Genomic DNA, 45,576 nt, shown 5'->3' on the forward strand with positions numbered 1-45,576 from the left:
CGCTGTATTTTGTTTATCGCGACGGCCGTTATATCGACGTGGCCGGCGCGTCGTTCCGCGACTTTCTCGGCGGCAGGCTCGCAGCGCTGCCAGGCGAGCGGCCCACCATCGAGGACTGGACCGATCACCTCACCACGCTGTTTCCCGATGTGCGCCTGAAGCGCTTTCTCGAAATGCGCGGCGCCGACGCCGGGCATCTCGGAGGGCTACGCGCGCTTCCCGCCTTGTGGGTCGGCCTCTGCTACGACTCAGACGCGCTCGATGCGGCGTCCGCGCTCGTCGCGGACTGGAGCCAGGAAGAGCGCCAGGCGCTGCGCGACACGGTGCCGAGCCTCGGTCTCGCCGCACCCTTCCGCGGTGGCACCGTGCAAGATGTCGCCCGCGACATCGTTGCGCTTGCGGAAAAGGGGCTCGGACGTCGGAACCGCGCCGACGCCGAGGGTGATGACGAGCGCAAGCTGCTCACACCCCTGCTGGAAGCGGTGGAGGAGGGACGCTCGCCGGCTGATCGTCTCCTCGCCGCGTACGACACGGAGTGGGGCGGCGACATCGACCAGCTGTTCGACAGCGAGGCGTTTTAGGTCGTTTTTGTAGCGGTCGGGTAAGGACTTGAAAGCCTCCCCCCGATGACCATATTCTGCCCAAGTACGGCCCCGCCTGCTACCCTGCACGGGTGGTGCCGGTAATCCGTCCCCCAGACGGATGTGATCGGCGGCAGATTAATTTCTGTCGCCGATTATTTTTGGCTGATTGCTATTTCAGTCCGGCGAGCGCGTTGCCGAAGCCTTGCAGCGAAATCGGAATGCCGATCCCGGCCTCCGGCGTGTCGAAGATGATGAACACGGCGTTGCCGCCCTTCTTCATCTTCTCGATGATCTCGTCTTGCAGCACAACCTCGGCGATGCAGCCGCGCTTGCCGCATTTCAGGAAGGGCGCGTTGCCGACGTCCTGATCGTCGATCTTCAGTCCGAGACCTGTGGGAAGCAGCACGCCGAGCGGCACCACCACGCGCAGCAACTTCTTGTCTTCGCCGATCGCTTTGTAGAAGACGACGGTGAGACCGACATTGGGACGGTCCTCGGCGGTGACGCTCTGCACCAGCGCGCATTTTTCTTCTTTGGCGCCGGGCGGCGTGCGACAACTGAGCTGCCAGGCGCCGTGTGTCTCGCGCACCACGCTGCCGGGACCGGTGAGCCCGGTCGCAGCCGCCGCTTCCGGCGCGGCGCCCTGCGCATCGACAGGGCTCGCAAGTCCCAACGCCAACGCAAGCGCGATGCCGAGCTTGGCGGCCGGCCACTCCCTGAGCGTACAGAACCTGAAACGAGACATCGGGGCCATGGGCGACAGTTCTAGACGCGCAAGTCTCTAAGCGCGAATCACGCGGAAGGAGAATAGATTGTGAGCGGCGCCCTTGAAAGCGACGATAGGTACATCGAGACCCGCCTTCGCCGACCAATGGGGCCAAATTTCGGCGCAAAGTTGCCGGGGTCATTGCCGCCAGAGGCCTAGGAAATCATTGAACTGGCGTGCATTTGCCGCACAGCATTGGGGAATCATGAGTGTTGCCAATCTATATCCTTTATGATTTGAACAGGTGAAAAAGCACCTGAGGCCGCGCCCGGCGCCGGACCTTGGTGGATCAAAAAGAGCTTTGGGGGCGACGCCGTTTTGCAACTCGATTCTCGCGCCGCCCTTGCTTGCTAAGCGGCGTGGACGCCAGCATCGTCCACGTGGGGGTTGCCCTGGCGGTGTGCGCCTGGGAAGTTGTGAAGGAACGCGGCGGCGAAGGCCCGTCGCCTAGGAGTGAATACATGGTGATCTTCAATCGGGGCTTGATGGTCTTTGGGGCGTGTCTCAGCGTTTTCCTCGCCGCGCCCGCCGTTGCCGGCGAAGGCCAGCCTTCGCCCTGGCAGATCGGCTTTCAACGCGCCGCCACGCCGATCATGGAGCAGATCACCTCGTTCCACACCTTCGTGACGATCATCATCGTCGTGATAGCGCTCTTCGTTCTCGGCCTTCTCGTCTTCGTCATGGTGCGCTTCAACGAGACCCGTAATCCGCTTCCCTCCCGCACCGCTCACAACACCACGATCGAGATCGCTTGGACGGTGATCCCGATCCTGATTCTCGTCGCCATCGCGATCCCGTCCTTCCGGCTGCTGTTCGCCCAATATGATTTCCCCTCACCCGACCTGACCATCACCGCGACCGGCAGCCAGTGGTACTGGACCTACGAATATCCCGACCACGGCATCACCTTCGATTCGCTCATGGTTCAGGAAGCCGACCTCAAAGAAGGCCAGCCGCGCCTCCTCACCGTGGACCGCGAGGTCGTGGTGCCCGTGAACAAGAATGTGCAGGTTGGCGTGAAGGCCAACGACGTCATTCACGACTGGGCCATGCCGTCCTTCGGCATCAAGATCGATGCGGTTCCGGGACGTCTGCAGACGACTTGGTTCAGGGCCGAGCGGACCGGCGTTTTTCATGGCCAGTGCTCCGAGCTTTGCGGCCGCAATCATGCCTTCATGCCGATCACAGTCCGCGTCGTGACGGATCAAGAGTTTGCCGACTGGCTGGAGAAGACCAAGCAGGCCGCTGCGCCTAGTGCCGACACGAGCACGGTGGCTGCGGCGCAGGAGCAGAACTAGGATCGACGCGACCTAACGCGGACATCCACGCGCAAGAAGACGAAAAAAACTGGAGTGCAAGGAAGATAGCAATGGCATACGGCGCCCAGGCCCACGCAGACGCCCATCATGACGACCATCCGACCGGTTGGCGTCGTTGGGTCTATTCCACCAATCACAAAGACATCGGCACGATGTATCTGATCTTTGCGATCATCGCCGGTACGATCGGTGGTGCGCTTTCGATCGCGATGCGCCTGGAGCTTATGAATCCGGGTATGCAGATCTTCGGCGACGCCGAGATGTTTAACGTCTTCGTCGCCGCGCACGGTCTCATCATGGTGTTCTTCATGGTGATGCCGGCGATGATCGGCGGGTTCGGTAACTGGATGGTGCCGCTCATGATCGGCGCGCCGGACATGGCCTTCCCGCGCATGAACAACATCTCCTTCTGGCTGCTGCCGGCCTCTTTCGCCTTGCTCCTGCTGTCGCTGTTCATGCCCGGCGCGCCCGGCTCGAAGGGCGTCGGCGCGGGCTGGACCATGTATGCACCGCTCACGACCAAGGGCACGCCCGGCATCGCGATGGATTTCGCGATTCTGTCGCTGCATCTGGCCGGCGCGTCCTCGATCCTCGGCGCCATCAACTTCATCACCACGATCTTCAACATGCGCGCGCCCGGCATGACGCTGCACAAGATGCCGCTCTTCGCCTGGTCGATCCTGGTGACGGCGTTCCTCCTGCTGCTGTCGCTGCCGGTCCTTGCCGGCGCAATCACCATGCTGCTAACGGATCGCAATTTCGGCACGGCGTTCTTCGACTCCGCCCATGGCGGTGACCCACTTTTGTGGCAGCACCTGTTCTGGTTCTTCGGCCATCCCGAGGTCTATATTCTGATCCTGCCGGGCTTCGGCATGGTGAGCCACATCGTGTCGACCTTCTCGCGCAAGCCCGTGTTCGGTTATCTCGGCATGGCCTACGCCATGGTCGCCATCGGCGTGGTCGGTTTCGTCGTGTGGGCCCATCACATGTACGCGGCGGGCATCAGCGTGAACACGCAGGCCTATTTCCTCTTTGCCACGATGGTCATCGCGGTGCCGACCGGCATCAAGATCTTCTCCTGGATCGCGACAATGTATGGCGGCTCGCTGTCGTTCCGCACCCCGATGCTGTGGGCGCTCGGCTTCATCTTCCTCTTCACCATCGGCGGCGTCACCGGCGTGGTGCTCGCCAATGCCGGCGTCGATCGCTCCATGCACGACACCTATTATGTCGTGGCGCATTTCCACTACGTGCTGTCGCTCGGCGCCGTGTTTTCGATCTTCGGCGGCTGGTATTACTGGTTCCCGAAGATGACCGGCTACATGTATTCCGAGACCATCGGCAAGCTGCATTTCTGGCTGATGTTCATCGGCGCGAACATCGCGTTCTTCCCGATGCATTTCCTCGGTCTCGCCGGCATGCCGCGCCGTATCGCGGACTATCCGGACGCCTTCGCAGGGTGGAACATGGTGGCCTCGATCGGCTCCTATCTCGCCTTCGCGGGTCTAATCGTCTTCCTGTACGGCATCGCCCAGGCCTTCGCCCGCAAGCAAGTCGCGGCGGCCAATCCCTGGGGCGCCGGCGCCACCACGCTTGAGTGGACCGTCTCATCGCCGCCGCCTTTCCACAGCTACGAGACGCTGCCGCGCATCAAATGACGCGGTTGCGAAACGTGAGGATGGCGGCGTGTCGTCTGGACCTTGTGAGTAAGTCATGACCGACGCTAGCTCTGCCACGTTCAATGCAAGACTCGCGACCGCCACGGGCGGGGATGTCGCGGATTATGTCGCGCTGATGAAGCCGCGCGTCATGTTCCTCGTCGTCTTCACCGCGCTCGTAGGCATGGTGGCGGCGCCGGGCACCATGCATCCCGTGCTCGCGATCGCGGCGCTGCTGTGCATCGCCGCGGGGTCCGGCGCGGCCGGCGCCCTGAACATGTGGTTCGACGCCGACATCGACGCGAAAATGGCCCGCACCGCAGCGCGGCCCGTGCCCAAAGGCGCGATCACGCCGCAGGAGGCGCTCTCTTTCGGGGCCGTTCTCGGTGCGGGTTCGGTGTTCTGCATGGGACTGATGGTCAATTGGCTCTCGGCGGCGCTGCTCGCCGGCACCATCTGCTTCTACGTGTTTGTCTACACGATGTGGCTGAAGCGCTGGACGCCGCAGAACATCGTCATTGGCGGCGCCGCCGGCGCCGTGCCGCCGATGATCGGCTGGGCGGCCGCCACCGGCAGCGCCAGCTTCGCGAGCTTCGTGCTGTTTCTGATCATCTTCATATGGACGCCGCCGCATTTCTGGGCGCTCGCCATTCTGCGCACCGCCGACTATGCGCGCGCCGGCGTGCCCATGCTCCCGGTGGTGAAAGGCAACGACGAGACACGACGTCAAATCCTGATCTACAGCGTGATCCTGGCGCCGCTCGGCTGCGTACCTACCTTCATCGGCCTTGGCGGTCCGCTCTACGCCGCGTCCGCCGTCATCCTCGGCGCATTGTTCGTGTTGTTCGCGCTCCAGTGTTACCGCGAGCGTGTCGGTGAGAAGGCCGACCGCGCCGCCAAGCACCTCTTCGCCTATTCTGTTCTGTACCTGTTTCTGCTCTTCGCGGCGCTCCTCGTCGAGCACGGTTTCGGCATCGGCGGAAGCTGGCTTCCGCTCCACTGGACGACGTAATGGACGATGCGGAACAGGAGCGTCAGCGCCGGCAACGCACGCGGTCAGTCGCCATCGCCTGGCTGTTGTTCGGGCTCGTGGTGCTATTCTTCATCGTCACTCTGGTTCGGCTCGGCGCCAATGTCGCCGATCGAGCGCTATAATTAGGCGAGATATCATGACGGGACCGGAGCAAAGGCCGAAACAGACGCGGCGCGACAGCGTGCTCGCTTTGTCTCTCGCCGGGCTCGTCGCGGCCATGATCGGGCTTTCGTTCGCCGCCGTCCCGCTCTATCGCATGTTCTGTCAAGCGACCGGTTATGGCGGCACGCCCCAGCGCGTGGAGCAGGCCTCCGACACCGTGCTCGACCGCACGATACGGATTCGCTTCGATGCCAATGTCGCTCCGGGTCTGCCCTGGAAGTTCGAGCCGGTCGACCGCGTGATCGAGGTCAAGATCGGCGAGACGTCGCTTGCTTTCTTCAAGGCGACGAACACGGGAACCACGCCCGTCTCCGGCACGGCCGGCTTCAATGTCTCGCCCGAGATCGCCGGCAGTTACTTCAAGAAGATCGAGTGCTTCTGCTTCAAGGAGCAGATGCTGGCAGCCGGCGCGAGCATCGAGATGCCGGTCAGCTTCTTCATCGATCCGGCATTGGTCGACGACGAAGATGCCAAGAACATTTCCGAGATCACCCTGTCGTACACGTTCTATCGCAACGACGAGCCGGGCGTCGCCGCGGCGCCGCAAGGCGAGAAATCGGGATCGTAAGCGAACATGGCAACCATGCATAAGTCTGGGGAACAAGGGGAACGGCACATGGCCCACGCCGAGGCTAAGCAACACGACTATCATCTCGTCAATCCGAGCCCGTGGCCGGCCGTCGGCGCGGCGGGCGCCTTCGTCCTCGCGATCGGGGCGCTCCTCTACTTCATGTCGAAGAAGTCGGGCGATCCGCAGCTCTGGTATGTCGTCCCGGGCTTCGCGCTCGTGATTTTCACCATGTTCGGCTGGTGGCGCGATGTGATCCGCGAAGCGAATGAGGGCTACGAGACGCCCGTCGTGCAGCTGCATCTGCGCTACGGCATGATCCTTTTCATTGCCTCGGAAGTGATGTTCTTCGTCGCCTGGTTCTGGGCCTATTTCGACGCGGCGCTCTACCCGCAAGACGCGATCACCTATGCGCGCACCCAGGTTCTCGGCGGACAGTGGCCGCCGATCCCGAGCGCGGAAACCGATGTCGCCGGCCTTGGCAGCTTCGTCCATACCTTCAATCCATGGGGCCTGCCTCTCGTCAACACGCTGATCCTGCTCACCTCCGGTACCACGGTGACCTGGGCGCATCATGCGTTGCTGGAGAACAATCGCAGAAGCATGATCATGGCGCTGTCCTGCACCATCGTGCTCGGCCTTCTTTTCAGCCTCTGTCAGGCCTACGAATATGCCGAAGCGGGTTTCAGCTTCTCCAACCACATCTATGGTTCGACCTTCTTCATGGCGACCGGCTTCCACGGCTTCCATGTCATCGTCGGCACCATCTTCCTGACCGTCGTGCTGTTCCGCACCATCCAAGGCGACTTCACGCCGAAGCAGCATTTCGGCTTCGAGGCCGCGGCCTGGTATTGGCATTTCGTCGACGTGGTCTGGCTGTTCCTGTTCACCTGCATCTATGTCTGGGGCGCAGGGAGCAACTATCCGGTGCATTAGCGCGCCGCGGATGACGATCGAAAGGGGGCGGTCGAGTGCCGCCCCTTTTTCAATTAGGCTGGGTGTTGCCATGACTGAGACCAAAGCGGCGCACGCGTCCCGCGGCACGGGGGCGACGCTTCTGGCCGGTATTCTCGGCCGCTGTCCGGCCTGCGGCGAAGGAAGGCTATATGCCGGGTTCCTGACGCTGGCGCCGGCTTGCGACAAATGCGGGTTGAACTACGGCTTCGCCGACTCCGGCGACGGTCCCGCCGTGTTCGTCATTCTCGTCACCGGCTTCATCATCGTGGGCGGCGCTCTCATCGTCGAGGTGCTGTACTCCCCGCCTTACGGGCTCTACGCGCTTGTCGTGGGGCCGATTGCCACCGTCTTGCCGCTGCTTCTGCTTCGGGCCTTCAAGGGCGCGCTGATCGCGCTCCAGTTCAAGCACAAGGCCGCTGAGGGCAAGCTCGTCACCGATTAGGAACAGACGTCATGCCGCTGCGAGGTCTCGTGCCGCTGACGGCGCTTTCGCTCATTGGACTGGCCTTGTTGGTCGGCCTTGGCGTCTGGCAGCTGCAACGCCTGGAATGGAAGGAAGCCCTGATCGCGCGCATCGACGCCCGTACGAAGGCGAAGCCCATCAGCCTCGACAAGGCGATCGCCATCGCCAAGGAGCGCCGCAATCCGAGCTATTACCGTGTGCGTGTCGAAGGCCGCTTCCACCACGACAAGGAGCGCTATCTCTACGCCATCGGCGACGGCCAGCCGGGCTGGCACGTCATCACGCCGCTGGAGACCGTGAACGGTGACATGGTCCTGATCGATCGCGGCTTCGTCCCCTACGACCTCAAAGAGCCCGCAGGGCGCGCGGCCGGGCAGGTGGAGAGCGTGATCGCCATGACCGGCATCTTGCGCACACCTGAGATTCAGACCGTTTTTACGCCCGACAACGAACCGCAGGCCAATCGCTGGTTCTGGCGCGATCTCGGCGGCATGGCGCGCTCGATGTTCCCTGACGGCACGGTTCGGGTCGCGCCCTTTTTCCTCGAAGCCGAGGCAAGCGATGTTGGCGGCTGGCCTAAAGGCGGCCAGACTCAACTCGTCATCACCAACAACCATCTGCAATATGCGCTGACCTGGTTCAGCCTCGCCCTTGTGCTTATCGTCATCTACACGCTCTACGTGCGGAAAATCTATCGCGAGGACCGGGGTTTAAGCGGCACTTAGTTGCCGCCGGCCCTTGGCAACGCTAGGTTCGAGCCAGAGTTCTCCTTACCCCCCAAGGAGTCTGCCCTGTGAAATATGTGAGTACGCGCGGTGAGGCGCCGGCGCTGTCCTTCGAGGGCGCGCTCCTGGCCGGCCTTGCGCGCGACGGCGGTCTCTACGTGCCGGAGACCTGGCCCACTCTCGATGAAGAGGCGATTGCGGCGCTCGATGGCCTCGATTATGCCGACGCCGCCTACCGCATCATGGCCCCTTATCTGGCCGGCGATCCCTGCCTCGCCGATCTCAAGCCCGTGCTCGACGAGGCCTATGAAGGATTCCACCACTCCGCGGTGGCGCCGCTGCGCCAAATCGGGCCAAATCTCTGGATTCTTGAGCTTTTCCACGGGCCGACGCTCGCCTTTAAGGACCTCGCCATGCAGGTCGTGGCGCGGCTCATGAACCGCACCCTGCTGCGCCGTGGGATGCGGGCGACCGTGATCGGCGCGACCTCCGGCGATACCGGCGCCGCAGCGATCGAGGCTTTCCGCGGCCTGGAGGCAATCGATATTTTCATCCTGCACCCGAAAGGACGCATCAGCGACGTGCAGCGCCGCCAGATGACGACGGCAACGGAGCCCAACGTCCACAATGTCGCGGTGGAGGGGACCTTCGATGACTGTCAATCGATCGTGAAGGCCATGTTCAACGATGGGGCTTTGCGCGATCGCCTCGACCTAACCGGCATCAACTCCATCAATTGGGCGCGAATCCTCGTCCAGATGGTCTATTACTTCACCGCAGGCGTTGCCCTCGGCGCGCCTTACCGCGAGGTGGCGTTCGCCGTACCGACCGGAAATTTCGGCGATATTTTCGCAGGTTACGCGGCCAAGCGGATGGGTTTGCCGGTCAAACGCCTCGTTCTTGCCACGAACCTCAATGACAGTCTGGCCCGCGCCTACGCGACGGGGATTTTCGAGCCGCGAGACGTGATTGCCACCTCTAGCCCCGCCATGGATATCCAGCTTGCGAGCAATTTCGAACGCCTATTGTTCGAGCTTGCGGGGCGGGAGCCCAAGCGGGTGAGGTCGCTGATGGAGGAATTGCGCAACACCGGGGCCTTCCGCTTGAAGGCATCCGAGCTTGCGGAGCTGCGCGGCCTGTTTTCGGCCCATTCGATTGGCGAGCACGAGACGGAGATGACAATTCGAAGCCTCTGCGACGAGACCGGCATCCTTGCGGATCCGCACTCGGCCGTCGGCGTCGCTGCGGCGCGCTTGGAGAAGGATGACCCGAAAACGCCCATGATCGTGCTCTCGACCGCCCATCCGGCGAAGTTTCCCGAAGCCGTGGAGCGGGCCTCGGGCCGCGTTCCCGAGATGCCTGAAAGGCTGCGGCTCCGGCTCGGGCAGAACGAGCGCTGCACCATGCTCCCGAACGATTTTGCCACCGTGGCGGATTTTATATGTAGCCATAGCTGGGCGCCCGGCGCCGGCATCGGTCACAATCGCAAGCCCGCCATCGCCGGCAATGGGGTGGGCGCGTGAGCGTCGAAGTCTCCCGCCTTGCGAATGGCCTCACCGTGGTGACGCACGCCATGGCGGAGGTCGAGACCGTCTCCCTCGGTCTTTGGATCGGGGCGGGCAGCCGCAGCGAAACCGAAGCCGAGCACGGCATCGCGCATTTCCTCGAGCATATGGCCTTCAAGGGCACGACGCGTCGCAGCGCCCGCGATATCGCCGAGGAGATAGAAGCCGTCGGCGGCGATCTTAACGCCGCGACCGGGCTCGATTCCACCGCCTATTATGCGCGGGTGATCCGCAAGGATATCGGGCTCGCGCTCGATCTCCTGAGCGATATTCTTCTCGACCCACTCTTCGATCCGACCGAGCTTGAGCGCGAGCGCGACGTCATCCTGCAAGAGATCGCGTCTTCGGTCGATTCGCCGGAGGACATGGTGTTCGAGCTTGCGCAGGAGGCGGCGTTCCCCAATCAGCCCGTGGGGCGGCCGATCCTCGGCACCGCCGCGAGCGTGGGCCGCTTCAAACGCGATCATCTCGGCACCTACCTCCAGGCGCAATATCGCGCGCCCAACATGGTGCTGGCGGCAGCAGGCGCGGTCGACCATCAGGCGCTTCTCGCCGAGGCCGAGCACCGCCTCGCGCCGCTCGGTGAAGCGACGCCGGAGCTTCCTTCCATCGCGACCTATGGCGGCGGTATCCGCCGCTCCGACAAGCCCTTCGAGCAAACGCACCTCGTGCTCGCATTCGAGGCGCCACCCTATCGTCACGCCGATTATTTCGCCTCACAGGTGGCCGCCGGCGCGCTCGGCGGCGGCATGTCCTCGCGCCTGTTCCAGGAGGTGCGCGAGCGGCGCGGGCTTTGCTACTCGATCTACGCCTTCTCGTCCGGTCTGAGCGACAGTGGCGTATTCGGCATCTATGCCGCCAGCGGTCCCGATCGCGCGCACGATCTCTTTTCCGTCATTCGCGACGAGCTGCTGCGTGCCGCCGAGACAGGCTTCGACGAGAATGAGATCGACCGGGTCAAAGCACAGCTCAAAATGAGCCTGCTTGCGGGGCTCGAAAGCTCGGGCGCGCGCGCCGAGCAGCTCGCCCGTCAGATCCTGATCCACGGCCGCCCCCTGACCACCGAAGAGCTAATCGAGAAGGTCGAGGGCGTTAATCCTTCGGACGTTCAAGACTTGGTCGCCGGCTTGCTTTCGTCTCCACTCAGCCTTGCCACAGTTGGGCCTATACTTAATGTTGCAAGATTCGAGGCGGTGGCGGCAAAATTCGCCCTCGCGTCGAGCGAGGCCGCTTGAGAGAGCGCGAGACCCATGGCGTTGTTGCGAGCTGCGTCCCCGAGCGACCTCGGACCCGTCATCGAGTCCGAACATGTTGTTTTGCGCACCCCGCAGATGGCCGACTATCCGGCCTGGGCCGGGCTTCGCGCCGGCAGTCGCGACTTTCTCACCCCTTGGGAGCCGATCTGGGCTGCCGACGAGCTGAGCCGCGCGTCTTTCCGCCGCCGCATCCGTCACTATCTGCGCGACCTGCGCGAGGATGTCGGCTACGCGCTGTTTATCTTTTCCAGCGCCACGGACGAACTGGTCGGCGGACTCACCCTCTGCAATGTCCGCCGCGGCGTCACGCAGTCCTGCACGCTCGGCTATTGGATCGGCGCCGGTTACGCCAATCAGGGCTACATGACGGAAGCGGTCCGCGCTGTTATCCCATTTGTATTCGATTCGCTCGAACTGCACCGGCTCGAGGCTGCGTGCCTACCGTCAAACACGGCCTCGATGCGGCTCCTGGAGAAGACTAGATTCAAGCGAGAGGGCCTCGCGCGGCGCTATTTGCGGATCAACGGCGTCTGGCAAGACCATCTTCTTTACGCGCTGCTGGATAGCGACGCGCGGCCTTAACGGGCGGCGTCGGAGAAGAAGAACGGGGGAGGACGACGCGAGTGACCTCAGCACGAGGTGTCTTGACGTTGCGGCGCGAAGGTCTTTGTCAGGCCGCGCACCTGCTTGCGCGCGTACTCGTGCTTGGGGTCTGGTTCATTCTGCTGCATGCCGGCGCGGCGCAAGCGCTCGACGCCATCGCTGTCAAGCCCGATCAGGCCAAGCTCGACATCACCGCCTTGGGCGAACTCTACGAGAGCCGCGGCGACCGTTTGCAGATCGAGACGGCGCCGGGCCCGGATGGATTTGTCGGCCGCATGGCGATCCAGGCGACGACGCCTGGCACGAATCCCGCCTGGCTTGTTTTCGCCCTCACCAACCCGACCGCGGAGCGCGTTGTGCGCTGGCTCGTTGCGCCGCGTTACACCTTGGCGAACTCGCGCGTATTCTGGCCGGAGCTCGACTCCGGGCGCATCGCCGCCGTCACGCCTTCGCTCGGGTTTAGGCCTGAGCCGCTGAAGAGCGACCGCGCCGACATGTTCCGCATCAATCTCGAGCCGGGCCAGACCGTGACCTTCGCCGCCGAGATGAGCTCAGCACAGGTGCCCCGCCTCAGTCTGTGGGACCCTAATCTTTATCAGGCGAAGCAGCAGGATCGCATGCTGTTCAACGGCGTGCTGCTCGGCATCACCGGGCTTCTCGCGATTTTCCTGACCGCGATTTTCGCTGCCAACCATCGCGCGATCTTCCCCGCGACGGCTCTTATTGCCTGGGCTGCGCTCATTTATTTCTGCGTCGATTTCGGCTTCTGGAACAAGCTCTTCCCTGTAGGCCCGGAACGTAATGCGCTATACCGCGCCGCCGCCGAGGCTGGCTTGGCCGCGTCCCTTGTCCTCTTCCTCTACACGTTCCTGCGCATCGGGCTCTGGCACGGCTGGATCCGCACCCTGTTCTGGGGCTGGATCGCGGTTCAGTTTGGCCTGATCGTCCTCGCGATCATAGATCCGCGCCTCGCGTCCGGTCTCGCTCGCGCCTCGACACTGGTGATCGCGAGCCTCGGCACCGGGCTGATCGCCTACCTCGCCATTCGCGGCCAGGACCGCGCATTGTCGCTGATCCCGACGTGGATGCTGCTCATCGTCTGGTTCTTCGGAGCGGCGATGATCGTGCTTGGCAAGCTCTCCGGAGACATTGTCGTGTCCGGCCTGATCGCCGGTCTCGTTCTCATTCTCGTGCTGCTCGGTTTCACCGTGACCCAATTCGCCTTCCGCTCCGGCGCGACCCCCGTGCAACTCGGGTCGACGAGCCAGGTGCAGATGAAATCGCTCGCCGTCGACGGCTCCGGCTCCCATGTCTGGCAATGGACTGCGGCCAAGGACCAGATCAATGTCGGCAGCGACGTGGAGGCGGCCTTAGGCCTCGAACCGGACAGCCTCAATCTCCCCACCGAAGAGTTCCTGGAACATGTCCACCCCACCGACCGCGAGCGCTTCCGCTTGATGCTGTGGTCGCTGCAGGAGAGGCGGGGCGGCGACTTGCAGCTCGATTTCCGCCTCAGGCGTCACGACGACACCTATCTTTGGTATGAACTTCGCGCGCACGCCGCGCCGAGCGACAATGCGCGGCTGTTGCGCTGCGTCGGCCTCCTTCGCGACGTGACCAGCCTCAAGCGCTCGCATGAGCGGCTCATGCATGACGCCGTGCATGACAGCCTGACCAGCCTGCCCAATCGCGAGCTGTTCATGGACCGCGCGCAAGGCGCCATCACGCGGGTGCGCGAAGGGCAGGGCAACCGGCCCACCGTCCTCCTGATCGACATCGACCGCTTCAAGAACGTGAACAAGAGCTTGGGCCTCGCCATCGGCGACAGCATGCTTCTCACGCTCGCGCGCCGCCTTGCCCGACACCTCAACCCGCAAGACACGCTCGCGCGCGTCGGCGGCGACCAGTTCGCCATTCTCGTCATCTCCGAGGCCGACCCGCGCAACGTGGCGATGCTCGCCGAGCGCGTGCGCCGCGCGCTGCGGACGCCGATGAAGATCAACAACAATGACATTGTGCTGACGGCCTCGATTGGCATCGTGGTCTATGACGGCGAGCAGGCGACGGCGCAGGATCTGTTGCGCGAAGGCGAGATCGCGATGCTGCGGGCAAAGCGCGGCGGCGCCGACCGTATCGATATTTTCGACCCCTCGATGCGCGGCGAGGACGACGCACGGTTGCCGCTGGAGAGCGATCTCCGCCGCGCCATCGAGCGTCAGCAGATCGCGATCCTGTATCAGCCGATCACGCGGCTTGCGAACAATCAGCTTGCCGGCTTCGAAGCATTGCTCCGCTGGGATCATCCGACCCACGGCCGCCTTGGCGCCGAGGACTTCATCCCGATGGCCGAGGAGACCGGGCTCATCAGCGAGCTTGGCACCTATGTCCTGACGCAAGCGCTGGAGCAGGCGGCGCGCTGGCACAAATTGCTGCCGCGCGAGCGTGATCCGCTCTTTGTCAGCGTCAATGTTTCCAGCCGCCAGCTCTTCCGCCAGGATCTGGTGCAGGAGATCAAGATGATGCTGGCGCGCGAATCCGTGCCGAAGGGTTCGCTGAAGCTGGAGATCACCGAATCCCTCGTGATGGAAAATCCCGAGCGCGCCGTGGAGATCCTCACTTGGCTCAAATCCTTCGGTGCGAGCCTGGCCCTCGACGATTTCGGCACCGGCTACAGCTCCTTGAGCTATCTGCACCGGTTCCCGTGCGACACCATCAAGATCGACCGTTCGCTGGTCCGCGACAGCGGGCTCAACGGCTCGACTCCCCTGATCCTGCGCTCGATCATCGCGCTTTCGCACGAGCTCGGCAAAGAGGTCGTCGCCGAAGGGGTGGAGACCGCCGCAGAAGCCGCCTATCTCCGCTCCATCGGCTGCGAGTTCGGCCAGGGCTTCTATTACGGCGAGCCGATGGCGGCTAAGGATGTGGGGAATTTGCTCTCCGCGCTTGCCAGCCACCGCAAGCGGCAGATGCGCGAGCGGGTCCGGGCTCCGGAACAGCGCGAGGAAGTGAGCGCCAACAGCGCCGGCGAATTTCCGGCCGCAGACCCCGCGCCGTCTGTCTCTTAAGCGTGCCCTGAATCGTTGACGAGGCGGACCGGATCGATCCCGATCTTGGTCAGCGCCTTGGTATATTTGCGGTCCACATGGGGATCGAAAATCAGCTCCATATCGGCCGGGCAGTGCAGCCAGCCATTGGCGTGGATCTCGGTCTCGAGCTGCCCAGGTGCCCATCCAGCATAGCCGAGCGCGAGCAGGGCCTTGTCGGGGCCGCTGCCTTTCGCGATGTCGCGCAGGATGTCGATGGTGGCGGTGAGACAGACACTCTCGTCGATGGGAAGTGTGCTGTCGGCCTTGTAATAGTCGGCGCTGTGCAACACGAAGCCGCGCCCGGTCTCCACGGGCCCGCCGAGATACACGGACATGTCGTCGACCGCCGAGGGCAGCCTGATGCGTTCCGCCTGTGGCACGATATTCAGCTGCTCCAAAAGCTCGGTGAAATCGATATTGGGCGCACGCTGATTGATGATGATGCCCATGGCGCCGTCCGCCGAATGCGCGCACATGTAAATGACCGCTCGCGCAAAGCGCGGATCCCCCATGGAAGGCATCGCGATGAGCAATTGGCCGTCGAGATAACCGTCGCGGTTGACGTTCTTCTCTGGCTTGAGGCTAGGCATGCGACAAGACTACAGCACCCAAAAACGATGGGAAGAGGGCAAAGCCTTCTATTAACGCGAACAAGGCATTTTGGTCGCAACGCCACTCACGAAAGAGTGAGATTTTTGTGCGCGGCTTGCAGGTCGCGCAACGGCGGCGTTACCGCTAGAGTTGCGGCCCATGACTGAAAGTTCGAATGTGAGCGCGATGGCATACTGTTTTGTCGCCCGCCCCCGCAGGGCCGCCTCGTTTGCGCTTGCGCTCGCGGCGCTGGGTTCCGCATGCGGCTGCCTCGCGGCAATGGCTGCCACAGGATCGTCCTGGGTGGACGGCACCCATTCCAAGGCCCGGCTTGTAAGTGGCATGGTCGCGGAAGACGGCAAGGATACCGTTCTAGCCGGCGTGCAGATCAGCATGGACCCAGGCTGGAAAACCTATTGGCGCAACCCCGGCGACTCCGGCGTGCCGCCGTCCTTCGACTGGTCCGGCTCGAAGAATCTGAAGGACGCCGAAGTGCTGTATCCCGTGCCGCACCGTTTCAAGGACGCGAACGGAACCGCCGTCGGCTACGGCGACGATGTTGTCTTCCCGGTCAGGATCACGCCGGAACGGGCGGGCGACCCGGTGGAGCTGAAGCTCGCCGTGCAATACGGGCTGTGCAAGAATCTCTGCATTCCGAACGAAGCCACGCTCGAACTCGAATTGCCGGCCGCTGCCGCGGCCTCGGCCGGCGGGACGCTGATTGCGGAATTTGTTGCGCAGGTCCCGAAGCCTGCCGAGAAAGGAGCGCTCCCCGCAGTGAAAAATGTCGAGGCGAAGCTCGACGGCGAACGGCCGGAGCTTTTCATCGACATTCAATTTCCGCCTTTTGCCAAAGGCGCCGATCTCTTTATTGATGGTGGCGAAGCGTTTGTGCCGGTGCCGACGCCCGTCGGCAAGCCCGAAAGCGGCACCCAGCGCTTCGCGGTCATTTTCGCCTCGCAAGCCGAAGCCGCCAGGATCAAGGGCAAGCTTCTGAGCCTGACTCTCGTCACGCAAGGCGGTTCGCGCGAGGCAAGCCTGACCGTGGATTAATCCCGCGACGCTCGCAACTTGGCCCCTGGGGTGCGAGCGGATTGAGTGCGCGCCAACCCTGCAATTCAAAGGAGAACCTCATGGCCATTGCGATCGGAGACAGCCTGCCCGATGCCACGTTTCGCGTGTTGGGCGCCGACGGCATCACGCCCATGAGCACGTCGGAACTGGTCGCGGGCAAGAAGGTGGTGCTCTTCGCCGTACCGGGCGCCTTCACGCCAACCTGTCATCTCAAGCATCTTCCGGGCTTTATTCAGAACGCCGAGGCCTTCAGGAAGAAGGGCGTCGACACCGTGGCCTGCGTCGCGGTCAACGACCCGTTCGTGGTCGGCGCCTGGGAAGAGGCCTCTGGCGGCAAGGGCAAGGTTCTTTTTCTCTCCGACGGCAATGCCGAATTCACCAAGAAAATCGGCATGGACTTCGACGGCAGCGGCATCGGCCTCGGCACCCGCTCCAAGCGCTACGCCATGCTTGTCGAGGATGGCGTCGTGAAGGCGCTGAATACCGAGGAATCGCCGGGCGTGGCCGAAGTCAGCACCGCCGAGGAATTGCTCAAGGTGCTTTAGCCGTCGTTCAGACGCACGTTGGAATCCAGCCTGCTCATCCCCGCATCGACTGGATCCCGGCTTTCGCCGGGATGACGAACATTATTGGAGTCGGCCCCTGCGGCGCGTGCCGAGAAAGGGGGCTATGCCTTTGCGCGCGAGTTCATCGGCGCGCTCGTTGTCGTCATGGCCGAAATGGCCCTTGACCCAATGCCAGCGCACCTCGTGCGGTGCTGAGACTTCCTGGAGTCTCTGCCATAGCTCGACATTGAGGACAGGCTTCTTCGCGGCCGTACGCCAGCCGTTCCGGTTCCACTTCTTGATCCACTCGGTGATCCCGCCGCGCAAATAGTTGGAATCGGTGTAGAGGTCGACCTCCGAGGGCGCCTTCAGCGCGGCAAGCGCCTCGATCGCGGCGGTGAGCTCCATGCGATTATTTGTGGTGAGCGCCTCGCCGCCTTTCAGCTCCTTGCGGTGGCCGCCGGACTCAAGGATCGCGCCCCACCCGCCGGGACCGGGATTGCCGGAGCAGGCGCCGTCGGTATGGATCACGACCTTGGGCCTGTCGGCCATCAATGCGCTCCGAGCCCATATTCGCGGTAGGACTTCACGCCGCGATGGAAGCGCAGCTTGCGCAAATATTCGTTGGGGTCTTTTTGCTTCACCAGCGCGCCGGCATCGGTGTTGAGGCGGTCATAGGATCGGGTGAGGAGAAAGCGCAGGGCCGCGCCGCGCGCGAGCGTCGGCAGCTTCGCAAGCTCCGCCGGCGTCAGCTTGCGCTCCTTTTCATAGTTCTCGAGCAGCGAGCGCGCCTTGGTGATGTTGAAGCTGCCGTCGGACTCGAAGCACCAAGCGTTGAGGCAGATGGCGACGTCGTAGGCGAGCATGTCGTTGCAGGCGAAATAGAAGTCGATCAAACCCGACAGACGATCGCCCAGGAAGAAGACATTGTCGGGAAAGAGATCGGCGTGGATCACGCCTTGCGGCAGGTCGTCCGGCCATTGCGCGTCGAGCTCCGCGAGCTCCGCCTCGATCTCGGCCTTGAGTCCGGGAATGATGCCGTCGGCCTTGTCGCGAATGGACGCAAACAGGGTCTTCCATCCCGGCAGCGAAAGGCTGTTGCCGCGATGCATGGGAAAATCGCTCCCGGCGAGGTGAAAGCGCGCAAGCGCCTGACCGAGGCCGGCGCAATGCTCGATACCCGGCTTCCGCACCCACAAGCCCTCCAGAAAGGTAATGAGCGCCGCTGGTCTTCCCGCCAGCCTCTTCAGGGTCTCGCCTTGCCGGTCGCGCACGGGAAGGGGGCAATTGATGCCGCGATCGGCGAGATGCTCCATTAGGCCGAGAAAATAGGGGAGGTCCTGCGGCGCCACGCGCTTCTCGTATAGCGTGAGGATGTAGCGCCCCGCCTCGGTGTGCACGAGATAGTTGGAGTTCTCGACGCCCTCGGCGATGCCTTTGAAGGAGGTCAGCTCTCCGATCGCATAGGATGCGATGAAGGCTTCCAGCTCCTCGTCGGAGACGTCGGTATAAACGGCCATCTAGGCAGCCGGCGCCTCTCTAAGCTCGCGGGGCAGTTTGAAGGCGATGTCTTCCGATGCCGTGGTGACGATCTCCACCTTGGCATCGAAGCGCACCTTGAAAGCGTCGATGATCTCATCCACCAGAATCTCGGGCGCCGATGCGCCCGCTGTGATCCCGAGGCTGCGAATATTCGTAAAGGCGTTCCAGTCGATGTCGGACGCGCGTCCCACAAGCATGGCACGTGGGCATCCCGCGCGCTCGGCCACCTCGACCAGACGCAGCGAGTTGGAGCTGTTGGGCGAGCCGACCACGATCACGCGCTCGCAGGCCGGCGCGATCTTCTTCACCGCGTCCTGACGGTTGGTCGTGGCATAGCAGATGTCGTCCTTGTGCGGGCCGACCATGGCGGGAAAGCGCTGCCGGAGCACGGTGACAATGTCCTTGGTATCGTCGACCGAGAGCGTCGTCTGCGTAATATAGGCGAGTCGCTCCGGATTGCGCGGGCTGAAACGCGCGGCGTCCTCAGCCGTCTCGATCAGGTGAACGCTGCCTTCGGGAAGCTGGCCGGTCGTTCCCACCACTTCCGGATGCCCGGCATGGCCGATCAGAAGGATCTCGCGGCCTTGCTCGTAATGACGCTCGGCCTCGACATGGACCTTGGAGACGAGCGGGCAGGTGGCGTCCAGGTAGAACATTCGCCGCAGGCTTGCAGCCGCCGGCACGGCTTTTGGCACGCCATGCGCCGAGAAGATCACGGGCGCGCCGGTATCGGGGATTTCGTCCAGCTCTTCGACGAAAATGGCGCCCTTTGCGGTGAGGCCCTCAACCACGTAGCGGTTGTGGACGATCTCATGGCGGACATAGACGGGGGCACCGAATTTGGCCAAGGCCAGCTCGACGATCTGGATGGCGCGGTCGACGCCAGCGCAAAATCCGCGGGGAGCAGCCAAATAAATCGTGAGCGGCGGCCGCTCCGCCCCGTGTCCGTTAAAGATTGGCATGCCGGTCATCGGCGCTCCGATTTGGGCGTTTCCGCGGCGGGGAAGAGGGCATGTCTGGCCTTGTCGCCCTTTCGCAGTACGGATAGGTTTGCGCCCATTGCAAAAGATTGCAGCGTCGTTCGGGCCTGACTGAATCCCAGGGGATATCAGGCGTGGAGAGCGGGCGTGTCAAGCCGAGGACGGGTCAAGTTGAAGCGTCGTTTTCTTCTTCTGCCGATGCGCGGTTGCCGCATGGCCTCAGTGCTGCTGCTGCCTGTGCTGCTCGCAGCCTGCGCCGTCTCCAATCCCTTCAGGTCGAGCAGCAGCGACATTGCAACCAGCGCGATGCCGCCCCCGGACCAGCTCCAGCAGATCACCAAGACGGACGCGGGCACCGATATCGCGGGCGGGGGCGGTGCGCATTGTCCGCAGGTCGTGGCGTGGCCGGCTGACCGGCTGCTCACCATCTACAAGGGCACGGTCGGCGACAATCTCGCCGTCGTGCATCGCGGCGAGATCACCAAGCTGTCGCGCGAGTGCCAGTTCTATGCCGACCGGGTCATCGTCAAATACGGCTTTGCGGGCCGCGTGTTGCTGGGGCCCAAGGGCCAGCCCGGCACAGTGACGCTGCCTGTCAGCATTCGCGCCTCGGACAGCGAGCGCAAGACGCTCGCAAGCGACCAGATGAAGATTTCCACCACGATCCCCGTCGGCAGCCCGGTCGGCTACTTCTCGATGGTGAAGGAGATTTCTTTCCCTGTGCGGACGGGCACCCGGCCGGAAGATTACAAGGTCTTCGTGGCCTTCGAGCGCACCGTCCCGGGCTCGGGCTAACGGCTAATGCAGCTTGGACTTCACCGTATCGATACCCTGGGCGACGAGCTTCTCGGCCGCATCGGAGGTGAGCTTATCGGCGATCAGCCTTTGCGCCGCGCCCACGGCGGCTTCGACCGCGGCTGAGCGGACCTCGCGCAAGGCATCTGTCTCGGCGCGCGCGATCTTGTCTTCGGCGAGCCTGATGCGCCGCTCGAACTGCTCCTTGATGGAGTGCCGGGTTTCGGCCGCGAGCGACTCCGCTTCTTCCGCGGCGAGGCGGATGATGGAATCGGCCTCCTTGGCGGCATCGCGCTCTTTGCGCTGATAGTCGGAAAGAACCTTTTCGGCCTCTTCGCGCAAGCGACGGGCCTCGTCGAGCTCCTTGGCGATGCGCTCGGCGCGGGCATCCAGGGCTGCTGCGACCTTCTTGTGCAGTCCGAGATAGATCAGCCCCGCAACCAACAGGAAGAAGGAGACGGCGACCCAGAATTCCGCTGTGTAGATGAACTCCATGGTCAGCTCTTCCGCGCGCCGGCCACGGCCTGCTTGACCTCGGCTTCGGACGGCGCCACCCCGATCAGCCGCCGCACCACGTCGGTAGCGACGTCCGCAGCCACGACATTGACGTCCTTCAGCGCTGCGTTCTTCGCTTCGGTGATGCGCGCTTCCGCCTCGGCGGCCTTGGCGGAAAGCTGCGCTTCGAGCTTCGCCCGCTCGGCGTCGACCTCCGCCTTCAGCTTGGCGCGGCCCTCGTCGCCGATGGCATGCGCGCGCTGCTTGGCCTCCGCCAGTGCCTGCTCGTAAGCGGCGATGGCCTGATCCGTTTCGCGGCGGAGCCGCTCGGCAGCCTCGAGATCCTTGGCGATGCGTGCCATGCGCGCATCGATGACGCTGCCGATGCGCGGCAGCGCCACATACGTCATCAGCAGATACAGGAGCGTAAATGTGATGACGAGCCAGATAAGCTGCGGCGCCCAGTCGAGCGGATTAAGCTGGGGCATGTCGCCTCCCTCGTTTCCAGCGGCCGATGGCTAGAACACGAACAGGATGATGAGCGCCACCACGAGGCCGAACAGTCCGGTCGCCTCAGCGAGCGCAAAGCCCAGGAGCAGGTTGGCGAATTGGCCGGGCGCTGCCGACGGATTGCGCAACGCGCCTTGCAGATAATTGCCGAAGATGGTGCCGATGCCGATACCGGCGCCGACGAGGGCGATCGAGGCGAGGCCCGCGCCGATCAATTTTGCTGCTGATGGATCCATGATGTTCTCCCTTTGGTCGAATTGCTGAAGACGGCGAACGAGGCCCTAGTGATGCATATGCAGGGCGTCGTTCAGATAGATGCAAGTGAGGATGGCAAAGACGTAGGCCTGCAGGAAGGCGACCAGAATTTCGAGCCCGGTGAAGGCGACCATGAAGGCAAGCGGCGCGATGCCGCCGAGCACGCCGAGCGCCACGACGAAAGCGCCGAACACTTTCAGCATGGTGTGGCCGGCCATCATGTTGGCGAATAGGCGCACCGACAGGCTGAGCGGGCGGGTGAGATACGAGATTACCTCGATCACGACAAGCAGCGGCAGCATCACCACGGGCACGCCGGACGGTACGAAGAATTTCAAGAACTTCACGCCGTGCTTGACGAAGCCGATCAGCGTCACGCCGAGAAAGACGAAGGCCGCGAGCGCGAAGGTGACGATGATGTGGCTTGTCACGGTGAAGGAATAGGGCAGCATGCCGAGCATGTTGAGCGCGAGCACGAACATGAAGAGTGTGAAGACGAAGGGGAAATACCTCATGCCGTCGGTGCCGACATTGTCGCGCACCATATTGGCGACGAATTCGTAGGACAGCTCCGCAACCGACTGCATGCGGGAAGGCACCAGCGCGCGGCGGCGCATGGCGTAGACGGTGAACAACGTGATGACGCAGGCCGCGATCACCATGAACAAGGCGGAATTGGTGAAGGACGCATCGACGCCAAACAGCTCGAAGTCGATCAGACGTTTGATCTCGAACTGATGCATGGGGTTCGGAAGACCCCCTTCGGCGCCATGGGCGCCTCCTTCCGCGGCGTAAGCCTCGCTCAACTCATGCGCTCCTAATCGTCATCTTCGTCCGGCGGCAGATCCCGCCCCGGAAGCGGTCCCGCCGCTGCCTGCATTCTCTTCGCGCTGCGCATCACGCCGATGATCCCCGCGGCGGCGCCCAGCAACAGGAACACCACCATCAGGAAGGGCGCGGTGCCGAGCGCCTGGTCGAGCGCCCAACCGATTAATCCCCCCACGGCGACGCCGGCGACGAGCTCGGTGCCGAGCCTGATCGCCTGTCCCATCGCCGCCCCATGCGCCTGCTGCGCGGGCGTTACGGGGGCGTGCTTCGCCCAGGCCGTATCCAGCTGCTTCCCGAGCACGTCGAGCCGCTGCCGAATCTCGTGCGTGTCACGGTCGGCCTGCTTGCGACCGGACTTTTCTTCGGCTCCGGCCATGGCATTTGCTCGATTCCGGGAGAGCCTTCGGACCGGCTGGCCCTTAAGCTTGCGGCGCACTTTAGTTCGGGATTTGGACCTGTCAAGGAACTCAAGCCGAGTCACGAAGCCTTTGAAACCTTGTAGAAATAGGGGCGGTCTACGGGGCGCGGACGATCCGCCTGGTCCAGGCCTCTAGCTCGCGTCGCGCAGGCGCTCGGCGGCCTCAAGATCCACTGACACAAGCTGACTGATGCCGCGTTCGGCCATGGTGACGCCGAACAGCCGGCTCATGCGCGCCATGGTCCAAGGATGATGGGTGATGATGAGGAATCGAGTGTCGGTCTCCTTCGCCATCTCTTCCATGAGCCGGCAAAAGCGATCGACATTGGCATCGTCGAGCGGTGCGTCCACCTCGTCCAGCACGCAGATCGGCGAGGGGTTGGTCAGGAACACCGCGAAGATCAGGGCAAGCGCGGTGAGCGCCTTCTCGCCACCCGAAAGCAGCGTCAATACCTGCGGGCGCTTGCCCGGCGGGCAGGCGAGGATCTCAAGACCCGAGAGAAGCGGGTCGTCGGACTCGACGAGCTGAAGCTCGGCCGAGCCGCCGCCGAACAGGGTCTTGAACAGGCGCTGGAAGTGGGCGTTCACGCTCTCGAAAGCCTCGAGCAGCCGCTTGCGGCCTTCACGGTTCAGATTGGCGATGCCTTGCCGCAGCCGCGCGATGGCCTGTTCGACGTCGGCCTTCTCGCGCTCCATCTCTTCGAGTTTCGCGGAAAGCTCGGCCTCTTCCTCTTCCGCCCGCAAATTGACGCCGCCAAGGCGCTCGCGGTCGGCTCTGAATTTCAGCAGGCGATGCTCCACATCCGCAAGAGCGGGAAGATCCGTGCTGGGCTTTACGTTCGCAAGTTCAAGGCAGGAATCCGGCGCGCAGTCGAGCTGATCGCGGATGGCGCGCGCGGCATCGCTGCGGCGCTCGCGTGCTGACTCAAGCCGGGCTTCGCTCCTTGCACGCGCCTCGCGCGCGCCGGCGAGCCGCTCCTGCACGTCGCGTAAGGCCTTCTCCCGCTGCTTCAATTCCGTTTCGGCAATCGCGAGATCGTCGGCGGCCTTGGCGCGCTCGCGCTCCGCCGCTGCGATGGCGTCAAGGAGCTTGCCGCGACGCTGTTCGATCTCGGCGGGGAGATTGGCAAGGGCGGTGAGGTCGGTGCGGGTTTCTTCCTCGCGCGCGCGCAACGTGTCGAGCTGTTCGCGGGCATTGGCGATGCGCTTCTGCCAGAGCTCGTGCTCGGCTGTGATGGCGTCCACGCGCTCTTGGCGGAGCCGCATCTCGCGCTCGAACCCCTCAAGGGCTGCCTCGGCCCGCGCGTAAATGGCGCGCGCTTCCGCCGCCTGCATCTGCGCGTCGTCGCGAGCGGCTTCCAGATCTGCAATTAGGGGAAGGTCGAACAGCGCCGCAGTGACGCGCTCGGCATGAGACACGGCCTCTTCATGGGAAGCCGAAATACGCGTCTGCGCTTCCGCCAAGGCACCAAGCTGGCGGCTTCGCGCTTGCGCCTCGTGCTCGGCGGACGAGATGGCATCCCGCGTGGCGCCGAGGTCGGACTGCGCCTCTTTCAACTTCTGGCGGAGGGATTTGGTGCTCTGCCCGGCCGCCAATGCTGCGTCTGCCGCGATGGCGAATGCGCCCTCGGCCCTTGCAGCAGCCTCGCCGGCCTCGATAGCTTCGGCCTTCAAAGCCTCCAGCCGGTTGCGCTCCACAAGCCGGGCCCCCGCGGACGTCGCCGTCCCGGTGCGAACGCTATAGCCATCCCAGCGCCAGAGATCGCCATCCCTGGAGACGAGCCGCTGTCCAGGCTTCAGGTCTGCTTGCAGCGCGGACCCGCGCGCAGCGTCGACCAGTCCGATTTGCGCTAACCGCCGCGCGAGAACCGGCGGCGTCTCCACGAAGTCGCTCAAGGCCTGGACGCCCGCGGGCAGCGCTGGATCGCCCTCGGCGCTTGCTGTCAGGCGCCAATGCGCGGGCGCGGCCTCGTCGCTTGCCGCATCGAGGTCGTCGCCAAGCGCGACGCCGAGCGCAATCTCGTAACCTTGCGTGATGCGCACCTGCTCGACGATGGGGGACCACTCCGCCGCATTAGCGGGCTTCAGCAGCTTCACGAGCGTGGCGAGCTCGGTATCGAGCTCCTGCCGGTGCAGCTTGGCAGCAGCCGCGAACACCCGCCGCTCGGCTTCCTCGGCCCGCGCGGTCTCTTCCTCGGCCTCTGCCGTCTGAAGCTCGGCCTCGATCGTATCCTTGAGGGAGGCAAGCTCAGCGAGCTTCATATTTAGCGTGAGGAGATGACTGTCGCCACCGCCTTCGCCTTCGAGGGTGGCGAGATTAGCCATGATCTCGGCAGCTTGCGTCCGGAGGCTCGCCATGCGGCGCTCAAGCTCCGCGCGCTCGCTCTCGAGTCGACCGCGTGCGGCGCGGGCCTCTGCCAGCGCGCCCGTGCTGGCGGTCAGGGCTTGCTCGGCTGCGGCAAGAGAATTCGCGGCAGCCGTCGCGGTCGCGCGCAGTTGCGGCTCCGCGTCGTCGCGGGCGCTTGCCTGTTCAAGCCGCCGGCGCTCTTCTTCGAGCCTCCTGAGCTGCCCGTCGGCTTCGGCGATATGCTCTTCCTCACGCGCGATATCGCGCGAGGCCTGCGCGAGCCGGGTCTCAAGCTCGGCCTGCCGTGCCTTGGCGCGCGCTTCCTCGCGCTCCAAGGCATCGCGCTCGACGCTGAGGCGATGCAGCACCGCCGCGCGTGCGGCTTCCTCATCTCTTAGCGGCTGGAGCTGCTCGGCCGCCTCGGCCTGCTGGCGCAGCGCCTCGCCCTCGACCTTGGTCTCCTGCGCCACGGCGCCAAGCGCATCCTGGAACGAAGTCTCTTCCTGCTCCACCAGCGCGCAGGCAGTCATCCAATGCAAATGATGTTGTAAGGCTTCGACTTCGCGGATCTTGCCGGACAGCTCGCGATAGCGCTGCGCCTGCCGCGCCTGCCGCTTCAGCGCTTGCAATTGGCTGCCGAGCTCGCCGATCAGATCGCCGAGGCGAACGAGATTGCCTTCGGTCGCCTTTAACCGGAGTTCGGCCTCGTGACGGCGGCTGTGCAATCCGGCGATGCCGGCGGCATCCTCCAGCACGCGCCGGCGCTCTTGCGGCGCGGCGTTGATGACCTCGCCAATGCGGCCCTGCTGCACCAATGCCGGTGAGCGGGCGCCGGTCGCGGCGTCCTCGAACAGCAGGCGGACGTCCCGGGCGCGCACATCCTTGCCATTGACTTTGTAAGCGGAGCCGGCGTCGCGCTCGATCCGGCGCGTGACCTCCAGCATGTCGTGATCGTTGAATTCGGCCGGCGCCGTGCGGGCGCTGTTGTCGACGAAAATCGTAACCTCGGCGCTGTTGCGCGACGGGCGCACCTCGGAGCCTGAGAAGATCACGTCCTCCATGTTGGAGCCGCGCATGCTCTTATAGGAGGTCTCGCCCATGACCCAGCGCAGCGCCTCGAGCAAGTTCGACTTGCCGCAGCCATTGGGGCCGACGACTCCGGTGAGGCCGTGCTCGACCGCGAGTTCGGTAGGCTCAACGAAGGATTTGAATCCAAGAAGGCGGAGACGAGTGATCTTCAATTGTGAACTGCCTTTGAAAGGAAGCTGCTACGCGCGGAAACCGCGGATGACGACGCAGAAACGGATCAGGCCTGGGGCGAAATCATCGCCTTAATCTGCTCGAACGTGACCGTTCCCTGGGCTTTTTGCCCATTCACGAAGAGGGTTGGCGTGCCGACCACGCCAAATTTGCGCCCCCGCTGCTTCACCTCGGTCAATCCGTCGATAATGGTTTGATTCGTGAGGCATTTGTCAAACGTCTCGCGAGTCATGCCGCCGGCCTTGGCGACTGCATAGATGGCATCCGGCCGCACCTCCTGGTTCACCCATTCCGGCTGCCGCGACAGAAACTGCTCGGTATAGAACAGGTTCTTCTCCGCCGGCGCGCAGCGGGTGATGATCGCCGCCGTGCCCGCCGTGCGCCCGATAGGGAACTCGCGGATGATGTACCGGACCTTGCCGGTGTCGATGAATTCGCGCTTCACCCGCGGAAATACGTCGCGATGATAGGCGCGACAATGGGGGCAGGTGAGCGAAGCGTATTCTATGATCGTGATCGGCGCGGTCGCCTTGCCGAGGACACGGTCGCCGAAGGGCCCCTCTTGGACCAGCTCTTCCTTCGACGGCACATTGAGCGCCTTGCTGTCGGCCGTGGCGACAGCGCCGCCGCCGCAACCCGAACACAGAACGCCGACGGCAAGCAGAAGCGACGCTGTGACCGACCTCAATTGCATCCGGCCAATCCTATTTGCCAGGTTCGGTCGTTCCCGCGGGCTTGCCTTCGATCGCCGCGTCGAAATCCTCAAGCTTATGCTCTCCGGTCAGCCGCTTGCCGTTCACGAAGAAGCTCGGCGTGGAGTCGACGCCGAACTTGTCGTGAGCGCGCTGGCGGACCTCGACGATCTTGCCGAACAGCTCCTGGTCGGCGAGGCACTTATCGAATTGCTCTTTGGAAATGCCCGCCTGCCGCGCGATGAGAAGCAGCTTGTCTTTGGCGTCCGCGCCCGGCACGGCCCAGGTGTCCTGCGTCTCGAACAGCGCGCTGACCATGGGAAAATAGCGGTCATTGCCGGCGCAACGCGCCAGCATGAAGGCCGCGACCGCGAGGTTATCGAGCGGGAACTCCCGGAAGACGAAGCGCACTTGGCCGGTGTCGATATATTTGGTCTTCAGCGCGGGATAGACGTCGGTGTGAAACGTGGCGCAATGGCCGCAGGTGGCCGAGGCATACTCAACGATCGTGTTCGGCGCATCGGATTTGCCGAGCGACATCTCCGGAAGCGGCCCCGGCTGCATCAGCGCGGCCGTGTCGGGGTCTGACTTTGGGCCATCCGCCGTGCTCGCCTGCTCGGAGCCGCTGCGGTAATAAACGACGGCAGCCACGATCGTGGCGAGGAGTACCGCGCCGATGACATAGAGGACAGTTTTATTCGTTGCAGCTGATTTCTCGGGTTCGCTCACTCGTGCCACTTCGCTGTTTCCTTCAATGGGGGCCGTCTTTCGCGCGCTACAATCGTTGTGGAAGCGCCGAATGGCAAGGGGGACCCCTTCAACCCTTCGTGCGTCGCGCAAGGCCACCTAAACGCATTAAGGCGTGGCGGAGGGCGTCGTCCTTTATCGCGGTTTTCGGCGGCAGAGGCGCCTCGGGAATAGGCGCGGGCGTCGGCTTGCGCCGTGCCTGCACTTTGACAACGGGCGCCTGCAAGATCCGCATTTCGGCAATGGCTCGATAGCCGAAATAGATATTCACGCGCTCCAGAATCTGCCCGACGCAATGTTGCACCTCGATGGCGCGCGGACCCTCCACCCGCAAAGTCAACGTGGCGCCTTCCGGCCGATGCGTCTTTGCGCCGGCCTCTTCTTGCCGCCACGGCCACACGATCTTGTCGGGCATCGTGTAAGAAGCGAGCTCCGCACCCACGATGGCCGGCCATTCGCTGAGAAGTGCCGTGGTTGAGAACCCACGGGCACGGGCCACGGGATCGAGCACGCGCGCCACATAAGCGCCGACCGCGCGCGCACCCCACGCGGCCTTTCCGGGAAATTTTTGCAGTTTATCGGCCATGCGCCAGTGTTTTCCGGTGGAGCGGAGCCGGGCCCCGCTTGCTTCCCCGCCGCCGAGCTTACACCATCGCCGCGTTGAACGCGGGCAGAGTTCGGAATGACCCAAATCGAAGAGACTGCAACAGCCGAGCAAGCCCATATCGCGGGCCCGCTGCTCGAATGGTACGACCGCGAGCGCAGGCATTTGCCCTGGCGGGCGCCGCAAGGCGTTGCGCCCGACCCTTATCATGTCTGGCTGAGCGAGATCATGCTGCAGCAGACGACGGTCAAGGCCGTCACCCCGCGCTATGCCGGCTTCCTGCGGCGCTGGCCAACCGTGGCGGCATTAGCCGGCGCCGAGCTTGGCGATGTCCTCGCCGCCTGGGCCGGCCTCGGCTATTACGCCCGCGCCCGCAACCTGCATGCCTGCGCTCGCGCCGTGGTGGAGCGGCATGGCGACAAATTTCCAGCAAACGAAAGCGAGCTGCGCAAACTCCCGGGAGTCGGCGACTATACCGCCGCCGCGATCGCCGCCATCGCCTTCGATGTGGCCGCGACGCCTGTCGACGGCAATGTCGAGCGCGTCGTGGCGCGTCTTTTCGCGGTCACCAACCCGTTGCCGCAAGCGAAAGGTGACATCAAGGCGCTGGCCGCGACGCTGACGCCATCGAAGCGCCCCGGCGATTTTGTGCAAGCCATGATGGATCTCGGCGCCACCATCTGCACGCCGCGCCGACCCGCTTGCGGCCTCTGTCCCTTACGCAGTTTCTGTCGCGCTTACGCGCAAGGTCTCGCCGAGGCTCTGCCCTATCGCGCCGGGAAAGAAGAACGGGCCGTCCGTCGCGGCGTGGCCTATGTCGCGATTCGCGACGACGGCGCCGTGCTGTTGCGCGAGCGCCCGCTCAAGGGCCTGCTCGGCGGCATGCTGGAAGTCCCGGCAACGCCGTGGGCCGAGGGCGTAAGCAATTCGGCAAATGCGTGGGCGCACGCGCCGGTCGAGGCGGAATGGGGAATACTGACGGGGAGGGTGGAGCACACCTTCACCCATTTCCATCTCGAGCTCGATGTCTATCGCGCCGATGTTGATGGCGATGTCATGCTGAACGAGGCTGCCACACCCGAGCGCTGCCGCTGGGTCGCGCGGCGCGACCTGGCGACAGCCGCGCTGCCGAGCGTGACGCACAAGATTTTAGCTCACGCGTTTGCAACCGATGAGCGGCGCAGACGCGCGAATGCTAGTTCGCCAATTGCCGCCGCGCCTCGTCGCGCAAAGCGTCGATCGGCTTGAGATCGCCTTCCGCCTCATAGTGCCAGAAGGTCCAGCCGTTGCAAGCCGCGGTGCCTTGCACATGCGCGCCGATCTTGTGGATCGAGCCAGTTGCACCGGCGCAGAAGATGCTGCCGTCGGCGCGCACCCGCGCCTCGTGGCGTGCGGCGGGATCGTAGAGCGCGGCCCCAGGAGAGATAAGACCGAGCTCTACGAGTGCCCCGAAAGGAACTCTTTGTTCCCCCCGCTTCCCCTTGGCTACTGCAAGGGTATCCGCATCGAGTGGTTGGGCGCTCCGAACGCGCGCTGTCGCGGCTTCCGCGTAAGCCTGCTCGCGTTCGATGCCGATGAAATTGCGTCCGAGGCGTTTCGCAGCGACCGCGGTCGTGCCGGAGCCGAGAAAGGGATCAAGCACCACGTCGCCGACATTGCTGGAGGCCAGCAGGACGCGGTGCAGAAGCGCCTCGGGCTTTTGCGTGGGATGTGTCTTGCGGCCCGAGGCCTCCTTCAGCCGTTCTCCGCCGGAGCAGATCGGCAAGAGCCAGTCGGAGCGCATCTGCAAATCTTCGTTCAGGGCCTTCATGGCGTCGTAGTTGAAGGTGTAGCGCGCCTTCGGTCCCATCGAGGCCCAGATCATTGTCTCATGCGCATTGGTGAATCGGCGCCCCCGGAAATTCGGCATCGGGTTCGTCTTGCGCCAAATGACATCGTTGAGAACCCAGAAGCCGAGATCCTGCATGATGGCGCCGACGCGGAAAATATTGTGGTAGCTGCCGATCACCCAAAGGCTGCCTTCGGGTTTCAGCGCCCCGCGGCAGGCGGAAAGCCAAGCGTGGGTGAAGCCGTCATAGTCTCCGAAGCTTGCGAACTTGTCCCAATCGTCGTCGACCCCGTCGACGCGGCTATTGTCGGGGCGGAGGAGCTCGCTGTTGAGCTGGAGATTGTAGGGCGGGTCGGCGAAGACGAGGTCCACGCTCGCTTGCGGGAGCCGGGCGATCTCTTCGACGCAATCGCCGACGAGGATTTTATTGAGCGGAAACGCCGCTCCCGTATCATCCCCGACGTCCATGACACCCACTCGATTACGCGAGACCAAACAAAGTTCGAACGTCGCCTTATGGGCGAGCGGGGGCCATGCTGACGCGTTAGGGTAAAGGCGGACTTAACTCGCGCCGCTCAAAGCTGCGCGTGAGGGATCGACGGGGAAAGCGACGTGGCGGGCACGCAGGACATCGTGATGATCCACGGCGCCAATTGCGGCGCCTGGTGCTTCGAGAAATTCCGGGAGGTGTTCGAAGCCCAGGGTTGGACCTGCCACGCGCCGGACCTGGTCGGCCACCGTATGAGCGCCGGGACGGACGAGAACGCGGTCAAAGGCGTGGGCATGGCCGATTATCGTGCCGAGCTCGAAGGCTTTCTCGTAGGTTTCGTAGAGCCTCCGGTTCTGCTCGGCCACTCCATGGGTGCGGTGCTTGCCCAGCAGCTCGCGGCACAAGGCCTCGCGCGCGCGTTGATTCTCCTGAGCCCTGCGCCGCGCGCCGGCATCTTGCCTGCCAGCGATGGCGAGAAGCAGCTCGCCACCGACCTGATGTCGCTCGGGGCGTATTGGACGAAAGCACTGCGGCCGAGCTTCGAGCTTGCCTGTATCTATTCGCTCAACCGCATGAAGCCGGGGCAGCAGCGCAGCGTGTTCGACCGCTTCGTGCCCGAATCGGGGCGCGCTTTGTTCGAGCTCTTCTTCTGGATGTTCGACAAGGAGCGCGCGACCGCGGTGGATGTAAAAGCGGTGCGCTGCCCGGCACTCTGTCTCTCCGGCACCGATGACTGCCTCATCTCGCTCGCAACGGCGCGGGCGACTGCGGAAGGATTTCCCGGCGCGATGTTCTGGGAAGCGGACGGGCACGCTCACATGCTGCTGCTTGAGCCCGGCGCGGATGCGCTGGCGCGCCGCATCGCTGCGTGGATCCCGGCTGGCGATTGAAGCGGCTTATTCCTGAATGTCGGTGGGCGGCTCGGCGCCCGTCTGGAGCAGGCTCATCGCCCGCGCGATGGGGCTGAAGGAGCGGCGATGATGCGTGCAGACGCCATGCGTCTTGATGGCGAGCGCGTGCTCCGGCGTGCCGTAGCCCTTGTTGCGCTCCCAGCCATAGCGGCGGTAGCGCCGCGACAGCTTCACCATCATGCGGTCGCGCGTCACCTTCGCCACAATGGACGCAGCGGCCACCGAGACCGAGATGCCGTCGCCGCCGATCACGGGCGTGGCCGGGCAGGGGAAGCGGCGCGGCTTGATATTGCCGTCGATCAGGGCCACCGCGCGCGGCACCTGCAAGCCACGGAACGCGGCGCGCATGCCCCACAGGCTCGCCTGGAGGATGTTGTCACGGTCGATGCGCTTCACCTGACCGAAGGCAATGGACACGCATGCCGTTGCCATGATCTCAGCGTAGCGATCTTTCCTCGCTTCCGCGGTGAGCACCTTCGAATCGTTAAGCCCTTCGGGAATGCGGTCCGGATTGAGGATCACAGCGGCGACCACCACCGGTCCCGCCCAAGGGCCGCGGCCCGCCTCGTCGACGCCGGCCACAGGCAAGCCATGCAGACACATCATCTCTTCTTCGAGATCGAAGGAGGGCTCGGGCAACGGCAAGGCTCTGGCGGGTAGTCCCATGACGGACGACTTTCGCGCGAACCGGGCGTCCTTGGCAACTCGTTCGGCAGCAGCGCCGCGCCTCCTGTGGAAAAGCGCCAGCCGTTCTCCTCGGCGACCCGCCGCTCTATGCACCCCGAGGTGCTTGCCCGCTCTCTGTGGGAAGGATCAGGATGCACGCGATCATCAGTGCCGCGATGACCGCGGTGGCAAGCGGGCGGCTCCAGGCTAGACCGCCTTGGTCCAGGGGCTTGTCGACAAAATCACCGACCGTGGCTCCGAGCGGACGCGTCAAAATGAAGGCGGCCCAGAACTAGCGCGCGCGATATGTCGTCCAGTAATAGGCTGAGACTAGCACCGCCAATCCGGCGGCGAACACCAGCGCGGCCCCTGCATAGCCGAGCCCTAGGGCGGCGAGCCAGTCACCGAGTGCAGTTCCCACTTTTGCGAGAACGTGATTGCCGCCCAGTAGGAAGCTTCCACCTTCGGCGTGCTGACTGTTTCCACGGAAATGGAACCAAGCGACCAATACCCGAGGCCAAGCACGGCCATCAGGCTGGCGAACAGGATCAACGAGCCGCCGGCATAGCCGACACCCAAGGAGCGGGTCGCGAAGTCGGCCATCGTCGTGCCCGCGGTAGCCGAGGCCACGATCACCAACCAGTAGAGGAACGAGTGGAATTGCTTCGCGGCGATCTGGACGCCTATCAGAAGCACCAAGGCGGGAGAAAAATCACGTGCCGACTAGGTAGCCGAGATCCAGCGTCATGCTAACCGTGTCGCCGCCCGTTTCGCCTAGCGTGGTGGCGAGAATCTTGATGATCCAGAAGCCGAGCGTGACCTCTGGGACCTTAGTTGCGTAGCCATCAGAAGTCTGTGCCACGGTCTGCTACTCGCGATCTTAGAAGGCTCCTTTCCGCTAACGCCACGGGAGCCAGAAAAGGCCACGGGTCACGATGGCTATGTGTCAGGCCTAGAACAGCGCGAGCTGCTGCCCTCGCAAGACTGGGCGCGTGAAAAGATCGGTGCGCAGATTCGTCGAGCGCTTGTTTAGGCCAAGCCGAGCCGCGGCAATCTCGAAGCGCCGGCCGATCATCCAGGCAAATGGCCCGTCGCCAACCATGCGCTCATTCCACTTCGCGTCATAGAGCTTGCCGCCGCGCGTCGAGCGCATTAGCGACAGCACGCGATTGGCGCGATCCGGACAATTCGCTTTCAGCCATTCGGTGAAAAGGTCGCCGATCTCAAGCGGCAGGCGCAGCAGCACATAGCCGGCCTGCTTGGCGCCGGCAGCGGCGGCACGCTCCAGAATTTTCTCCATCTCCATGTCCGTCAGTCCGGGCAGGACCGGGGCGACCATGACCGAGGTGGGGACGCCAGCGTCGTTGAGCCGCGCAATCGTTTCGAGCCGCTTGCCCGGCGTGCTTGCGCGAGGTTCCATGGCGCGGGCGAGCTTGCGATCGAGCGTCGTCACGGACAACGCGACCTTGACGAGGCCGCGCTCCGCCATCGGCTTCAGGATATCGAGGTCGCGCAGGACAAGCGCCGATTTGGTGACGATGCCGACGGGATGATTGGTCTCGCTCAGCACCTCAAGGATGCGGCGCATGATGCGGTAGCGCCGCTCGATCGGCTGATAGGGATCGGTATTCGTGCCGATCGCCATGGTGCGGACCCGATATTTCGGGTCGGCGAGCTCGCGCTCCAGCGCCTCGGCGGCATTGGTCTTGGCGAACAGCTTGGTTTCGAAATCGAGCCCCGGCGACAGTCCGAGAAAAGCGTGGGTCGGACGCGCGTAACAGTAGATGCAGCCATGCTCGCAACCGCGATACGGATTGATGGAGCGGTCGAAACTAATATCGGGGGAGTCGTTTCGGGTGATGATTTTCCGCGCCGGCACCTCCTGCACCTCGGTGCGCAGGGCCTCGAGTTCGGCGAGCGATTCCCAGCCGTCATCGGTCGGCTCGTAGGCGATTGGCTCGAACCGGCCGGAGCGGTTCGTGGTCGCGCCGCGCCCCTGACGGCGCTCGGCTGCCACGCCTGATGCCTCCAGCGGAAAGCTTTCGAAGCCCCGGGACTTTCTGAGCGAGACTGCCATTGCTCGGATATAGGATGGCGGCAGGAACAAATCAAGAACGTTGTGCTAAACGGCTCGTTCCCGCGATTGAACGGGACCCGTCAGCAGTTATAGTCTGTGACCATGATTTCCGTGATTATCCCCACCTTTAACGCCGAGCGCAGCCTGGCGCCGACGCTGGCGTCACTGGTGCCCGCGGTGGTGGATAGCGTGGTGCAGGAGGCCATCATTGCCGATGGCGGTTCGACCGACGCGACCATCGCCATCACGGAAGCCGCGGGCACGCGGCTGGTCGAAGCCGAGCGGGGCCGCGGCTCGCAGCTCGAGGCTGGCGCCGCGGCGGCGCGAGGAGATTGGCTGCTCTTTTTGCATGCCGACACCGTACTGGAGCAAGGCTGGAAAGAGGAAGCGCAAGCCTTCATGGAACGCGTGGAGAATGGGCGCCGCGCGCCCGCTGCAGCAGCCTTCCGCTTCGCGCTCGACGACGAAGGCTTGATGCCGCGCATCGTGGAGCGGCTCGTGCGCTTGCGCTGCTTCGTCCTCAAGCTTCCCTATGGAGACCAGGGCCTGCTCATCCCGCGTGCGCTTTATAACCGGCTCGGCGGCTTTCGCCCGCTGCCGCTCATGGAAGATGTCGACCTCGTGCGCCGCCTGAAGCGAAGCGAACTGGTCATGCTCAAGTCGCGCGCCATCACGAATGCGCGGCGCTATCGGCAAGACGGTTATCTTTCGCGCACGCTGCGCAATCTCTGCTGCATCCTGCTTTATTATCTTCGCGTGCCGGCACGCACGCTCGCTCGCCTCTATGGCTAAGCGGTGGCGCGGTCCGTACCATCGCGCTGGTTGTCTCCCCAATCTCGTCATCATGGCGAAGACCCCGCTCATGGGCCGCGCCAAGCAGCGATTGGCACGAAGCATCGGCCAGACCGCGGCGCTGCGCTTTTACCGCGCGTGCCTGACTAGCACTGTTCTCCGTCTTGCCCGATCTCCACGCTGGCGTACTTACATCGCCATCACGCCGGACATCGATCGCGCCGCACCGTTCTGGCGAGGAATGGTGCAGCGAAGCGGCGCCTTGCTTATGGCGCAGGGAAGCGGCGACCTCGGGCAGCGCATGCAGCGCATCTTCGATCGTCTGGGGCCGGGTCCGACCATCATCGTCGGCAGCGATATCCCCTGTATGCGGAGCGCTCACATTGCCTGCGCGTTCAAGCTCCTCGGATCCGCCGATGCAATTCTGGGCCCGGCGGGAGACGGCGGCTATTGGCTGATCGGCGTGCGAGGCTTGCGCCGGCGTGCGCTGTTCGCAGGCGTACGGTGGTCGACCCCGGAAGCCCTGACAGACACGATTGTAAATCTCGGCGAGAGCCGCGTCGTCTTGGCTCCAATACTTGACGATGTTGATACTATTGTGTCTTTTGCAGGCGAGGGAAAGAGTGCTGAACGTCTTATTCACCAAGCATGAGCCTGATTAGATGCAACTCTGCGGCATTTAATCGAAACTGCAGAGCCCTCGTCTAGAGCCCTGCAACAGCAAGTGAAGGAGGGGACATGACGTTGTCCAATTCGCCGACGAGCGCGATGCACTGATGCTTGTGTCGAAGCCGTCATAACGAGCGCAGACCTTCAGCACATGTCCGGCTTCGAGCTGTGTTGGGAAGCTGCCGGCGGCCTATCTATATATTGCTGATGTCGACAAAGTACGATCAGACGACCCTGATCGAGGCCTTGTACAGCGGCGCCGATGACTTCATGGGCAAGCCGCCGCGCGCCGAAGAGCTTTATGCGCGCCTGCGTGCCGCGGAGCGTATTGCCTCCATGCAGCGCGAGCTTATCAATCTCGCCACGACCGATCCGCTGACCGGCCTGAACAATCGTCGCGGCTTCTTCGAACGTGCCACCGAAGCCTGCGCCCGCACCATTCCCGACGGCAAGCTCGCCGCCATCTTTCTCGACATCGATAATTTCAAGCGTATCAACAATGCCTACGGCCATGACACCGGCGACGAGGCGATTCGAGCTTGCGCCCGCGCGGCATGGATCGAAAACGGTGTTGTGGGGCGGCTTGGCGGCGACGAATTCGCGCTGCTGCTCGAGGAGCGGCGCCTGCCTGAGGCGGTCGAGATTGCCGAGGATCTAAGGGCACGGCTTGCCGACAAGCCGCTCGTCACGGAGAAGGGCCCGATCACTCTTACCTGGAGCGTCGGCGTGAGCGAGGCGCATCCGGGCGATACCGTGGACTGCCTGCTCGCCCGCGCGGATGCCGCGCTCTACGATGCGAAGATAACCGGGCGCAATCGCGTGGTTGCGCGCCCCGGCATCATCAGATCCGCGCCGCGTGCCCGTGATGCGGTCGCCAGCCACGCTATCGCCGGCGCTTCGTTACTTTAAGTCATCCATTCACAGCGCAGAAAAGGCGCCTCGCGCGGCGCTTTCGGCTATTGGCAATCGCCAGCAAAGGATCTCGCGCCCCGTTAGCAGCGTGACGCGGGCCTTTGCCTATTCGGCGGCATTTTTGGCGGCGGCCTTCTTCCTTTCGCGGAGTCGCGGCATGATCTCGATGAACGAGCAGGGGCGGTGGCGGTTGTCGAGCTGGGCTTTGAGGATGCCGTTCCAGGCGTCCTCGCAGGCGCCGGGCGATCCCGGCACGCAGAAAATGTAGGTCCCTTTCGCCAGGCCGCCGCAGGCGCGCGACTGCACCGTCGAGGTGCCGACGCTCTGATAGCTCAGCATGTGAAAGAGCACCGCGAAGCCCTCGATCTCCTTCTCGAAGAGAGGCTTCACCGCTTCCGGCGTAACGTCGCGGCCGGTGAAGCCGGTGCCGCCCGTGGTGATGACCACGTCGACGCCGGGATCCTTGATCCATCGCTTGACCTGTTTGCGAATGTCTTTCGGATCGTCCGACACGATGGCGTGCTCGGCCAATTCGTGCCCTGCCTCACCGATCATCTTGACGAGGAGAGGCCCGGATTTGTCGGTCTTCTGCGTGCGCGTGTCCGACACCGTCAGCACGGCCACGCGCACCGGTATAAAGGGACGGCTTTCATCGAAGCGGCTGCTCATTGTTGCTCCAGTGCCACTTTCACCATCAGCAGGTCGCGCCAAGCGTAGCGCTTCTCCTCGGGTTTACGCAGAAGATAGGCCGGGTGCAGCGTGGCGAGGGTCGCGACGCTGCGGCCGCCGCAATCGTAATTCAGCCATTTGCCGCGCAGGCGCATGATGCCTTCGCTCACGCCGAGAATATTTTTCGCCGCGGCGCCGCCGAGCAGTACGAGGATGCCGGGATTCAACAGCTCGATCTGACGGGCGAGAAACGGCGCGCAGGCCGCAACCTCTTGCGGCGTCGGCGTACGATTTCCCGGCGGACGCCAATAGACCGTGTTTGTGATGTAGACTTGGCTCTCGCCGAGCCCGATCGCGGCGAGCATCCGGTCGAGCAGTTGGCCCGCGCGTCCGACGAAGGGCTTGCCCTGCAAATCCTCGTCGCGCCCCGGCGCCTCGCCGATCAACATGATCTTGGCCGTCTCGCTGCCGCGGGCAAAACAGAGCGTCTTTGCGGTGCGCTTGAGCGCGCAGTCCTCGAAGGAAGCAACCATCTCTTGCAAGGCTTGCAGCGTTGCGGCGTCCCCGGGCCGTGCAGCGGGGACGGCAGGCTGCGCCGGGCTCTGCGCGGAGGGCCTGCGCTCCGGTCGAGCGACGTGGGGCGAAGAAACAAGTAGCAGCGGGGCGAAACGGTCGATTGGCACATCGCCAATGGCCTCGTCGACACCCATCGCCTCGTACCAGGCGAGCAGTGCTTGAGGGGCTTTTGCTTGCGATTGCGTCATTTGCGATGCCCGCATCGATCCTATATTTGTCATTCTCCGGTTTCGCCGGAAAAATGCGCAATTCGCTGGGCCCATCGAATTAGCACCGATCGCTTGGCTGACCGATTCCCGCCTTGGGAGGGAACGGGGGAGCGTTGCCCGAAGGCAGCGCCGAGGCTGAAGGAGCTAGCCGGTTTGGATGACCAAGTCGAACGCGAAACCATGGAGTTCGACGTCGTTATTGTCGGCGCCGGACCGGCCGGCCTCGCGGCCGCGATCAGGCTGAAGCAGCTTGCTGCCGAGAAGGGGACGGAAATCGCCGTCGTGGTGCTGGAGAAGGGCTCCGAGGTCGGCGCCCATATTCTCTCCGGTGCGGTCATCGATCCCGTCGCCCTCGACAAGCTCATCCCCCATTGGCGCGAGCAGGGCTCACCCCTCGATACGCCGGTCACCGAGGACCGCTTCCATTATCTCTGGAAGGATGGCGGGTTGAGCCTTCCCACCATGCTGATGCCGCCGCTGATGAGCAATCATGGCTGCTATATCGGCAGTCTTGGCTCGCTCTGCCGCTGGCTTGGCGAGCAGGCCGGAGCGCTAGGCGTCGAGGTCTATCCCGGCATCGCCGTGACCGAAGCGATCTTCGGCGAGAACGGCGAGATCAAGGGCGTCATCACCGGCGACATGGGCGTGGCCCGTGACGGCAGTCACAAGGACAGCTACACGCCGGGCCTCGCGCTCACCGGCAAATACACGCTGATCGCCGAAGGCGCGCGCGGTTCGCTCTCCAAAGCCTTGATCCGCAAGCTTGGACTCGATGCCGAAAGCGGCCCGCAGAAATTCGGCATCGGCCTGAAGGAATTGTGGGAGGTCCCGGCCGAGAAGCACAGACCGGGTCTGGTGCAGCACACGATGGGCTGGCCCTTAGGCGACCGCACCGGCGGCGGCTCGTTCCTGTATCATTTCGGCGAGCGGCTGGTGGCGGTCGGCTTCGTCGTTCATCTCGACTATGACGATCCCTATCTCAATCCCTTCAAGGAATTCCAGCGCTCGAAGATGCATCCGCGCATCCGCGAACATCTCGAAGGCGGGAAGCGCATCTCTTACGGCGCTCGCGCGCTGACCGAAGGCGGCTGGCAGGCGATCCCGCGTCTCGTCTTTCCGGGAGGCGCGCTGATCGGTTGCGCCGCGGGCTTCATGAACGTGCCGCGCATCAAAGGCAGCCACAACGCGATGCTGACCGGCATGATGGCGGCGGAGGCTGCCTTCGCGGCGATCGGCGAGGGGCGCGCTCACGACCTGCTCGAAGCCTATCCTGAAAGCGTCGCGGCGAGCGCGACGGCCACCGAGCTGAAAAAGGTGCGCAACGTGAAGCCGCTCTGGTTGCGCTTCGGCACGCGGCTCGGCGTCATGCTCGGCGGCATAGACATGTGGCTGAACACGATCTTCCCGTTCCTCACCCACACCCTGAAACATTTGACGCCCGATTTCGCGAGCCTGCAAAAGGCCGACCAGGCGAAGCCAATCGAATACGAGAAACCCGATGGCGTGCTGACATTCGACATCCTCTCTTCGATGTTTGTCTCAGGCACCAATCACAAAGAGGATCAGCCGGTGCATTTGCGGCTCGCCGACCCATCCATCCCGATCGAGAAGAATCTGCCCGAATATGCGGAGCCCGCGCAGCGCTATTGCCCGGCGCTCGTCTACGAGGTTGTGGAAGAAGGCGGAACGCTTCGCTTCCAGATCAACGCGCAGAACTGCGTCCACTGCAAGACCTGCGACGTCAAGGACCCGGCGCAGAACATCACCTGGGTGCCGCCTGAAGGCGGTGACGGGCCCAACTACGTTAATATGTGATCGCGCCGAATACGCATCAACGCCACAAACGCGCCGCCTTCCCCTGCAAAAAGCTTTTGGTTTGCAGAAATTGCGAAAAACCGTTTAACCTTCGGTCAGGCTCCCGGACGGGGACTCAAGATCCAGAATTGGGGCGGCTAGACAGCCGAAACGAATATGGTGATTGGCGACAAAGCGACTCTGCGCAAGTGGGGGCCGAGATCTCTCCTCCTCGCGGCAATTCTTATCGCGCCCGCCGCCTATTCGGAGGTAGATCTGACCAAGTCGTCGGATGCCGATCAGGGCACGCTTCTCGGCAACTATCTCTCGGGCCGTGTCGCTCGCGGCGATCATGACACCACCGCCGCTGCCGACTTCTATTCCGCGGCGCTCGCCGGGGACCCCGCCAACGAGATCATCATGGAGCAGACTTTCCTGCTTCAAGCCGCGGCCGCCGATTGGGGTCGCGCGACCGATCTCGCCGAGCAGCTCATCAAGGTCGAGCCATCGCATCGCATCGCACGCTTTCTGCTCGGCGCCGAAGCCTTCAAGAAAGGCGATTACAAGAAAGCCGACGAGCATTTCGCCGCTGCCCGCCAGGGTCCCATCGCGGATCTGACCTCGACGCTCGCCCGCGCCTGGGTGCAGGCCGCCGATAACAATTACGATGGCGCCATGACCACGCTCGACACGCTGAGCGAGGCCGACTGGGCGCAGTTTTACCAGCGCTATCATCGCGCTCTGATCGCCGACGTCGCCGGCAAGCGTGATGTCGCGCAGCAGGCGTTCAGCGAGGCCTTCAAGAAAAATCCTGGAACGCTGCGCGTGGCCGAGGCCTATACGCGCCATGCCATGGTCTCCGGCAATCGCAAGCTCGCCCGCCAGATCCTGAAAGCGCACATGGCGGAGGCTTCGGGTCATCCCATCTCCCAGGCGCTGCAGGCCGAGATCGAGAGCGGCAAGGTTCCGCCGCTGCTCATCACCTCGCCGGCGCAGGGTTTGGCCGAGGTCTTCTACGGTATCGGCGACGCCCTCGCCGGCGAGGGTGGTCTCGACATGGGCATCACCTTCCTGCAATTCGCGCTTTACGTTGAGCCCGATTTCCCTCTCGCGCATGTGGCGCTCGCCGAGGCCTATGACGGCGCGCGGCGCTACGACTTGGAACTCGCGGCCTTCGACAATATCAAGGAAGATTCGCCGCTTTGGGTTAGCGTTCAGATTCAGAAGGCTTTCGCGCTGAACGCCATGGAACGCGTCGACGATGCCAAGGCGAAGCTCGACGAGCTGATCGCGAAGTATCCGAAAGACATCCGCCCGCTCGATGCGCTCGGCAACATTTTGCGTTCGCACGAGCGCTACGAGGAAGCGCGCGACTATTACGCGCGCGCCATCGCACTCCTCGGCGCGCCGACCCCGGACAATTGGTCGCTGTACTACTCCCGCGGCGTCTGTAACGAGCGGCTGAAGGACTGGCCCAAGGCCGAAGTGGATTTCAAGCAGGCGCTCGCGTTGGCTCCGGACGAATCCCTCGTGCTCAATTATCTCGGTTATTCCTGGGTCGATCAGGGTCGCAATCTCAAAACGGCGCTGGATTACATCCGCAAGGCGGTGAAGCTTAAGCCGGACGACGGTTATTATGTCGACAGCCTCGGCTGGGCCTATTTCCGGCTTGGCAATCTTGAGGGCGCCGTCGAGCAGCTAGAGCGCGCCGTCGAGCTGAAACCAGACGACCCCGTCATCAACGATCACCTCGGCGACGCGTATTGGCGCGTCGGCCGCAAGCTCGAGGCCAAATATCAGTGGGAGCAGGCGCTGACGCTGAAGCCGGAAAACGAGCAGGTCACGACCCTCAAGCAGAAGATTGCGGACGGTCTCCCCGACAAGGGCGCGACCCAGGCGGCCAACCGCACCACGCAGGCCGGCGGCAAGACGCCGGAATAGCCGCGCGATCTGACTCGGCCTCGCGGGAGGCGGCTTGTGACGACCATAAGCGACACCGCCAAGGCCAAGATCAATCTCAGTCTTGAGGTTCTCGGGCGCCGCGCCGACGACTTCCACGAGATCAGAAGCCTCGTCGCCTTCGCAAGTATTGCCGATACCCTCACGCTCGAAACCGGCGAAACGCTCTCGCTCGATCTGGACGGTGCTTTCGCCCGCGCGCTTGCCGGCCGCAACCTCATCTTAGAGGCGGCGGAGGCCGCGCTCGCGGCGCATCCAGGCTTGAAGCTCGGGCGTTTTCACCTGACGAAAAATCTTCCCGTCGCGAGCGGCATCGGCGGCGGCTCGGCGGATGCCGCGGCAGCGCTGCGCCTCATCGCGCGCGCCAACGGGACCATGCTGCAGGAGGAGAGCGCCAGGGAAATTGCGGCAAGGCTCGGCTCAGATGTTCCGGTCTGCCTCGCTAGCCAGCCCGCTCTGATGACGGGTCGCGGCGAGACGGTGCAGCTTGTCGAGGATTTGCCGAAGTGCGGCGTGCTCCTGGCCAATCCCGGACTCCCGCGGTCCTCAGGCCAAGTCTACGCCGAGCTGCGCGCGTCGCCATACGAGAGCAAAAAAGCGGACGAGAACGCAGCGCCGGATTTTGCCGGTGATTTTGCGCGGTTCATTGAGTATCTCGCCCCGCGCGGCAACGATCTCGAGCCGGCCGCCTTGCGGCTTGCGCCGGCGATCGGCGAGGTTCTCGACTCCCTGGAGAGATTGCCGGGCGGCCGCCTCACACGCATGTCCGGAAGCGGGGCGACCTGCTTTGTGCTCTTTGCCACGGAAGCGGAAGCCGAGACAGCGTCACGCGCTTTGACCGCCTCACGTCCCGATTGGTGGGTTCGAGCGGGAACGCTCGGCTAATACGGCCGGTCCACGCTAAACGCGATGGCCTTGAGCATGGCCGATTTCGGTTTCGACTCCGGGAAAATTGCAAGAGCGTCGCGGGCGATGGCGCCGTAATGGCGCGCGCGCTCCATCGTGTCGCTCAAGGCGCTGTGCTTCTTCAGGAGGTTCATCGCCTCGCCGAGATCATGTTCGCCGATCTCGCCGTCATGCAGCGTACGCTGCCAGAAGCTGCGCTCCTCTGCACTGCCGCGGCGATAGCAGAGCACCACCGGAAGCGTGATCTTGCCCTCGCGGAAATCGTCGCCGACGCTCTTGCCGAGCGTCGCCTGCTCGCCGGAATAATCGAGCGCATCATCGACGAGCTGGAAGGCCAGCCCGAGATTGCGGCCGTACGACCGCAACGCCGCCTGCTCCGATTTCGGCTTGCCGGCGATCACGCCGCCCACTTCGGCCGCCGCCGAAAACAGCGCTGCGGTCTTGGCGTCGATCACGGCAAGATAGTCGTCCTCGGTCGTGTCGGTATTCTTCGCGGTCATCAGCTGCATCACCTCGCCCTCGGCGATGATCGCGGCGGCGTCCGACAGAATGCGTAGCGCGCCGAGCGAGCCGACATCGACCATCATCTTGAAGGCCTGACCGAGGAGGAAATCGCCGACGAGAACGCTCGCCTCATTGCCCCAGAGCAACCGCGCCGTCTTTCGTCCCCGCCGCAGATTGCTTTCGTCGACCACGTCGTCGTGCAGGAGCGTCGCGGTATGCATGAATTCGACGGCGGCCGCGAGGCGGACATGCGCGTCGCCCTCATAGCCACAGAGCCGCGCGGACGCCAAAGTCAGCATGGGGCGCAGCCTCTTGCCGCCGGAATCGATTAAATGCCGCGCAAGCTCCGGGATCAACTCGACATTGGAGCGGGCACGGTCGAGGATCAGCCGGTTGACATGGGCCATATCCTCCTGGACAAGCGCCACGAGCGGCGCAAGGCTTACCTGTGGATCCCGCGCGCCGCTAAGCGAAACAACAACGCCCAAATCACTTCTCCTAATGGGACCAACGAGCCCTTGGGGAATATAGTCGGCGGTCCGCCGTAAAGGGTCAAGGCACTCCAGCTTCGTATTATGGCAAGCACGCGTGTGATGAAGGAATTGTTGCGTTCAAACGATCCCGTGCTCATTTCCTATGTCAGCGCGCTCCTTTCGGAGGCGGAAATCGCCTTCATGGTCGCCGACACGAATATGAGCGTGCTGGAAGGCTCGCTCGGGGTGTTGCCTCGGCGCGTGCTCGTGGTAGGCGAGCGGATTGCCCACGCACGCAACCTTCTCACCGAGGCCGGCATCGGCCATGTCATCGCCGAACAAGACAGGAATTGAGCGCGTGACGACGCTGCCCAAGCGGGCCGGCGCGACGACCGACGATTTTCTCGGCGGCCGCATCAGCGTGATCCAGCCGCGGTCAGGCCACAGATCCGGAAGCGACGCCGTTTGGCTGCAAGCCGCAGTTCCGGCGCGGCCGCGCGACCGGGTCCTCGATGTTGGCGCCGGAGTCGGTGTCGCCGGGCTCGCGCTTTTGGCACGCGTGCCGAAACTCGAACTGACAGCAATTGAGATCGACGCAGGGCTCTGTGCGCTGGCGACGGAAAATGCGGCGCGCAACGGCTTCGCCAACAATGTCACGATCGTCGAAGCCGACGTGACGTTGCTCGCCAGGACGCTGCAAGCAAAGGGTCTTGCACGCGAAGGCTACGATCAGGTGATGACGAACCCGCCATTTTACGCCGAGGGGAGCGCGCGCGCCGGCCCCGCCAAGGCGGCCGCCCATATCATGGCGGCCGGCGCTCTGCCGGCCTGGATCGGTTTCTTGACCGCCGCGACGGCGGCGAAGGGACGGCTGACAGTGATTCACCGGCCGGAAGTCTTAGGCGAATTGCTGGCCCTGCTCGACCGCCGCTTCGGCGCGCTGACGGTTTTTCCTCTCTTTCCCAGCGAGGGCGCGCCCGCCACGCGCATCATCTTGCAAGGACGCAAAGGCAGCAGAGCAGGGAGCAAGCTTTTGCCGGGATTGGTCTTGCACCATGACGATGGGCGCTACACGGCGAAGGCGGAGGCGGTGTTGCGGCAAGGCGAGAGGCTGGATCTCGACGGCTAACGAAAAAAGGCTGCCGCCCGGGGGGACAGGCGGCAGCCTCGATGCGCCCGGGAGGAGGAGCACTCCCGGACCGTCAGGCCGCTAGTAGCAGACCTGGACGTTGCGCCAGATGGTCTTCCAATGCCCGTGCCACCGCACCTGGGTCGGCCGCAGCTCGTAGGTGCAGCGGGGCTGATACCAGGAGTAATTGAACCAGTATTTGTTGTGGCCACGGTTGCCGTAGTTGCCGTGATTGCCGTGATTGCCGTAGTTGCCGTGCTTACCGTTGTTGCCGTGCTTGCCGTTATTGCCCCAGTCGCCGCGATGGCCATCCTTGGCGTCGGCGGTCGAAGCGCCGAGTGCGAGGAACGAGACGGCGGCAGCAGCCATGAGGGTTGTCTTCAGCATGGGATCATCCTTCAGCGAGTGGCGCCTTTTCGGGCGCCTTGGGTTCAGTCAAGAACAGAGGACGTCTCTCTCTCTTGATTCCGTTTTAGAGATGTCGTGCTGAACCGAAGCTGAGGCTGATGTTCATCCGGCGTTCAGCCGGAAAGCGGGGGCGGCAAAAGCAAAGGGCCACTCCCGAGGCTCGGGAATGGCCCTTG

General features: G+C 63.7%; 51 protein-coding genes. 26 read left to right on the forward strand and 25 right to left on the reverse strand.

The annotated features are described in order from the left end of the window. On the forward strand, positions 1 to 581 hold a 581-nt coding region (locus ACR2J1_RS02230; RefSeq protein WP_434017724.1), incomplete at its 5' end, for a glutamate-cysteine ligase family protein. Positions 582 to 753: 172 nt separating this feature from the next. On the opposite strand, the gene ACR2J1_RS02235 is transcribed toward ACR2J1_RS02230, so the two are convergent. Next, complete coding sequence (locus ACR2J1_RS02235; protein ID WP_434017725.1) at positions 754 to 1,338, reverse strand: invasion associated locus B family protein; 585 nt, start codon at positions 1,336 to 1,338, stop codon at positions 754 to 756. Positions 1,339 to 1,811: 473 nt separating this feature from the next. Between ACR2J1_RS02235 and coxB the strand changes: the two genes are divergently transcribed. The 12 genes from coxB to ACR2J1_RS02295 all read left to right on the forward strand — a co-directional run bounded on the left by coxB (position 1,812) and on the right by ACR2J1_RS02295 (position 14,724). Beyond that, complete coding sequence (gene coxB, locus ACR2J1_RS02240) at positions 1,812 to 2,648, forward strand: cytochrome c oxidase subunit II (RefSeq protein WP_434017726.1); 837 nt, start codon at positions 1,812 to 1,814, stop codon at positions 2,646 to 2,648. A 71-nt stretch (positions 2,649 to 2,719) separates the two neighbouring features. Beyond that, positions 2,720 to 4,327 carry a cytochrome c oxidase subunit I gene (gene ctaD / locus ACR2J1_RS02245; protein ID WP_434017727.1) on the forward strand — a complete coding sequence of 536 codons (1,608 nt, stop codon included), beginning with the start codon at positions 2,720 to 2,722 and terminating at the stop codon, positions 4,325 to 4,327. A gap of 55 nt (positions 4,328 to 4,382) precedes the next feature. Further along, positions 4,383 to 5,339 (forward strand): heme o synthase, encoded by a 957-nt coding sequence (locus ACR2J1_RS02250; RefSeq protein ID WP_434017728.1) that lies wholly within the window; start codon positions 4,383 to 4,385, stop codon positions 5,337 to 5,339. Next, positions 5,339 to 5,482, forward strand: a complete 144-nt coding sequence (locus tag ACR2J1_RS02255) for a hypothetical protein (protein ID WP_434017729.1) — start codon at positions 5,339 to 5,341, stop codon at positions 5,480 to 5,482. Before ACR2J1_RS02250 ends, ACR2J1_RS02255 begins: the two co-directional genes overlap by 1 nt. Positions 5,483 to 5,496: 14 nt before the next feature. Beyond that, a complete protein-coding gene (locus ACR2J1_RS02260) occupies positions 5,497 to 6,090 on the forward strand; it encodes a cytochrome c oxidase assembly protein (protein ID WP_434017730.1) in 594 nt (197 codons plus the stop codon). Between the two features lie 48 nt (positions 6,091 to 6,138). Beyond that, entirely contained in the window at positions 6,139 to 7,026 is an 888-nt protein-coding gene (locus ACR2J1_RS02265; RefSeq protein ID WP_434017731.1) for a cytochrome c oxidase subunit 3, read from the forward strand. Positions 7,027 to 7,096: 70 nt separating this feature from the next. Continuing rightward, entirely contained in the window at positions 7,097 to 7,489 is a 393-nt protein-coding gene (locus ACR2J1_RS02270; protein ID WP_434017732.1) for a DUF983 domain-containing protein, read from the forward strand. A gap of 11 nt (positions 7,490 to 7,500) precedes the next feature. Beyond that, on the forward strand, positions 7,501 to 8,235 hold the full coding sequence (locus ACR2J1_RS02275; protein ID WP_434017733.1) for an SURF1 family protein: 735 nt from the start codon (positions 7,501 to 7,503) through the stop codon (positions 8,233 to 8,235). Positions 8,236 to 8,303: 68 nt separating this feature from the next. Next, the gene (thrC, locus tag ACR2J1_RS02280) at positions 8,304 to 9,758 is read left to right on the forward strand and encodes a threonine synthase (protein ID WP_434017734.1); all 1,455 of its coding nucleotides are present in this window, start codon (positions 8,304 to 8,306) and stop codon (positions 9,756 to 9,758) included. Then, positions 9,755 to 11,035 carry a M16 family metallopeptidase gene (locus ACR2J1_RS02285; protein ID WP_434017735.1) on the forward strand — a complete coding sequence of 427 codons (1,281 nt, stop codon included), beginning with the start codon at positions 9,755 to 9,757 and terminating at the stop codon, positions 11,033 to 11,035. Before thrC ends, ACR2J1_RS02285 begins: the two co-directional genes overlap by 4 nt. A 15-nt stretch (positions 11,036 to 11,050) precedes the next feature. Further along, positions 11,051 to 11,638 (forward strand): GNAT family N-acetyltransferase, encoded by a 588-nt coding sequence (locus tag ACR2J1_RS02290; RefSeq protein WP_434017736.1) that lies wholly within the window; start codon positions 11,051 to 11,053, stop codon positions 11,636 to 11,638. Positions 11,639 to 11,679: 41 nt separating this feature from the next. Continuing rightward, positions 11,680 to 14,724 (forward strand): EAL domain-containing protein, encoded by a 3,045-nt coding sequence (locus tag ACR2J1_RS02295; RefSeq protein ID WP_434017737.1) that lies wholly within the window; start codon positions 11,680 to 11,682, stop codon positions 14,722 to 14,724. Here the strand turns inward: ACR2J1_RS02295 and ACR2J1_RS02300 are convergent. After that, on the reverse strand, positions 14,721 to 15,335 hold the full coding sequence (locus tag ACR2J1_RS02300; protein ID WP_434017738.1) for a YqgE/AlgH family protein: 615 nt from the start codon (positions 15,333 to 15,335) through the stop codon (positions 14,721 to 14,723). The genes ACR2J1_RS02295 and ACR2J1_RS02300 overlap by 4 nt on opposite strands. 160 nt (positions 15,336 to 15,495) lie before the next feature. Here ACR2J1_RS02300 and ACR2J1_RS02305 point away from each other — a divergent pair, with 160 nt between their 5' ends. Both ACR2J1_RS02305 and ACR2J1_RS02310 read left to right on the forward strand, forming a co-directional pair. Then, positions 15,496 to 16,389: a protein-disulfide reductase DsbD domain-containing protein gene (locus tag ACR2J1_RS02305; RefSeq protein ID WP_434017739.1), complete on the forward strand. Its 894-nt coding sequence runs from the start codon at positions 15,496 to 15,498 to the stop codon at positions 16,387 to 16,389. Between the two features lie 80 nt (positions 16,390 to 16,469). Next, the gene (locus ACR2J1_RS02310) at positions 16,470 to 16,955 is read left to right on the forward strand and encodes a peroxiredoxin (RefSeq protein WP_434017740.1); all 486 of its coding nucleotides are present in this window, start codon (positions 16,470 to 16,472) and stop codon (positions 16,953 to 16,955) included. Between the two features lie 81 nt (positions 16,956 to 17,036). Here ACR2J1_RS02310 and rnhA read toward each other — a convergent pair whose 3' ends face one another. From rnhA to ispH, 3 genes are read right to left on the reverse strand one after another with little or no spacing between them, the layout of a single operon-like run. Further along, positions 17,037 to 17,507, reverse strand: coding sequence for a ribonuclease HI (gene rnhA, locus ACR2J1_RS02315; protein ID WP_434017741.1), 471 nt, complete (start codon positions 17,505 to 17,507; stop codon positions 17,037 to 17,039). Then, entirely contained in the window at positions 17,507 to 18,475 is a 969-nt protein-coding gene (locus tag ACR2J1_RS02320) for a homoserine kinase (protein ID WP_434017742.1), read from the reverse strand. Before ACR2J1_RS02320 ends, rnhA begins: the two co-directional genes overlap by 1 nt. Beyond that, positions 18,476 to 19,468 (reverse strand): 4-hydroxy-3-methylbut-2-enyl diphosphate reductase, encoded by a 993-nt coding sequence (ispH, locus tag ACR2J1_RS02325; RefSeq protein ID WP_434017743.1) that lies wholly within the window; start codon positions 19,466 to 19,468, stop codon positions 18,476 to 18,478. 180 nt (positions 19,469 to 19,648) lie between these two features. Here ispH and ACR2J1_RS02330 point away from each other — a divergent pair, with 180 nt between their 5' ends. Beyond that, a complete protein-coding gene (locus ACR2J1_RS02330; RefSeq protein ID WP_434017744.1) occupies positions 19,649 to 20,272 on the forward strand; it encodes a hypothetical protein in 624 nt (207 codons plus the stop codon). Between the two features lie 3 nt (positions 20,273 to 20,275). Here the strand turns inward: ACR2J1_RS02330 and ACR2J1_RS02335 are convergent, their stop codons facing one another. The 9 genes from ACR2J1_RS02335 to ACR2J1_RS02375 form a co-directional block, all read right to left on the reverse strand. Then, a complete protein-coding gene (locus ACR2J1_RS02335; RefSeq protein WP_434017745.1) occupies positions 20,276 to 20,767 on the reverse strand; it encodes an ATP F0F1 synthase subunit B in 492 nt (163 codons plus the stop codon). A 2-nt stretch (positions 20,768 to 20,769) separates the two neighbouring features. Continuing rightward, a complete protein-coding gene (locus tag ACR2J1_RS02340) occupies positions 20,770 to 21,255 on the reverse strand; it encodes a F0F1 ATP synthase subunit B (RefSeq protein ID WP_434017746.1) in 486 nt (161 codons plus the stop codon). Between the two features lie 30 nt (positions 21,256 to 21,285). Further along, positions 21,286 to 21,513: a F0F1 ATP synthase subunit C gene (locus ACR2J1_RS02345; protein ID WP_424390947.1), complete on the reverse strand. Its 228-nt coding sequence runs from the start codon at positions 21,511 to 21,513 to the stop codon at positions 21,286 to 21,288. A gap of 45 nt (positions 21,514 to 21,558) precedes the next feature. Further along, positions 21,559 to 22,275 carry a F0F1 ATP synthase subunit A gene (locus ACR2J1_RS02350; RefSeq protein ID WP_434017769.1) on the reverse strand — a complete coding sequence of 239 codons (717 nt, stop codon included), beginning with the start codon at positions 22,273 to 22,275 and terminating at the stop codon, positions 21,559 to 21,561. A 74-nt stretch (positions 22,276 to 22,349) separates the two neighbouring features. Further along, complete coding sequence (locus ACR2J1_RS02355) at positions 22,350 to 22,736, reverse strand: AtpZ/AtpI family protein (protein ID WP_434017747.1); 387 nt, start codon at positions 22,734 to 22,736, stop codon at positions 22,350 to 22,352. A gap of 174 nt (positions 22,737 to 22,910) precedes the next feature. Beyond that, positions 22,911 to 26,366 carry a chromosome segregation protein SMC gene (gene smc / locus ACR2J1_RS02360; RefSeq protein ID WP_434017748.1) on the reverse strand — a complete coding sequence of 1,152 codons (3,456 nt, stop codon included), beginning with the start codon at positions 26,364 to 26,366 and terminating at the stop codon, positions 22,911 to 22,913. Positions 26,367 to 26,431: 65 nt separating this feature from the next. After that, a complete protein-coding gene (locus tag ACR2J1_RS02365; protein ID WP_434017749.1) occupies positions 26,432 to 27,079 on the reverse strand; it encodes a DsbA family protein in 648 nt (215 codons plus the stop codon). Positions 27,080 to 27,089: 10 nt separating this feature from the next. Continuing rightward, entirely contained in the window at positions 27,090 to 27,815 is a 726-nt protein-coding gene (locus ACR2J1_RS02370) for a DsbA family protein (protein WP_434017750.1), read from the reverse strand. Between the two features lie 79 nt (positions 27,816 to 27,894). Beyond that, positions 27,895 to 28,410 (reverse strand): DUF721 domain-containing protein, encoded by a 516-nt coding sequence (locus ACR2J1_RS02375; protein ID WP_434017751.1) that lies wholly within the window; start codon positions 28,408 to 28,410, stop codon positions 27,895 to 27,897. A 96-nt stretch (positions 28,411 to 28,506) separates the two neighbouring features. On the opposite strand from ACR2J1_RS02375, the gene mutY reads away from it, so the two are divergent. Then, the gene (mutY, locus tag ACR2J1_RS02380) at positions 28,507 to 29,676 is read left to right on the forward strand and encodes an A/G-specific adenine glycosylase (RefSeq protein WP_434017752.1); all 1,170 of its coding nucleotides are present in this window, start codon (positions 28,507 to 28,509) and stop codon (positions 29,674 to 29,676) included. On the opposite strand, the gene ACR2J1_RS02385 is transcribed toward mutY, so the two are convergent. Further along, positions 29,624 to 30,724: a site-specific DNA-methyltransferase gene (locus tag ACR2J1_RS02385; protein ID WP_434017753.1), complete on the reverse strand. Its 1,101-nt coding sequence runs from the start codon at positions 30,722 to 30,724 to the stop codon at positions 29,624 to 29,626. The genes mutY and ACR2J1_RS02385 overlap by 53 nt on opposite strands. A gap of 144 nt (positions 30,725 to 30,868) precedes the next feature. On the opposite strand from ACR2J1_RS02385, the gene ACR2J1_RS02390 reads away from it, so the two are divergent. Then, on the forward strand, positions 30,869 to 31,636 hold the full coding sequence (locus tag ACR2J1_RS02390) for an alpha/beta hydrolase (RefSeq protein ID WP_434017754.1): 768 nt from the start codon (positions 30,869 to 30,871) through the stop codon (positions 31,634 to 31,636). Positions 31,637 to 31,642: 6 nt separating this feature from the next. Here the strand turns inward: ACR2J1_RS02390 and ACR2J1_RS02395 are convergent, their stop codons facing one another. The 6 genes from ACR2J1_RS02395 to ACR2J1_RS02420 all read right to left on the reverse strand — a co-directional run bounded on the left by ACR2J1_RS02395 (position 31,643) and on the right by ACR2J1_RS02420 (position 34,400). Further along, a complete protein-coding gene (locus tag ACR2J1_RS02395) occupies positions 31,643 to 32,323 on the reverse strand; it encodes a ribonuclease HII (RefSeq protein ID WP_434017755.1) in 681 nt (226 codons plus the stop codon). Positions 32,324 to 32,429: 106 nt separating this feature from the next. Continuing rightward, complete coding sequence (locus ACR2J1_RS02400) at positions 32,430 to 32,597, reverse strand: hypothetical protein (RefSeq protein ID WP_434017756.1); 168 nt, start codon at positions 32,595 to 32,597, stop codon at positions 32,430 to 32,432. Positions 32,598 to 32,615: 18 nt separating this feature from the next. Beyond that, positions 32,616 to 32,744 (reverse strand): hypothetical protein, encoded by a 129-nt coding sequence (locus ACR2J1_RS02405; protein ID WP_434017757.1) that lies wholly within the window; start codon positions 32,742 to 32,744, stop codon positions 32,616 to 32,618. Beyond that, entirely contained in the window at positions 32,708 to 33,019 is a 312-nt protein-coding gene (locus tag ACR2J1_RS02410; RefSeq protein WP_434017770.1) for a hypothetical protein, read from the reverse strand. Before ACR2J1_RS02410 ends, ACR2J1_RS02405 begins: the two co-directional genes overlap by 37 nt. 16 nt (positions 33,020 to 33,035) lie before the next feature. Further along, positions 33,036 to 33,185 (reverse strand): hypothetical protein, encoded by a 150-nt coding sequence (locus ACR2J1_RS02415; protein WP_434017758.1) that lies wholly within the window; start codon positions 33,183 to 33,185, stop codon positions 33,036 to 33,038. 90 nt (positions 33,186 to 33,275) lie between these two features. Beyond that, on the reverse strand, positions 33,276 to 34,400 hold the full coding sequence (locus ACR2J1_RS02420) for a PA0069 family radical SAM protein (protein ID WP_434017759.1): 1,125 nt from the start codon (positions 34,398 to 34,400) through the stop codon (positions 33,276 to 33,278). A gap of 102 nt (positions 34,401 to 34,502) precedes the next feature. Here ACR2J1_RS02420 and ACR2J1_RS02425 point away from each other — a divergent pair, with 102 nt between their 5' ends. The 3 genes from ACR2J1_RS02425 (at position 34,503) to ACR2J1_RS02435 (ending at position 36,770) form a co-directional block, all read left to right on the forward strand. Continuing rightward, a complete protein-coding gene (locus ACR2J1_RS02425) occupies positions 34,503 to 35,192 on the forward strand; it encodes a TIGR04283 family arsenosugar biosynthesis glycosyltransferase (RefSeq protein ID WP_434017771.1) in 690 nt (229 codons plus the stop codon). Positions 35,193 to 35,244: 52 nt separating this feature from the next. Further along, complete coding sequence (locus ACR2J1_RS02430; RefSeq protein ID WP_434017760.1) at positions 35,245 to 35,844, forward strand: TIGR04282 family arsenosugar biosynthesis glycosyltransferase; 600 nt, start codon at positions 35,245 to 35,247, stop codon at positions 35,842 to 35,844. A 224-nt stretch (positions 35,845 to 36,068) separates the two neighbouring features. Beyond that, positions 36,069 to 36,770, forward strand: a complete 702-nt coding sequence (locus ACR2J1_RS02435; protein ID WP_434017772.1) for a diguanylate cyclase — start codon at positions 36,069 to 36,071, stop codon at positions 36,768 to 36,770. A gap of 108 nt (positions 36,771 to 36,878) precedes the next feature. On the opposite strand, the gene moaB is transcribed toward ACR2J1_RS02435, so the two are convergent. After that, the gene (moaB, locus tag ACR2J1_RS02440; RefSeq protein WP_434017761.1) at positions 36,879 to 37,442 is read right to left on the reverse strand and encodes a molybdenum cofactor biosynthesis protein B; all 564 of its coding nucleotides are present in this window, start codon (positions 37,440 to 37,442) and stop codon (positions 36,879 to 36,881) included. Further along, entirely contained in the window at positions 37,439 to 38,206 is a 768-nt protein-coding gene (locus ACR2J1_RS02445; protein ID WP_434017762.1) for a uracil-DNA glycosylase, read from the reverse strand. The genes moaB and ACR2J1_RS02445 overlap by 4 nt, the downstream gene beginning before the upstream one ends. 201 nt (positions 38,207 to 38,407) lie before the next feature. On the opposite strand from ACR2J1_RS02445, the gene ACR2J1_RS02450 reads away from it, so the two are divergent. The 3 genes from ACR2J1_RS02450 to ACR2J1_RS02460 all read left to right on the forward strand — a co-directional run bounded on the left by ACR2J1_RS02450 (position 38,408) and on the right by ACR2J1_RS02460 (position 42,865). Further along, a complete protein-coding gene (locus ACR2J1_RS02450; RefSeq protein ID WP_434017773.1) occupies positions 38,408 to 40,042 on the forward strand; it encodes an electron transfer flavoprotein-ubiquinone oxidoreductase in 1,635 nt (544 codons plus the stop codon). A gap of 156 nt (positions 40,043 to 40,198) precedes the next feature. Next, positions 40,199 to 41,962: a tetratricopeptide repeat protein gene (locus ACR2J1_RS02455; RefSeq protein WP_434017763.1), complete on the forward strand. Its 1,764-nt coding sequence runs from the start codon at positions 40,199 to 40,201 to the stop codon at positions 41,960 to 41,962. Positions 41,963 to 41,998: 36 nt separating this feature from the next. Further along, positions 41,999 to 42,865: a 4-(cytidine 5'-diphospho)-2-C-methyl-D-erythritol kinase gene (locus ACR2J1_RS02460; protein WP_434017764.1), complete on the forward strand. Its 867-nt coding sequence runs from the start codon at positions 41,999 to 42,001 to the stop codon at positions 42,863 to 42,865. On the opposite strand, the gene ACR2J1_RS02465 is transcribed toward ACR2J1_RS02460, so the two are convergent. Then, on the reverse strand, positions 42,862 to 43,878 hold the full coding sequence (locus tag ACR2J1_RS02465) for a polyprenyl synthetase family protein (protein ID WP_434017765.1): 1,017 nt from the start codon (positions 43,876 to 43,878) through the stop codon (positions 42,862 to 42,864). The two genes, ACR2J1_RS02460 and ACR2J1_RS02465, sit on opposite strands and share 4 nt — an antisense overlap. 105 nt (positions 43,879 to 43,983) lie before the next feature. Between ACR2J1_RS02465 and ACR2J1_RS02470 the strand changes: the two genes are divergently transcribed. Together ACR2J1_RS02470 and ACR2J1_RS02475 are read left to right on the forward strand one after the other, a co-directional pair. Beyond that, a complete protein-coding gene (locus tag ACR2J1_RS02470; protein ID WP_434017766.1) occupies positions 43,984 to 44,217 on the forward strand; it encodes a DUF2007 domain-containing protein in 234 nt (77 codons plus the stop codon). Between the two features lie 4 nt (positions 44,218 to 44,221). Further along, the gene (locus ACR2J1_RS02475) at positions 44,222 to 44,992 is read left to right on the forward strand and encodes a tRNA1(Val) (adenine(37)-N6)-methyltransferase (RefSeq protein ID WP_434017767.1); all 771 of its coding nucleotides are present in this window, start codon (positions 44,222 to 44,224) and stop codon (positions 44,990 to 44,992) included. Positions 44,993 to 45,073: 81 nt separating this feature from the next. On the opposite strand, the gene ACR2J1_RS02480 is transcribed toward ACR2J1_RS02475, so the two are convergent. Beyond that, complete coding sequence (locus ACR2J1_RS02480) at positions 45,074 to 45,379, reverse strand: hypothetical protein (RefSeq protein WP_434017768.1); 306 nt, start codon at positions 45,377 to 45,379, stop codon at positions 45,074 to 45,076. Positions 45,380 to 45,576 lie beyond the last annotated feature (197 nt).

Origin of the sequence: Methyloceanibacter sp. (genome assembly GCF_050999895.1) — a bacterium.
Classification (GTDB): domain Bacteria; phylum Pseudomonadota; class Alphaproteobacteria; order Rhizobiales; family Methyloligellaceae; genus Methyloceanibacter.

Excerpts from the sequence above, each read along its gene's own strand:
- ACR2J1_RS02365 (WP_434017749.1), bottom strand. The coding sequence starts at position 27,079 with ATGCAATTGAGGTCGGTCACAGCGTCGCTTCTGCTTGCCGTCGGCGTT.
- mutY (WP_434017752.1), top strand. The coding sequence starts at position 28,507 with ATGACCCAAATCGAAGAGACTGCAACAGCCGAGCAAGCCCATATCGCG.
- ACR2J1_RS02435 (WP_434017772.1), top strand. The coding sequence starts at position 36,069 with ATGTCGACAAAGTACGATCAGACGACCCTGATCGAGGCCTTGTACAGC.
- ACR2J1_RS02290 (WP_434017736.1), top strand. The coding sequence starts at position 11,051 with ATGGCGTTGTTGCGAGCTGCGTCCCCGAGCGACCTCGGACCCGTCATC.
- ACR2J1_RS02375 (WP_434017751.1), bottom strand. The coding sequence starts at position 28,410 with ATGGCCGATAAACTGCAAAAATTTCCCGGAAAGGCCGCGTGGGGTGCG.
- ACR2J1_RS02355 (WP_434017747.1), bottom strand. The coding sequence starts at position 22,736 with ATGGCCGGAGCCGAAGAAAAGTCCGGTCGCAAGCAGGCCGACCGTGAC.
- ACR2J1_RS02235 (WP_434017725.1), bottom strand. The coding sequence starts at position 1,338 with ATGGCCCCGATGTCTCGTTTCAGGTTCTGTACGCTCAGGGAGTGGCCG.
- ctaD (WP_434017727.1), top strand. The coding sequence starts at position 2,720 with ATGGCATACGGCGCCCAGGCCCACGCAGACGCCCATCATGACGACCAT.
- ACR2J1_RS02345 (WP_424390947.1), bottom strand. The coding sequence starts at position 21,513 with ATGGATCCATCAGCAGCAAAATTGATCGGCGCGGGCCTCGCCTCGATC.
- ACR2J1_RS02335 (WP_434017745.1), bottom strand. The coding sequence starts at position 20,767 with ATGGAGTTCATCTACACAGCGGAATTCTGGGTCGCCGTCTCCTTCTTC.
- ACR2J1_RS02250 (WP_434017728.1), top strand. The coding sequence starts at position 4,383 with ATGACCGACGCTAGCTCTGCCACGTTCAATGCAAGACTCGCGACCGCC.
- ACR2J1_RS02305 (WP_434017739.1), top strand. The coding sequence starts at position 15,496 with ATGACTGAAAGTTCGAATGTGAGCGCGATGGCATACTGTTTTGTCGCC.
- ACR2J1_RS02480 (WP_434017768.1), bottom strand. The coding sequence starts at position 45,379 with ATGCTGAAGACAACCCTCATGGCTGCTGCCGCCGTCTCGTTCCTCGCA.
- ACR2J1_RS02265 (WP_434017731.1), top strand. The coding sequence starts at position 6,139 with ATGGCCCACGCCGAGGCTAAGCAACACGACTATCATCTCGTCAATCCG.
- ACR2J1_RS02340 (WP_434017746.1), bottom strand. The coding sequence starts at position 21,255 with ATGCCCCAGCTTAATCCGCTCGACTGGGCGCCGCAGCTTATCTGGCTC.
- ACR2J1_RS02270 (WP_434017732.1), top strand. The coding sequence starts at position 7,097 with ATGACTGAGACCAAAGCGGCGCACGCGTCCCGCGGCACGGGGGCGACG.
- ACR2J1_RS02450 (WP_434017773.1), top strand. The coding sequence starts at position 38,408 with ATGGAGTTCGACGTCGTTATTGTCGGCGCCGGACCGGCCGGCCTCGCG.
- rnhA (WP_434017741.1), bottom strand. The coding sequence starts at position 17,507 with ATGGCCGACAGGCCCAAGGTCGTGATCCATACCGACGGCGCCTGCTCC.
- ispH (WP_434017743.1), bottom strand. The coding sequence starts at position 19,468 with ATGACCGGCATGCCAATCTTTAACGGACACGGGGCGGAGCGGCCGCCG.
- ACR2J1_RS02395 (WP_434017755.1), bottom strand. The coding sequence starts at position 32,323 with ATGGGACTACCCGCCAGAGCCTTGCCGTTGCCCGAGCCCTCCTTCGAT.
- coxB (WP_434017726.1), top strand. The coding sequence starts at position 1,812 with ATGGTGATCTTCAATCGGGGCTTGATGGTCTTTGGGGCGTGTCTCAGC.
- ACR2J1_RS02255 (WP_434017729.1), top strand. The coding sequence starts at position 5,339 with ATGGACGATGCGGAACAGGAGCGTCAGCGCCGGCAACGCACGCGGTCA.
- ACR2J1_RS02310 (WP_434017740.1), top strand. The coding sequence starts at position 16,470 with ATGGCCATTGCGATCGGAGACAGCCTGCCCGATGCCACGTTTCGCGTG.
- ACR2J1_RS02445 (WP_434017762.1), bottom strand. The coding sequence starts at position 38,206 with ATGACGCAATCGCAAGCAAAAGCCCCTCAAGCACTGCTCGCCTGGTAC.
- moaB (WP_434017761.1), bottom strand. The coding sequence starts at position 37,442 with ATGAGCAGCCGCTTCGATGAAAGCCGTCCCTTTATACCGGTGCGCGTG.
- ACR2J1_RS02425 (WP_434017771.1), top strand. The coding sequence starts at position 34,503 with ATGATTTCCGTGATTATCCCCACCTTTAACGCCGAGCGCAGCCTGGCG.
- ACR2J1_RS02320 (WP_434017742.1), bottom strand. The coding sequence starts at position 18,475 with ATGGCCGTTTATACCGACGTCTCCGACGAGGAGCTGGAAGCCTTCATC.
- ACR2J1_RS02300 (WP_434017738.1), bottom strand. The coding sequence starts at position 15,335 with ATGCCTAGCCTCAAGCCAGAGAAGAACGTCAACCGCGACGGTTATCTC.
- ACR2J1_RS02385 (WP_434017753.1), bottom strand. The coding sequence starts at position 30,724 with ATGGACGTCGGGGATGATACGGGAGCGGCGTTTCCGCTCAATAAAATC.
- ACR2J1_RS02260 (WP_434017730.1), top strand. The coding sequence starts at position 5,497 with ATGACGGGACCGGAGCAAAGGCCGAAACAGACGCGGCGCGACAGCGTG.
- ACR2J1_RS02350 (WP_434017769.1), bottom strand. The coding sequence starts at position 22,275 with ATGCATCAGTTCGAGATCAAACGTCTGATCGACTTCGAGCTGTTTGGC.
- ACR2J1_RS02430 (WP_434017760.1), top strand. The coding sequence starts at position 35,245 with ATGGCGAAGACCCCGCTCATGGGCCGCGCCAAGCAGCGATTGGCACGA.
- ACR2J1_RS02470 (WP_434017766.1), top strand. The coding sequence starts at position 43,984 with ATGAAGGAATTGTTGCGTTCAAACGATCCCGTGCTCATTTCCTATGTC.
- ACR2J1_RS02275 (WP_434017733.1), top strand. The coding sequence starts at position 7,501 with ATGCCGCTGCGAGGTCTCGTGCCGCTGACGGCGCTTTCGCTCATTGGA.
- ACR2J1_RS02420 (WP_434017759.1), bottom strand. The coding sequence starts at position 34,400 with ATGGCAGTCTCGCTCAGAAAGTCCCGGGGCTTCGAAAGCTTTCCGCTG.
- ACR2J1_RS02455 (WP_434017763.1), top strand. The coding sequence starts at position 40,199 with ATGGTGATTGGCGACAAAGCGACTCTGCGCAAGTGGGGGCCGAGATCT.